Origin of the sequence: Photorhabdus heterorhabditis (assembly GCF_001280945.1) — a bacterium.
In the GTDB taxonomy this organism is placed as follows: domain Bacteria; phylum Pseudomonadota; class Gammaproteobacteria; order Enterobacterales; family Enterobacteriaceae; genus Photorhabdus; species Photorhabdus heterorhabditis.
Genome location: NZ_LJCS01000027.1, coordinates 1 through 54,906 on the forward strand (window position 1 = coordinate 1; position 54,906 = coordinate 54,906).

44 protein-coding genes, 6 tRNA genes, 1 rRNA gene and 2 pseudogenes are annotated in these 54,906 nt (G+C 42.2%); 34 read left to right on the top strand and 19 right to left on the bottom strand.

Annotated elements, in window-relative coordinates:
- Positions 1-4: 4 nt before the first annotated feature.
- The 4 genes and pseudogenes from rrf to AM629_RS10930 form a co-directional block, all read left to right on the top strand.
- A 5S ribosomal RNA gene (rrf, locus tag AM629_RS10915) occupies positions 5-120 on the top strand.
- Positions 121-170: 50 nt separating this feature from the next.
- Positions 171-247, top strand: a tRNA-Asp gene (locus tag AM629_RS10920).
- 8 nt (positions 248-255) lie between these two features.
- A tRNA-Trp gene (locus AM629_RS10925) sits at positions 256-331 on the top strand.
- A 223-nt stretch (positions 332-554) separates the two neighbouring features.
- Positions 555-915 (top strand): annotated as a pseudogene (locus tag AM629_RS10930) (IS630 family transposase); the annotation flags it as partial.
- Positions 916-1,855: 940 nt separating this feature from the next.
- Here AM629_RS10930 and hdfR read toward each other — a convergent pair.
- Positions 1,856-2,692 (bottom strand): HTH-type transcriptional regulator HdfR, encoded by an 837-nt coding sequence (hdfR, locus tag AM629_RS10935; protein WP_054478870.1) that lies wholly within the window; start codon positions 2,690-2,692, stop codon positions 1,856-1,858.
- A gap of 125 nt (positions 2,693-2,817) precedes the next feature.
- Here hdfR and AM629_RS10940 point away from each other — a divergent pair, with 125 nt between their 5' ends.
- Complete coding sequence (locus AM629_RS10940) at positions 2,818-3,156, top strand: MaoP family protein (RefSeq protein WP_054478872.1); 339 nt, start codon at positions 2,818-2,820, stop codon at positions 3,154-3,156.
- A gap of 47 nt (positions 3,157-3,203) precedes the next feature.
- On the opposite strand, the gene AM629_RS10945 is transcribed toward AM629_RS10940, so the two are convergent.
- Positions 3,204-4,727, bottom strand: a complete 1,524-nt coding sequence (locus AM629_RS10945; RefSeq protein ID WP_054478874.1) for a YifB family Mg chelatase-like AAA ATPase — start codon at positions 4,725-4,727, stop codon at positions 3,204-3,206.
- A 638-nt stretch (positions 4,728-5,365) separates the two neighbouring features.
- Here AM629_RS10945 and ilvL point away from each other — a divergent pair.
- The 6 genes from ilvL (at position 5,366) to ilvA (ending at position 11,956) form a co-directional block, all read left to right on the top strand.
- Positions 5,366-5,464, top strand: coding sequence for an ilv operon leader peptide (gene ilvL, locus AM629_RS22215; protein ID WP_072161874.1), 99 nt, complete (start codon positions 5,366-5,368; stop codon positions 5,462-5,464).
- Between the two features lie 139 nt (positions 5,465-5,603).
- Positions 5,604-7,250, top strand: a complete 1,647-nt coding sequence (ilvG, locus tag AM629_RS10950; protein ID WP_054478876.1) for an acetolactate synthase 2 catalytic subunit — start codon at positions 5,604-5,606, stop codon at positions 7,248-7,250.
- On the top strand, positions 7,247-7,504 hold the full coding sequence (gene ilvM, locus AM629_RS10955; RefSeq protein ID WP_054478877.1) for an acetolactate synthase 2 small subunit: 258 nt from the start codon (positions 7,247-7,249) through the stop codon (positions 7,502-7,504). Before ilvG ends, ilvM begins: the two co-directional genes overlap by 4 nt.
- A gap of 24 nt (positions 7,505-7,528) precedes the next feature.
- Positions 7,529-8,455 carry a branched-chain-amino-acid transaminase gene (gene ilvE, locus AM629_RS10960; RefSeq protein WP_054478879.1) on the top strand — a complete coding sequence of 309 codons (927 nt, stop codon included), beginning with the start codon at positions 7,529-7,531 and terminating at the stop codon, positions 8,453-8,455.
- A 71-nt stretch (positions 8,456-8,526) separates the two neighbouring features.
- A complete protein-coding gene (gene ilvD / locus AM629_RS10965; RefSeq protein ID WP_054478880.1) occupies positions 8,527-10,377 on the top strand; it encodes a dihydroxy-acid dehydratase in 1,851 nt (616 codons plus the stop codon).
- Between the two features lie 4 nt (positions 10,378-10,381).
- Complete coding sequence (ilvA, locus tag AM629_RS10970) at positions 10,382-11,956, top strand: threonine ammonia-lyase, biosynthetic (RefSeq protein ID WP_054478882.1); 1,575 nt, start codon at positions 10,382-10,384, stop codon at positions 11,954-11,956.
- A gap of 114 nt (positions 11,957-12,070) precedes the next feature.
- Here ilvA and AM629_RS10975 read toward each other — a convergent pair whose 3' ends face one another.
- The 9 genes from AM629_RS10975 to AM629_RS11015 all read right to left on the bottom strand — a co-directional run bounded on the left by AM629_RS10975 (position 12,071) and on the right by AM629_RS11015 (position 21,232).
- Positions 12,071-13,588 carry a DHA2 family efflux MFS transporter permease subunit gene (locus AM629_RS10975; protein WP_054478883.1) on the bottom strand — a complete coding sequence of 506 codons (1,518 nt, stop codon included), beginning with the start codon at positions 13,586-13,588 and terminating at the stop codon, positions 12,071-12,073.
- Positions 13,589-13,595: 7 nt separating this feature from the next.
- Positions 13,596-14,768 carry a multidrug efflux MFS transporter periplasmic adaptor subunit EmrA gene (gene emrA / locus AM629_RS10980; RefSeq protein WP_054478885.1) on the bottom strand — a complete coding sequence of 391 codons (1,173 nt, stop codon included), beginning with the start codon at positions 14,766-14,768 and terminating at the stop codon, positions 13,596-13,598.
- Positions 14,769-15,097: 329 nt separating this feature from the next.
- On the bottom strand, positions 15,098-15,841 hold the full coding sequence (fabG, locus tag AM629_RS10985) for a 3-oxoacyl-ACP reductase FabG (protein ID WP_054478887.1): 744 nt from the start codon (positions 15,839-15,841) through the stop codon (positions 15,098-15,100).
- A 55-nt stretch (positions 15,842-15,896) separates the two neighbouring features.
- Entirely contained in the window at positions 15,897-16,715 is an 819-nt protein-coding gene (locus tag AM629_RS10990) for a MaoC/PaaZ C-terminal domain-containing protein (protein WP_054478889.1), read from the bottom strand.
- Entirely contained in the window at positions 16,712-17,977 is a 1,266-nt protein-coding gene (locus AM629_RS10995) for a beta-ketoacyl-[acyl-carrier-protein] synthase family protein (protein WP_054478891.1), read from the bottom strand. Before AM629_RS10995 ends, AM629_RS10990 begins: the two co-directional genes overlap by 4 nt.
- Before the next feature lie 154 nt (positions 17,978-18,131).
- Positions 18,132-18,368 (bottom strand): acyl carrier protein, encoded by a 237-nt coding sequence (locus tag AM629_RS11000; protein ID WP_054478893.1) that lies wholly within the window; start codon positions 18,366-18,368, stop codon positions 18,132-18,134.
- A 122-nt stretch (positions 18,369-18,490) separates the two neighbouring features.
- Entirely contained in the window at positions 18,491-19,675 is a 1,185-nt protein-coding gene (locus tag AM629_RS11005) for a cysteine desulfurase family protein (RefSeq protein ID WP_054478894.1), read from the bottom strand.
- Positions 19,672-20,028, bottom strand: a complete 357-nt coding sequence (locus AM629_RS11010; protein ID WP_054478896.1) for an iron-sulfur cluster assembly scaffold protein — start codon at positions 20,026-20,028, stop codon at positions 19,672-19,674. Before AM629_RS11010 ends, AM629_RS11005 begins: the two co-directional genes overlap by 4 nt.
- A 25-nt stretch (positions 20,029-20,053) precedes the next feature.
- Positions 20,054-21,232 (bottom strand): LuxE/PaaK family acyltransferase, encoded by a 1,179-nt coding sequence (locus tag AM629_RS11015; RefSeq protein ID WP_054478897.1) that lies wholly within the window; start codon positions 21,230-21,232, stop codon positions 20,054-20,056.
- Between the two features lie 388 nt (positions 21,233-21,620).
- Between AM629_RS11015 and AM629_RS11020 the strand changes: the two genes are divergently transcribed.
- On the top strand, positions 21,621-22,706 hold the full coding sequence (locus AM629_RS11020) for a flavin-containing monooxygenase (RefSeq protein ID WP_054478899.1): 1,086 nt from the start codon (positions 21,621-21,623) through the stop codon (positions 22,704-22,706).
- A 230-nt stretch (positions 22,707-22,936) separates the two neighbouring features.
- On the opposite strand, the gene AM629_RS11025 is transcribed toward AM629_RS11020, so the two are convergent.
- Together AM629_RS11025 and ilvY are read right to left on the bottom strand one after the other, a co-directional pair.
- Complete coding sequence (locus tag AM629_RS11025) at positions 22,937-23,773, bottom strand: AraC family transcriptional regulator (protein ID WP_054478900.1); 837 nt, start codon at positions 23,771-23,773, stop codon at positions 22,937-22,939.
- Between the two features lie 588 nt (positions 23,774-24,361).
- Positions 24,362-25,243, bottom strand: coding sequence for an HTH-type transcriptional activator IlvY (gene ilvY / locus AM629_RS11030; RefSeq protein ID WP_054478902.1), 882 nt, complete (start codon positions 25,241-25,243; stop codon positions 24,362-24,364).
- 190 nt (positions 25,244-25,433) lie between these two features.
- On the opposite strand from ilvY, the gene ilvC reads away from it, so the two are divergent.
- A complete protein-coding gene (ilvC, locus tag AM629_RS11035) occupies positions 25,434-26,912 on the top strand; it encodes a ketol-acid reductoisomerase (protein WP_054478903.1) in 1,479 nt (492 codons plus the stop codon).
- 187 nt (positions 26,913-27,099) lie between these two features.
- Positions 27,100-29,127, top strand: coding sequence for a DNA helicase Rep (gene rep / locus AM629_RS11040; protein WP_054478905.1), 2,028 nt, complete (start codon positions 27,100-27,102; stop codon positions 29,125-29,127).
- 60 nt (positions 29,128-29,187) lie between these two features.
- Here the strand turns inward: rep and gppA are convergent, their stop codons facing one another.
- On the bottom strand, positions 29,188-30,690 hold the full coding sequence (gene gppA / locus AM629_RS11045; RefSeq protein WP_054478944.1) for a guanosine-5'-triphosphate,3'-diphosphate diphosphatase: 1,503 nt from the start codon (positions 30,688-30,690) through the stop codon (positions 29,188-29,190).
- Positions 30,691-30,698: 8 nt separating this feature from the next.
- Positions 30,699-31,985 (bottom strand): ATP-dependent RNA helicase RhlB, encoded by a 1,287-nt coding sequence (gene rhlB, locus AM629_RS11050; protein ID WP_054478907.1) that lies wholly within the window; start codon positions 31,983-31,985, stop codon positions 30,699-30,701.
- A 118-nt stretch (positions 31,986-32,103) separates the two neighbouring features.
- Here rhlB and trxA point away from each other — a divergent pair, with 118 nt between their 5' ends.
- The 20 genes and pseudogenes from trxA to AM629_RS22220 all read left to right on the top strand — a co-directional run bounded on the left by trxA (position 32,104) and on the right by AM629_RS22220 (position 50,643).
- A complete protein-coding gene (gene trxA, locus AM629_RS11055) occupies positions 32,104-32,430 on the top strand; it encodes a thioredoxin TrxA (protein ID WP_054478909.1) in 327 nt (108 codons plus the stop codon).
- Between the two features lie 474 nt (positions 32,431-32,904).
- Complete coding sequence (rho, locus tag AM629_RS11060) at positions 32,905-34,164, top strand: transcription termination factor Rho (RefSeq protein WP_015836218.1); 1,260 nt, start codon at positions 32,905-32,907, stop codon at positions 34,162-34,164.
- A 291-nt stretch (positions 34,165-34,455) separates the two neighbouring features.
- On the top strand, positions 34,456-35,541 hold the full coding sequence (wecA, locus tag AM629_RS11065; protein WP_054478911.1) for a UDP-N-acetylglucosamine--undecaprenyl-phosphate N-acetylglucosaminephosphotransferase: 1,086 nt from the start codon (positions 34,456-34,458) through the stop codon (positions 35,539-35,541).
- A gap of 26 nt (positions 35,542-35,567) precedes the next feature.
- On the top strand, positions 35,568-36,623 hold the full coding sequence (gene wzzE, locus AM629_RS11070) for an ECA polysaccharide chain length modulation protein (RefSeq protein WP_054478912.1): 1,056 nt from the start codon (positions 35,568-35,570) through the stop codon (positions 36,621-36,623).
- A 126-nt stretch (positions 36,624-36,749) separates the two neighbouring features.
- Positions 36,750-37,871 (top strand): non-hydrolyzing UDP-N-acetylglucosamine 2-epimerase, encoded by a 1,122-nt coding sequence (gene wecB / locus AM629_RS11075; protein WP_054478914.1) that lies wholly within the window; start codon positions 36,750-36,752, stop codon positions 37,869-37,871.
- Between the two features lie 4 nt (positions 37,872-37,875).
- Positions 37,876-39,138, top strand: coding sequence for a UDP-N-acetyl-D-mannosamine dehydrogenase (gene wecC, locus AM629_RS11080; RefSeq protein WP_054478916.1), 1,263 nt, complete (start codon positions 37,876-37,878; stop codon positions 39,136-39,138).
- On the top strand, positions 39,135-40,205 hold the full coding sequence (rffG, locus tag AM629_RS11085; protein WP_054478918.1) for a dTDP-glucose 4,6-dehydratase: 1,071 nt from the start codon (positions 39,135-39,137) through the stop codon (positions 40,203-40,205). The genes wecC and rffG overlap by 4 nt, the downstream gene beginning before the upstream one ends.
- 17 nt (positions 40,206-40,222) lie before the next feature.
- Positions 40,223-41,104, top strand: a complete 882-nt coding sequence (gene rfbA, locus AM629_RS11090) for a glucose-1-phosphate thymidylyltransferase RfbA (protein WP_054478920.1) — start codon at positions 40,223-40,225, stop codon at positions 41,102-41,104.
- Positions 41,082-41,822 carry a dTDP-4-amino-4,6-dideoxy-D-galactose acyltransferase gene (gene rffC / locus AM629_RS11095; RefSeq protein WP_054478922.1) on the top strand — a complete coding sequence of 247 codons (741 nt, stop codon included), beginning with the start codon at positions 41,082-41,084 and terminating at the stop codon, positions 41,820-41,822. The genes rfbA and rffC overlap by 23 nt, the downstream gene beginning before the upstream one ends.
- Positions 41,809-42,939 carry a dTDP-4-amino-4,6-dideoxygalactose transaminase gene (rffA, locus tag AM629_RS11100; RefSeq protein ID WP_054478924.1) on the top strand — a complete coding sequence of 377 codons (1,131 nt, stop codon included), beginning with the start codon at positions 41,809-41,811 and terminating at the stop codon, positions 42,937-42,939. The genes rffC and rffA overlap by 14 nt, the downstream gene beginning before the upstream one ends.
- A 1-nt stretch (position 42,940) precedes the next feature.
- Positions 42,941-44,191, top strand: a complete 1,251-nt coding sequence (wzxE, locus tag AM629_RS11105) for a lipid III flippase WzxE (RefSeq protein ID WP_054478926.1) — start codon at positions 42,941-42,943, stop codon at positions 44,189-44,191.
- The gene (locus AM629_RS11110) at positions 44,188-45,273 is read left to right on the top strand and encodes a TDP-N-acetylfucosamine:lipid II N-acetylfucosaminyltransferase (protein WP_054478928.1); all 1,086 of its coding nucleotides are present in this window, start codon (positions 44,188-44,190) and stop codon (positions 45,271-45,273) included. Before wzxE ends, AM629_RS11110 begins: the two co-directional genes overlap by 4 nt.
- Positions 45,270-46,625, top strand: coding sequence for an ECA oligosaccharide polymerase (gene wzyE / locus AM629_RS11115; RefSeq protein ID WP_054478930.1), 1,356 nt, complete (start codon positions 45,270-45,272; stop codon positions 46,623-46,625). Before AM629_RS11110 ends, wzyE begins: the two co-directional genes overlap by 4 nt.
- Before the next feature lie 15 nt (positions 46,626-46,640).
- Positions 46,641-47,378, top strand: coding sequence for a lipopolysaccharide N-acetylmannosaminouronosyltransferase (wecG, locus tag AM629_RS11120; protein ID WP_054478932.1), 738 nt, complete (start codon positions 46,641-46,643; stop codon positions 47,376-47,378).
- A gap of 242 nt (positions 47,379-47,620) precedes the next feature.
- Positions 47,621-49,000, top strand: a complete 1,380-nt coding sequence (gene thrP, locus AM629_RS11125; RefSeq protein ID WP_054478934.1) for a bifunctional threonine/serine APC transporter ThrP — start codon at positions 47,621-47,623, stop codon at positions 48,998-49,000.
- Between the two features lie 153 nt (positions 49,001-49,153).
- Positions 49,154-49,230: transfer RNA gene (locus AM629_RS11130), tRNA-Arg, on the top strand.
- Positions 49,231-49,301: 71 nt separating this feature from the next.
- Positions 49,302-49,377 (top strand) — tRNA-His (locus AM629_RS11135).
- A 15-nt stretch (positions 49,378-49,392) separates the two neighbouring features.
- Positions 49,393-49,479, top strand: a tRNA-Leu gene (locus AM629_RS11140).
- 17 nt (positions 49,480-49,496) lie between these two features.
- Positions 49,497-49,573, top strand: a tRNA-Pro gene (locus tag AM629_RS11145).
- A gap of 766 nt (positions 49,574-50,339) precedes the next feature.
- Positions 50,340-50,643, top strand: a pseudogene (locus AM629_RS22220) (NINE protein).
- A 93-nt stretch (positions 50,644-50,736) separates the two neighbouring features.
- Here the strand turns inward: AM629_RS22220 and hemY are convergent.
- Genes hemY through hemC form a run of 4 tightly spaced genes read right to left on the bottom strand, consistent with a single transcriptional unit; the run spans position 50,737 to position 54,781 of the window.
- On the bottom strand, positions 50,737-51,945 hold the full coding sequence (gene hemY / locus AM629_RS11150; protein ID WP_054478936.1) for a protoheme IX biogenesis protein HemY: 1,209 nt from the start codon (positions 51,943-51,945) through the stop codon (positions 50,737-50,739).
- 3 nt (positions 51,946-51,948) lie between these two features.
- A complete protein-coding gene (gene hemX / locus AM629_RS11155) occupies positions 51,949-53,082 on the bottom strand; it encodes a uroporphyrinogen-III C-methyltransferase (protein WP_054478938.1) in 1,134 nt (377 codons plus the stop codon).
- A gap of 20 nt (positions 53,083-53,102) precedes the next feature.
- Complete coding sequence (gene hemD / locus AM629_RS11160; protein ID WP_054478940.1) at positions 53,103-53,843, bottom strand: uroporphyrinogen-III synthase; 741 nt, start codon at positions 53,841-53,843, stop codon at positions 53,103-53,105.
- Positions 53,840-54,781, bottom strand: coding sequence for a hydroxymethylbilane synthase (hemC, locus tag AM629_RS11165; protein ID WP_054478941.1), 942 nt, complete (start codon positions 54,779-54,781; stop codon positions 53,840-53,842). The genes hemD and hemC overlap by 4 nt, the downstream gene beginning before the upstream one ends.
- Positions 54,782-54,906 lie beyond the last annotated feature (125 nt).

Here is a 54,906-nt window from a genome sequence, read left to right on the forward strand (position 1 = left end):
TATGCCTGGCGGCGATAGCGCGGTGGTCCCACCTGACCCCATGCCGAACTCAGCAGTGAAACGCCGTAGCGCCGATGGTAGTGTGGGGTCTCCCCATGCGAGAGTAGGACACTGCCAGGCTTTAAATTAAAGTTTTATGTTGTAGCGACATAGGACACAAGGAATTCGGTGGTGCGGTAGTTCAGTTGGTTAGAATACCGGCCTGTCACGCCGGGGGTCGCGGGTTCGAGCCCCGTCCGCACCGCCACCTAATTTAGGGGCGTAGTTCAATTGGTAGAGCACCGGTCTCCAAAACCGGGTGTTGGGAGTTCGAGTCTCTCCGCCCCTGCCAATTACAAACTAAGTAATAACGAAAGTAGTTCCTGATATTGATAACCCAGCTATTTAGCTGGGTTTTTTCTTATGTGTGCTAAATAAATTTTCAAAATTGTAGATCTCTAGAAGGGAATTCAGTCCGATTTTTGCGATCTGATCAATCGCAAAAAATCACAAACCCTAACACGGACTGAGTTATGCCAATCATAGCACCTATACCTTAAGATGAATGCCAGAAAATGAGAAAACTTATCCATAAAACCCGTGATAAGAACTATTCCCGTTGATTAACGGAGTTATTGATGCTCAATGAGGGATTAACGGTGACTTATGTCGCCAAAACTCTTCGTGCCGCACGCTTTTCCATCAATCGTTGGGTTGAGTGGTTTAAATTATATGGACTCGAAGGAGCCAAAAGTTTACCGGCTGTCTGGGATCTCACGCCTCTTTATAACCTATTAGCAATCCCTTCAGGAGTTAGGTTATCTTCGCTCTCGTTGGAGCCTTGAGATCATGACTCATACCCTCAATGAATGACTCAACATCTCTCTGACACAAAATGTACTCTATCGTTACTTTGCTCAAGTGGGGGCTTGGAGATAAAAGTCCTCTGTATACTTATTACTTCAAGTCTGTGAGGATTATAATGGCTATGATACGAAATACGCTATTTGTTTGCTGTACGATCTCCCACTCGCTATTAAGCTTGCGGCAATTGGGTTTACTCGAGGCACAGTATGTGGATTGACATCACATAACGCAGAAAATCTAGATTCATAACGTAATTTCTTATTATCTGAATGGATAATGACTCTTTCCTACATCTGACGCCGGTTTACCTCTATTCTGTTATCCAGGCGATATTGGGTGTTACCGTATAATGATGTTGACTGTTAGTCATCATTTTATATCGTGGCTGATTAGTGGTTTTCAACTCGGTCAGCTTCATTAGCCTACTGATACGGACTTTACCATGAAAATGCGGCTCAATTGTACAAATCACTTTGCAAACATCGGATACTGTAGGTCCCCTGAAGCTGAATTATCCGCTGGTTAATCACTTCATTCTGCTATTGAGCTGACAAGGCAAGCAACTATATCACTCGGATAACCCCTGCATGCTGTCCTTGAGTAACAGTTAGATCTGATTAACTAAATGGAGAGCTGATAATTGAGAAACTATGACATTTTTCAGAGGCTTTCCTGTGTAAAGAACGCAGTCCTTTTTTCAGGATAATGTTATTTACTTTCCAGCTTGACTATTTTGGTTTTAAGGCACGACGGTTCTCCAGTTGTAGAGTTGTATTCTCTTTGATATCGGTTTCTTGCGCCATGTGGGCACGGATTCGCTTCTTTCGAGTAACCGAGCGACAGCTTTGCGTTTGAACTCTAGAGCATATTGTTGTCTTATCATGTGCCTTCCTCGCCTTTGTTGATTGATCTGAAAATAAGGTGGGTACTAAATCAAGAACAGTAAGAATAGAGCAAATACATATTTGTTCATCGAATAAAAGTGGATTTATTTTGCATAAAATGTTCCTTAACCTCTTATTGAGGTATTTATGACAGCTATTTTTAATAGCTGCTGAATGAAGGCTTGCTGATCATTTTTTTGTAACCATATAGCGTATAATGGGCGTTCAATCAGCTCAGTATTTGGGTAAGAAACAAGTTCTGAATACTCATTTTGCCAGTGTAGTGGTAAGAAGGCGGCCCCTCTTACACTATCGAGTAGTTGACGGGCTATATGTGCTGAAGTGGTTGTGATGATAGGTAACTGCTCACTTTTTAAAATCTGTTGCTCCTGATGATGGAAATCAGCTCCCCATTCTAGTTTGATGTAATTTTTAACTTGGTATTTCAGATTTTCTTCCGTCGTTAATAATTTCAGGCGAATATTCCCTAACAATAGGCTCTGGAATTCATCCATTTTAGGTGGTTCAGTGGTTATTAAAAGATCTAATTCACGTGAATGAAGTTGTTTAATAAGGGATTGCCGTGTAGAAACCCGGGATTCCAATCTTAGTCCCTGATGTTTTTTATAGAAATCCTGTAGCCAGGGTGTTAAATAAGCTTCCCATAGTGATGCAGTAGCGCCAATTGTTAATTCAGTATGCTGAGATGCATGTGTTATCTCTTTTTTAGCCAACTGCCAGGTATTCATCAGTGATTCTGCATAGGGAACAAGTCGCTCGCCAGCAGCTGTAAGGCGGATGTTATTACGATGACGAGTAAAAAGATTAGCACCTAATTGATTTTCTAATTGGCGTATGCGAAAGCTGACTGCTGACTGTGTCAAGTACAGTGATTCGGCTGCACGGCCAAAGTGACGAGTTTTACTGACCTCCAGAAAGGTTTTCAGTAATTCAGTGTCCACGTATATCTCCAATAATTTTTATCGTTAAGATTTAAATTTTTTGTTTTACAGAATGCCGGGCCTATCTAATACTCCGCGCCATAATTGGCATGATAGTAACAGTACTAGAATTAGGAGTGTGTCAGATGGCTGAAAGCTTCATCACGACTAATCGTTTTTTTGATAACAAACATTATCCTCGCGGGTTTTCCCGTCATGGCGATTTCACCATTAAAGAGGCGCAATTGCTAGAGCGCCATGGCTATGCGTTTAATGAGTTAGATCTCGGTAAACGCGAGCCTCAAACAGAAATAGAAAAACTGTTTGTTGCTGTTTGCCGGGGTGAACGTCAGCCTGTGACAATGGAAGAAAAGGTTTGGACTAAGTATCTTACAAGGATTAGTCGTCCAAAGCGTTTTCATACTCTTTCAGGTGGTAAGCCTCAGGTTGATTCTTCTGATGACTATACCGACACTGATGATTAATATCATCACAAGTTATAAATACAGGGGGCTTTGCCCCTTTTTTATTTTTAACTTGATTGCTTTTGTAACTGTATTAATAGTCTGTCCATACTACGGTAGCTTAAGGCTTCCATGATATGCGGTTTTTCTATCTCTTTTTTTTCTTCTAAGTCAGCAAGTGTCCGGGATGTTTTGAGAATTCGGTGCCATGCTCGAATTGAAAGCCCAAGTTTTACGAGTGTTTCTTCTAGAAATACCGCATCATTGGGTTTGAGTTTACAAAATGATTCTGTTTCTTTACTGTTCAGGCGTGCATTAATTTTACCACAACGTTTCAGTTGTATTTCCCGTGCTGTCAGTACTCTTAATTTTACATCTTTGCTGCTTTCGCTTAATCTCACTGGGCTACTCAATGTGCCAATGGGTAATAAAGGAACCTCAATTGAGAGATCAAAACGATCTAAAAAAGGTCCGGATAGTTTTGCCAGGTATCGAAGGATTTGCTGAGGATTACTCCGATTGTGAATTCCTTGATGGTAGCCTGTAGGACTGGGATTCATTGCTGCTATCAATTGAACCTGTGCAGGAAAACAAACTTTTGCTCTAGCTCGGGATATGATGATTTCCCCTGATTCCAATGGTTCCCGGAGAGCATCAAGGACTCTGCGTTCAAATTCTGGTAGTTCATCTAGAAACAGCACCCCATTGTGAGCAAGCGAAATTTCACCGGGTTTAGGAAGTCCACCCCCGCCAACTAGTGCTGCCATTGAAGAGCTGTGATGAGGCGCTCTGAATGGGCGTATATGCCATTGTTCAGGTGGAAGGTAGGTGTCCATTAAGCTATTGATAGCGGCAACCTCAAGGGCTTCTTTGTTTGTTAATGGCGGCAATAAACTACACAGGCGGCTTGCTAGCATTGTTTTTCCTGTCCCCGGTGGGCCAAGTAGTAGAAGATTATGTCCACCTGCTGCTGCGACTTCTAGTGTGCGTTTTGCTTGTTCTTGACCAATAATATCCTGTAGATCTGGTTGTGATTGTTCTGTTGAGAATTCATGTCGGACCGGTGCTGTCAGTAGTTGTTTTTCTCCCTGAAGAAAGTGGCAGATGTGTAAGAGGTGTTTTGCCATTAAGGTCTCATTCTGAGATAAGATTGCCAGCTCAGCTTCATTTTCTATCGATAAAATAAGTTGCCTTCCTTCTTCTCTTGAGCTGAGTGCCGCTGGAATTGCGCCAGTGATTTTCCGCAAACTTCCTGATAGAGCGAGTTCACCAAGAAATTCGTAATGATTCAGTTTATTGGCTGGTATCTGTTCTGAAGCTGCCAGAATAGCGATAGCGATTGGCAAATCATAACGACCACCTTCTTTGGGCAGATCTGCTGGTGCAAGATTGACTGTGATTCTTTTCGCTGGATAAGTAAATCCGCTGTTGATCAACGCGCTTCTGACACGATCTCTGGCTTCTTTGACAGCTGTTTCAGGCAAGCCGACCAGAGTTAATCCAGGTAAACCATTACTAATATGTGCTTCAACAGTAACAATGGGTGCCTGAATACCAATAGTCGCTCTGGTATAAATAACAGAGAGGGCCATTCTATTCTCCTTCATAATAAAGCGTATATGATGGCCTGAAATTAGATAATAAATAGTGTCCTGTTATTTTTTTGCGAGATGGCTCTGAGAAATATTTTGCGAAGTGGTTCTAAAGTTCTTCTTCATAAAATGATTTGTGATTTTTTATTAAGATATTGATTTTAATCTATTTATTAATTTGTGGTGTTAATCATGATGTTTATTGTTTTTATATTCTTCTTATAAGTTTTAAATAGCGCTCTGAGACTGATTTTTTAGTGAAATAGCATATTTAAACTTTTAGTTAATATATTATTTCGGTAAATAAAATTGGTGTTTTATGTAATTCGATTTTATTAATAATTATAAATTTTTGTTACTCAGGTGATTAATAATCAGATATTGATCTGATAACAGTTTAATAATTTGATTCTCTGATTTATTTCTTATGGATTATTTCGTTCTTATCTAAAATTAGTTGGTTTTTATCACTTAAGGATGATTTTTTTTGGGTAAATAATTCGGGGTTTAATTATTGTGTTGAAAACAAAGGATATTTTTTAATATGAAGTAAAAAAATAAAATAAAAGTTGTTTAGTTATGAAGAACATGGTAACTCTTAAATATACGTAAAACAAACGAGTTAAACGATCAGAATTATGAACGCATTCGTCCAAGTGATTAGCCTAGTTATCGTCAGCGTGGTGGTGATTATTATCCCACCGTGCGGGGCTGCACTTGGACGAAGACAGGCTTAGACGAACAGCCAGATCTCTCGAAGACCCCCGCACCGAAAGGCGCGGGGGTTTTTTTTCGGCAGGTGGAAATCAAGCAGAGGCAAAAACATACAACAGAACAAAATTTTGTCTCACAGAGTAAACACAGGGGATATGAAAAATGAATGGGGCACAGTGGGTTGTAAAGGCATTACAAACGCAGGGAGTTGATAAGGTTTTTGGCTATCCTGGTGGCGCGATTATGCCGGTTTATGATGCTTTGTACGATGGTGGCGTGGAACATTTGCTTTGCCGACATGAACAGGGGGCCGTTATGGCCGCTATCGGCTATGCGAGAGCTAGTGGTAAACCGGGAGTTTGTATCGCTACATCGGGACCGGGAGCAACAAATTTAATCACTGGATTAGCTGATGCGCTGTTAGATTCTGTTCCTATTGTGGCTATCACTGGCCAGGTGAGTTCTGAATTTATTGGAACAGATGCCTTTCAGGAAGTCGATGTTCTAGGTCTTTCCCTTGCTTGCACCAAACATAGTTTCTTAGTGGATTCTCTGGAAAATCTGCCTCAAATTATGGCGAACGCTTTTTCTATTGCAACCAGTGGTCGACCTGGCCCGGTTTTGATTGATATTCCTAAAAATATTCAACTGAAAGAGGGGAGTTTGACACCATATTTAGTTCCTGTTGAGCAAGAGATACTCTGTCCAAAAAGTGAATTAGAACAGGCCAGGAAGATAATTGCCGCTGCGGTAAAACCAGTACTGTATGTTGGTGGTGGAGTAGGTATGTCACAGGCCGTTTCTGTTCTGCGTGATTTTGTCGCAGAAACGGGTATGCCGGTTGTTTCCACATTGAAAGGTTTGGGCGCTGCTGATGCAGAACATCCATATTATCTGGGAATGCTTGGAATGCATGGTACGAAAGCAGCAAACTTGGCGGTTCAGTCATGTGATTTACTGATTGCCGCAGGTGCTCGTTTTGATGATCGCGTGACTGGCAAACTCAACACTTTTGCACCGAATGCAAAAGTTATTCATTTGGATATTGACCCGGCAGAGTTAGATAAATTACGTCAGACTCATGTATCGTTACTCGGAGATTTGAAGGCGTTATTACCTCGTTTACAGCAGCCATTATCAATTATGTCTTGGCAACAAGACGTTCAGCGCATGAAAGTTGAATATTCTTCGTGTTATGACCATCAGAGCGAGAGCATCTACGCACCTTTGTTACTAAAGCAGGTTTCAGATCGCAAAGCGTTAAACACGGTTGTTACCACTGATGTTGGACAGCATCAGATGTGGGCCGCTCAGCATATGACTTTTGACGGACCTGAAAATTTCATTACATCCAGTGGGTTAGGAGCGATGGGGTTGGGTATCCCTGCTGCGATAGGTGCCCAGATTGCTCGACCAGAAGATATGGTGATCTGCGTATCCGGTGATGGTTCTTTCATGATGAATGTTCAGGAGTTGGGGACGATCAAACGCAAGCAGTTACCAGTAAAAATTTTACTGTTGGATAATCAGCGACTGGGAATGGTGAGACAGTGGCAAGAACTGTTTTTTGATAAACGATATAGCGAAACAACATTAACAGATAACCCTGATTTTGTCGCATTAGCGAAAGCGTTTGATATTCCGGGGCAACATATCACAGAGAAATCACAGATTGATGAAGCTCTGGATGCATTGTTCAACAGTAAAGGGCCATATTTACTGCAGGTATCCATTGAAGAATTAGAGAACGTTTGGCCGTTGGTCCCTCCCGGTGCAAGCAATGAAACTATGTTGGAGAAATCATTATGATGCAGCATCAACTTGCAATCCAGGCTCGTTTCTGCCCTGAAATATTAGAGCGTATCTTACGAGTAACGCGGCATCGTGGATTTCAGATATGTTCAATGAATATGGATCAAACAATGGATGGCGATAATGTTAATATCGAACTAATTGTTGCCAGCCAAAGACCTGTTAATTTGTTGTTTTCGCAATTGACTAAATTAGTGGATGTCGCTGGTGTCAAGATCCTGCAACAAAAATCACAACTAATACGTGCATAATTGTAGAAATAAAGGAATAAGAGAATGACTAAGCAATCCGATTATATTTGGTTCAATGGTGAGATGGTTCCTTGGGCAGATGCTAAAGTTCACGTAATGTCCCATGCCTTACATTACGGTACGTCTGTCTTTGAGGGCATTCGTTGCTATGACTCTCATAAAGGGCCTGTTGTTTTCCGCCATCGTGAGCATATGCAGCGTTTACATGATTCTGCAAAGATTTACCGCATGCCACTAAGTCAGAGTGTCGATGAATTGATGGAAGCTTGCCGGGCAACTCTACGTAAAAATAATTTAGTCAGTGCTTATATACGCCCATTGGTTTTTATCGGTGATGTTGGAATGGGGGTTAATCCACCTGCTGGCTATAAAACGGATGTCATAATTGCCGCTTTTCCATGGGGGGCTTATCTCGGAGAAGGGGCGCTGGATCAAGGAATTGATGCTATGGTTTCTTCATGGCACCGTGCAGCGCCAAATACAACGCCAACTGCGGCTAAAGCAGGTGGTAACTATTTGTCTTCTCTGCTGGTGGGGAGTGAAGCTCGTCGTCATGGATATCAAGAAGGTATTGCACTGGATGTTTATGGTTATATCTCTGAAGGTGCCGGTGAAAATCTGTTTGAAGTAAAAAATGGCGTACTGTTTACTCCACCATTCACTTCATCTGCACTGCCGGGGATTACTCGTGATGCCATCATTAAACTAGCGAAAGATTTGGGACTGGAAGTGCGTGAACAAGTACTGTCGCGTGAATCTCTGTATCTGGCTGATGAAGTGTTTATGTCTGGTACTGCGGCTGAAATCACACCAGTTCGTAGTGTTGATGGTATTCAGGTTGGTATTGGTAAATGTGGGCCTATTACTAAGAAAATTCAGAAAGCTTTCTTTGGCTTGTTTAATGGCGAGACAGACGATAAATGGGGTTGGTTAGATCCAATAAGCTCTTAATAGAACTATAAATAATTTACAGGCGGTTCGTTCCCCGCCTGTTTGCTTTGATAACACGGGAGTGAAGAATAATGCCTAAGTATCGTTCTGCTACCACGACCCATGGCCGTAATATGGCCGGGGCTCGCGCTTTATGGCGTGCGACAGGGATGACTGACGCAGATTTCGGTAAGCCGATTATTGCGGTAGTTAACTCATTTACTCAGTTTGTCCCAGGACATGTTCATTTACGGGATTTGGGTAAACTAGTTGCTGAGCAGATTGAAGCATCAGGTGGTGTTGCAAAAGAATTTAATACAATAGCGGTAGATGACGGTATCGCAATGGGGCATGGTGGTATGCTCTATTCTCTGCCATCACGTGAATTGATCGCTGACTCTGTCGAATATATGGTGAATGCTCACTGTGCTGATGCCATGGTGTGTATTTCCAATTGTGACAAAATCACGCCGGGAATGCTGATGGCAGCATTGCGCTTGAATATTCCGGTGATTTTTGTTTCCGGTGGCCCCATGGAAGCGGGTAAAACTAAATTGTCGGATCAGATTATCAAGCTTGATCTGATCGATGCCATGATCCAAGGGGCAAACCCTAATGTCAGTGATGAAGATAGCCAGCAGATTGAGCGCTCTGCTTGCCCAACCTGTGGTTCCTGTTCAGGAATGTTTACTGCTAATTCCATGAATTGTCTGACAGAGGCGCTGGGTCTGTCTCAGCCAGGGAATGGCTCGTTGCTGGCGACTCATGCAGATCGCAAGGCGCTATTTCTCAACGCGGGCAAACGTATTGTTGAGCTGACTAAGCGCTACTATGAGCAAAATGATGACAGTGCTTTGCCCCGTCATATCGCAACGAAAGCCGCATTTGAAAATGCGATGATGCTGGACATTGCAATGGGTGGCTCAACTAATACTGTGCTTCACTTACTGGCTGCGGCGCAGGAAGGGGAAGTTGATTTCACTATGGCAGATATTGACCGTTTGTCTCGTCAGATTCCGCATCTGTGTAAAGTTGCACCAAGCACACAAAAATACCATATGGAAGATGTTCATCGTGCTGGTGGTGTGATCGGTATTTTAGGTGAGTTGGATAGAGCTGGTCTGTTGAATCGTCAGGTTAAAAATGTTTTGGGGTTAGACTTACTACAAACGTTTAATCAGTATGACGTGATGCAGACGGCAGATGAATCGGTGAAGAAAATGTATTCAGCGGGTCCGGCAGGTATTCGTACTACTCAGGCGTTTTCACAGGATTGTCGCTGGCCTTCTTTGGATACAGATCGCGTAGAAGGCTGTATTCGTGACATTGAACATGCATATAGCCAAGATGGTGGCCTTGCGGTTTTATTCGGCAATTTGGCTATGGATGGTTGCATTGTAAAAACCGCAGGGGTTGATGAAGGTAGCCTGACGTTCCGTGGGCCAGCTAAAGTTTATGAAAGCCAAGAAGATGCAGTTGATGCGATTCTTGGTGGAAGAGTCGTTGCTGGTGATGTGGTAGTCATTCGCTATGAAGGACCAAAAGGTGGACCAGGTATGCAGGAGATGTTGTATCCGACGACTTATCTAAAATCTATGGGGTTGGGTAAAAGTTGTGCATTGATTACTGATGGCCGTTTCTCTGGTGGTACATCTGGCTTGTCTATCGGTCATGTTTCTCCAGAAGCGGCTAATGGTGGACTGATAGGTTTGGTTCAAGATGGCGATATTATTGATATTGATATTCCACAGCGGAAAATTCAGCTTGATGTGGATGAAAGTACGCTTGTCGCCCGTAAAGAGGTGGAACTAGTCCGCAGTGATAAAGCGTGGACTCCAAAATCCCGTGAACGTCAGGTATCTTTTGCTTTGCGAGCTTATGCTTCATTGGCGACCAGTGCGGATAAAGGAGCTGTTCGCGATAAATCTAAGTTAGGGGGATAATCGCATGGCTGCATTTCTTCCCTTAACTTCTGCACCAAGCGGTGCAGAATATCTGAAAGCTGCATTAAGTGCTCCTGTTTATGAAGTTGCTCAGGTGACTCCCTTACAGGAAATGAATAAAATTTCGACCCGCTTGGGAAATACTATTTTGGTAAAGCGGGAAGATAGGCAGCCTGTTCACAGTTTCAAGCTCCGTGGTGCTTACACCATGGTTGCGGGTTTGACTGAAGAACAAAAAAAACAGGGTGTGATTACTGCATCTGCGGGTAATCATGCTCAGGGTGTTGCTCTGTCTGCTAATCGCCTGGGAATTAAGTCCCTGATTGTTATGCCGATTGCCACTGCGGATATCAAAGTCGATGCGGTCCGTAGTCTCGGTGGTGAAGTCCTGTTATATGGTGTCAATTTTGATGAAGCTAAAGCCAAAGCAATAGAAATGGCACAGCAGGAAGGCTATACCTTTGTTCCTCCGTTTGATCATCCAGATGTCATTGCAGGTCAGGCGACCCTGGCGATGGAACTTTTGCAACAGGATGTGCATCTGGATCGAATCTTTGTGCCTGTAGGTGGAGGGGGATTGATTGCTGGAGTTTCTGTGTTGATTAAGCAACTGATGCCAGAAATCAAAATTATTGGTGTGGAAGCAGAAGATTCCGCTTGCTTGAAAGAAGCCATGGCAGTTGGGCATCCGGTAGATTTACCAAGGGTAGGTCTGTTTGCCGAAGGTGTTGCAGTTAAGCGTATCGGTGATGAAACTTTTCGTTTGTGTCAGCAATATGTGGACGATGTTATTACGGTAGATAGTGATGCCATTTGTGCTGCAGTAAAAGATCTGTTTGAAGATGTGCGTGCTATTGCGGAGCCATCTGGTGCATTGGCGCTGGCTGGATTGAAAAAGTATGTTCAGCGGCATCAGATCAAAGGTGAGCGGTTGGCGCATATTCTTTCTGGTGCTAACGTAAACTTCCACGGATTACGCTATGTCTCTGAGCGTTGTGAATTGGGTGAACAGCGGGAAGCATTGTTGGCTGTGACTATTCCTGAGCAGAAAGGTAGTTTCTTGCGTTTTTGCCAGAAACTGGGTGATCGGGCGGTAACTGAATTCAATTACCGCTACACGGATGCTGATCCTGAACAGGCTTGTTTTTTCGTTGGTGTCCGCCTGAGCCGTGGTGAAGTGGAGCGACGAGAAATCATTGAAGAATTGCGTGCCGAAGGATATCAGGTTGCAGACCTTTCAGATGATGAGATGGCGAAATTACATGTCCGCTATATGATTGGGGGACGACCATCTACGCCATTGAAAGAGCGTTTGTTTAGTTTTGAATTTCCTGAATCACCGGGTGCTTTGCTGAAATTCCTACAAACTTTGGGAACTTACTGGAATATTACGTTATTCCATTATCGCAATTATGGTACAGATTATGGTCGGGTGTTAGCAGCATTTGAATTTTCAGAAGCAGAAGTGCGTTTTAAACGTCATCTTGATGCATTAGGCTACGCGTATCACGATGAGACGGATACCCCTGCGTTTAAATTCTTTTTAATGTGCCAGATATCAGAAACAGACAGATGCTAGTAAGTGTTTTGACGTGAAAAAGATATATTCTATAGAACAACAAAATAGCACCTTCGGGGTGCTATTTTGAAAAAAGGTTTAGTGTGCACAGAGGTTTCCACCTTTGTTATTGTTTTATTTTTTCTCTCCAATTGTGGGTTTTGCCAGCCAGATAAGAAACAGTAAGATGAGAAAAATAAAGCCAAATAGCCAGTAAAGCTCGTTAGCGGCAATAATCAATCCTTGATTGGTGATTTCGCGCGCCAGAGAGCTGCTAGCTTGAGGCTGTGACATCCCTAACAGCTCCATTTTCTGATAGGCTTGCTGAGCAATGGGATTATGTGGGGTTATCGACTCAGTTAATTGAACGTGATGGACTGCTTCACGGCGGGACCACATGGTAGTGGTAATTGAGATGCCCACGGATGTTGCCAGAGTGCGTAGGAAGTTGAACAGGCTGCCCGCAGAGGCGACTTTAGCGGGTTCGACATCGGACAAAATAATGGCGGCTAGTGGCATTATTAAACAGGCAATAGCAAAGCCTTGAATAAACTGTGGCCAGGCAGCGGTAGCAAAGTCCATTGATAGCTCGAAGGTATAAGCCCGCCAAAAAAAACACAGTGCAAAAACGATAAAGCTGAACATCACCAAATAACGCATATCGATTTTTGAACTAAAACGGCCAATCAGTGGAGCAAGTATTATCGGCACTATCCCTAATGGGGCCATTACCAATCCTGCCCAAGTGGCCGTATAACCGAAGACCATCTGTAATAGTTGGGGCTGTAGAACCAGAGTACCGATGTGGAGTAAGAAGGCCAGACTGATACATAAAGTACCGATAGTAAAATTACGTGATTTAAAGAGTGATAAATCAATGATCGGATCATCATCGGTCAGTTCCCAGATGATCAGGAAAGTAATGGCAATAATCGCGATAATCGCTAAGGCAATAATTTCTGCTGAGTTAAACCAGTCAAGTTCCTTCCCTCTATCGAGTAATAACTGAAAACAGCCGACACCGGTAATCAATAAAATCAGTCCTACGCCATCAATTGGTCTGATCTTTGTTTCAGTTTCCCGATTTTTTAATAGCGCCCAGGTGATAGCGATAACGGCACAGCCGACCGGGACATTGATAAGGAAGATCCATCCCCAATGATAGTTGTCACTGATCCAACCACCGAGTATGGGACCACAAACTGGAGCGACAACGATAGTCATTGACCACATTGCCAGTGCCATATTTCGTTTTAGTGGAGGGTAGTTGTTTAGTAATAAACTTTGTGAAAGGGGCATAATCGGCCCGGCTGAGATACCTTGTAAAATGCGGGAAATAATCAACATTTCCAAGCTATTAGCAATACCGCACAACCAGGAAGTTATCACAAACAAGATCATTGAAATTAAGAAAACACGAACTTCTCCAAACTGTTTAGCTAACCAGCCAGTTAATGGGATAGAAATCGCATTAGCAACAGCAAATGAAGTGATAACCCAGGTACCCTGCGATACCGATGAACCCAAATCTCCGGCAATCGTCGATATTGCGACGTTAGCAATGGTCAGGTCTAATATTTGTAAAAAAGCGGCTAATGCTAAAGCCAGGGTTAGCCAGCCAAGTTTGGCTCCTGATAATGGCTCTTTTAGCATGTTAACCTCACTCATTTTGACTGGTATTAACTTGAATAATTTCGTTAATTAGCCGATCAATTTCTCCTGTGTTGTAAGACAAAACGCTGGTTTCATAAACAATGCCATTGCGAGGTGTGTCGGCAAGCACTAGACCATCTTGATTTCTGGTATCGACAGTGGCATGCATGGATAAACCGATCCGTAAAGGGTGATCAATAAGCTGCTGGGCTTCCAGTTCAACACGGACAGGCAAACGTTGGACCACTTTGATCCAGTTACCGGTGGCGTTTTGTGCGGGTAGTAAAGAAAATGCGCTACCAGTACCCATATCAAGACCTACGATCCGGCCCTGATAAGTAACATCACTACCATAGAAATCGCTAATCAGGGTTACTGGTTGACCAATACGTACATTGGCAAGTTGTACCTCTTTGAAGTTAGCTTCGACCCAAAGTTGATTAGCAGGCACGATAACCATCAGCGGGGCACCGCTTTTTATTTGTGATCCTACCTGAACACTACGGCGTGAAACGTAGCCTGTCACGGGGGCTGTAATTTGGGTGCGCTGTAAGGTTAACCATGTATCACGGAGTTGGGAGGCGGCAAGTTTAATGGCTGGCTGTTGTTCTAATGGGGTATCTATAATTAACGCTTTATTAGCATAGTATTGTTGCCGGGCGACATTTAGCTCAGACTTTGCCATTCGAACGCTATTACGGGCATGAATGAGATTTTCTTTGGCGATAGCGCCTGTTATTCCCAGATGTTCACGTCGTTTCAAATCATCCTGAGCTTGCTGTAGTACAGTTTTTTTTAGCTCAATATTAGCCAGCAACTTTTCATTATCAATGATGGTCTGGTGGGTTTGTCTGACATGATTAGCCAGTGTGTTTTTTGCCCGTTCAAAGGCATGTTCTGCATCAATACTATCTAAACGCAGCAGAATGTCTCCCTGCTGGACGAAGTCGGTATTATCGGCATAGATAGTGGTTACGCTTCCCGTGATTTGTGCCATGACTTGCACTTGATTACCGACAACATAAGCATCATCAGTAGCTTGGTAATGACGCAGTGCAATAAACCAATAGGCAAAGTAACCTAATCCGGCAAAAACAAATAAGAGAGTTGCGAGGATCAGCGCTAACTTACGTTTTGACTTTTTCTCACTAAGTGGAGGTGATTGTATTTCTTCGGCCATGTTCCTCTCCCATAACAGCGATCAAAAATAAATTATTCTTGTTAATGTATTTGTGTTTGATTAAACACCTTGGAGTCGACTTCAAGGTCAAGCTTTATTAGCATTGATAAATTTAAAATTTGTGATATTTAGCACTTAATGCTAAATATATTATTAACATTGAAATTATTTATCATGGTCATTAACATTTATCTGAGATGCCGGTTGTCTATCTGACGATGTGATTTATGACTAATGGCATTGGGTGTCAGTACCCAGAATATTTTTCTGGGTACAAATAACTGTTGGATTATGGATACGAGACCACTGATGCCAGTTGCTTAAACGGATCAGGCAGTCATGCCCCCATCAATAACGAATGTTTGCCCGGTGATGTAACGCCCTCCAGGGCTAAGCAGGAAATTGATTGTCAGGGCAATATCTTCCGCTGACCCTAAACGACCCAGTGGAATATTGGATAATAGTTTTTTCTTATGTGGTGCGGGGATGTGATCTAGCATTTCAGTATCAATCAAGCCTGGAGCAACTGTATTAACGCGAATGTTAAATCGGCCAACTTCAACGGCTAATGAGCGGGTAATGCCGATCATAGCGGCTTTGGTTGCAGCGTAGTTAACTTGCCCTGAATTAGCTTTAAATGCGGTGACTGAACTCATGTGAATAATGCAGCCCTCTCCAGCAGTGAGCATTTCAGGTAGAAATGCGTGATTAACTAAATAAACAGAGGAGAGATTGGTGGAAATCACATTGTGCCACTCTTCTTCTTTCATATTTATCAGTAATGCATCTTGTGTAATTCCTGCGTTATTGATAATTGCATAGGGAGGGCCATATTGTGAGATAAGTTTTGCTGATAGTGTTGCGACTTCTTTAGCATTCGATACGTCACATTGATGGCCTTCACAGCTATAACCTTGTTGCTTAATTTCCTGACAAAGTATTTGAGCTTCACTTGTGCTTGATTTGTAGGTAAAAATCACATGATAATTTTGAGTGGCTAGCATTTTTACTATGCCTTTGCCAATACCACGAGATCCCCCTGAAACAAAAACCCAAGGTATGCTGATATTCATTAATCGATTCCTCTAAATTTATGCCATCCGTCTGCCAATACAGAATTCATCAACCTTAGTTGGTAATCTGTTTTCTTTTTGTTGTTCCCATCAGACTCATTTCAACAACTAAAACGATTTCTCCATTTAGCCAGATCGGAATTTCCAACGTACCGTATAATGAGCCATCAACATCAAAGGTATCCTTGGGTAGGATCGAATATTCGATGCTTGGCATTTCATCTGGGATTTCGCGATTGAGCAGGGCTGGAGAGAAACTCACTGTATGCATAACATGTAAGACGATAAGATCTTTGAGGCATGTTTCATCATGTCTCCCTTGTTTGCCGAAATAGTTTTTAAATTCCGTTGCTAGTGCAGTTTTTGCACTTTGTTGCATAAAGAGATAAAAAATCAGGGCATCCAGAAAGATCCAGAACTCATTGACCCTAGGAAAGGTATTCTTGAATTCAATGGACTTTCTTATTGTTTCTTGTAGGGGAACCTGACATTGTGGTTTTTCCAGAAAGCGGGTTTTTTGCGAAAAATCGAAGCAACTATAATGACCCACTAAAAGTTTTAGGTTTGTTATTTCATCTTGTAGATTAAAAGTAGTTTTCCCATTCAAGTCAATATGCTTAGTTTTAATGCAATAGCAAGCATCCAGGGGCACGGGATTGCGTAAGTTAACGTGCCATTGCCTGCCAATGTTCTCGTTCGGTTGCGATGAATGGTGATATCCACTTTTAAGCGGGATCATTGCCAACATGCCGTGTACTGCAATGCCACCCAATCCAACTTCTCTTGCGATTTTTTCATCAAAATGGATGGGATTGTAGTCTCCGGAGAATTCAGCCCACTGTTTAAGATCTTCTTTGCTAAATTGAACATTCATCTGTCGGCTTTCCTGAAAATAAGCGCACAGTTTGTACCGCCAAATCCATAGTTAACATTTAAAGCAGTATCAATAACTTGGTGAGTTCGGTGGATATTAGGTACGTAATCCAGATCGCATAGCGGATCTGGATTGTTCAAGTGCATAGTTGCGGGAATAGTGGCTGTTTCTATTGCTTTGATACAGAAAATGGATTCAATTGCTCCTGCCCCGGCAATAAGATGGCCGGTGTAGGATTTGGTACTGGAAATAGGAACATGGTAGGCGTGTTCTCCCAGGCTCATTTTTAGAACATCAGTTTCGTTAATATCGTTTAATGGGGTTGATGTCCCATGGGCATTGATATAGTGAATATCTGAAGCGGAGAGTTGGGCTTGTTCCAGTGCCGTTTGAATCGCCATTACTCGTCCTTTGCAATCTGGTGCTGGTGCTGTCATATCAGATGCATCGGAGCAGTTACCATAGCCGATGACTTCTGCCAGTATTTTGGCTCCCCTGGCAACGGCACTGTCATAATCTTCAAGGCATAATACTGCCGCGCCTTCTGACATCACAAAACCACTACGGTCTTTGCTAAATGGGCAACAGGCTTTTTCGACAGATTCCTGTTCCTTACTGAGTGCGCCAAGAATGTCGATGCTCCAAACAATGAAAGGATCTCTGATACTTTCACCGCCACCTGCCAGCATCATTTTAGTGCGTCCGCTTCGAATAAGTTCAAAAGCATCTCCTATTGCCATACTGCCAGTTGCACACGCTGCAACTGGGGTATTCTGATATCCCCGTAAATTCCAATTCATTGAAATAGCTGCCGTGCCCACGCTGTGCATGGACATAATATTTGTCATGGGTGAGGCAATACCTTGGGTAGCATAGGAATGGCTGTTTTCAACGGTTGCATCTTCTCCACCCCAGCCAGTACCAAAAATGACACCTCGTTCAAAAGGTGAATAACTTTCGTCAAGGGCTGCTTTATCGTTACCAAATGCCATTTTGATTGCATCGTCCGCAGCAATCAGCCCAAGTTTGCTGAATCTGGGAAGGTTCTTTAGCAACTTTTTGGAAAATCGTGACACATCAGGGGAAAAAGGTATGTTGCCGAAGAATTTTGCAACAACAGAAGCGTCTGGGTGGGTTTCCTTTTTGTAACCTATACGATAGTTTAGGATTGCATCCCAAATTTCCTGAGTATTTTGCCCAAGAGAACAGATAGAACCATAGCCTGTGATGGCAACGCGGCGGTAGTTAGTTTGAAAATTCATGAAACATTATCTCCAAAAGTAAGTTCCTGGTGACATGCTTTATTTTTTAATACAACCAAATAATGGGATTGGTAGATAAAAGCATCACAAACATAAATGTTAGCTGTGTCGTGATATGCCATAGACAGCTAACATCCAAGTATATTGATAATAATTATTTTGTTGCTTCACTGACGTAATTGACGAAATCGCCGATTGTCGTCGTATTATCTCGCTGGAATTTATCGAAATTCAGTTGAATACCCATTTCTCTTTTTAACGCAACCTGAATGGATACAAAATCTAAGCTTACTAAATGAATGTCATCAAGTAAGGTATCAAGAGTAATGTCCTCTGGTTCGATATCAGTCAATTCAGTAATCTGAGATTGCAGTAATTCAAATAGTTTCATATTAATATCCCGTAAAATCTAAAAAATATTAACGGAGCTTAGGTGCAGGAATATAGGTATCAATAGGTAATAAGTTAATTATTCCTGCTACGCCGTCTTTAAATGTTGTTTTACTGTTATTCCTAAGCGTTTAAAGATTTGCCCGAAATTTTCAGCAAGTTATAAGTTTCCTGTTTGATAGCGTTAGCCAGCATTTCAATATCATTTTGGCTTGTTGTATATCCAAAACTGATACGTACCGCGCTATCAATACGATCATCAGGCAGCCCCATAGCAACCAGAACATGAGAACGTTGCGTTGATTTGTTATTACTACAGGCTGATCCTAAAGATAAGGAGACTCCGTGACATAAATCCAACCTACTGGCCAATGATTCAGCTCGGACCCCAGGGAAACTTAAATTGAGTGTCCAGGGGGCTTGAAACTCTGGGTTTGTACTGCCATTAATCAGATAGTTAACATGATGTTGTTCCAACAGAGATAGCAAGGTTTCTCTGCGTGTTTTGTAGGTATCGAAACGTTCTTTCAACCCGTTCAGAGATTCTTTAGCTGCGGCAGCGAGTCCCGCAAGGCCCAGCGTGTTCTCAGTGCCACTGCGTATTCCTTGTTCTTGTCCTCCGCCGTGTAGTAAAGGATTTAATGGAATGCCTGGTGCATGATAAAGACCACCAATACCTTTAGGACCATTAAATTTATGACCAGAGAAAGATACGGTTGTTATGCCATCAAACGTGTCGCAGCTAAAAGGCAGTTTACCAATAGCCTGTACCGCATCTATGTGCAGATAAACACGGGCCTCTTTTGCCAAAGAGGCGACGGCTTCATAGGGCTGTATCACTCCGGTTTCATTGTTAATTGCCATTAATGTGATCAGGCGTGTTTCTGGCCGCAAGTTTTTCTCAATGCTTTGTACACTTATTCGTCCCTGATTATCAGGATCGATTAGCGTCAACTGAAGTCCGCGTTGCTGGTACCAGAGTAATGGTGCCAGAACAGACGGATGTTCAATGGAAGAGCTAATGACATGATGTGCAGACAGATCCGAGCCGGGAAGTGTCGCTAACAGGCTGGACAACGCTTGGTTATTACTTTCGGTTCCTCCTGATGTAAACAGGATGTGTTCTGGTACCGTGCCCATTAATGACGCCATAGATCTTCTGGCGTCGGTGAGCAAGTTTTTAGCCATGTTGCTTAAGCTGTAGTGACTGGATGGATTAGCAAAAACAGACAAAGCGTCTTTAATCGCCAGCTGCGCTTTAACACTTAGCGGTGTTGTGGCGTTGTAGTCGAAGTATAGGCTTGTCATATTTTTCCCTTTAGCTGCTCGAATAGCTTATGCAGCATATCAAGGCAGTGTTGCTGGGCTGGTTCTAACTCTCCTAATAACGCATCAATGCCGTCAGGTGATAATGCGTTTAGTTCTTCAAGAGTTTTGCCTTTAGCGTGACGACAAAATTGGTTAGACATTGCCAGGGATGCCGTGCATCCCCATGCACGAAAACAGGCATTATCTATCCGCCCCTGGTTATCCAATGTCAGGTCAATATCAACCTTGTCACCACATACAGGGTTGCCTAACGCCAGCTTAATTGTGGGTTTGGATAACTCCCCCTGGCAGTCAGGATTACAAAAATTGTCAATAATGATGCTGTTAAACATAATTCCACCTTGCTATTTATACAGCTTATACAGCGGGGGTAGCCGAGGAATCTTCGTCGTTTGACATTTTTCTCTCAAGATTGACAGCACAACAACCAAATTCTTTAGCGGCAGCAGTGCGCATAACAAACTGAATTCTCTGAGAATTACGCCAGGATTTGTTAGGATCAGTGCGTAAGTAGACCAAATCTTCTGTTAGTAACATACCTGGAGTGGAAACAGAAAGTGGGTCCAGAATCACTAATTGCCCTGTTTCACCATCGGGTAGCTCGCGCGATAAATCATTAGGATCACGGACGGAGAAATGAATATAAGGCGGAATATGCTTATGGTTATATTCATCTTCTATAGCAAGAACGTTTGCCTCAACCAGACCGTACATATCACGTGTCCGGGATGCTGGAATTCCCATCCATTCTTCAATATCTGTATTCAGTTCACCGCGGGAGATCATATCTCCGGTAAAACGTTTCCAGCCGCCCATTGTGATTACCATGCTATCGCGATCTAAAGTGAGCTTGGTATTATTTTCTTTTAGGAACGTGATAAAACGATGGATCATGAATGGAGGGCCAATTAAATGCCGAGTGAATTTGCCTTTCCATTGGATTAATTGATCCAGAGCATCTTCTGGGGAAAACCGATCTTGATTGATCATATAGCGTCGAGTATCTAATAAACCTGTCAGGAAATTAAAGATCTTGACCAACGCCATTTCTGGAATATCTTCTGTTGAAGGGCATAAACATAATCCTGCACCGCCAGATACTTTGAACATGCTGCGATAATTAGAGTAAACAGCCAATACTGTGTGATCCATCGTATCGTGGCAACGACGATAAACACTGGGAACTCCGCTTGTACCCGTTGAACGCATTTCATGTTCGATTTCAGATAACGGCTTGCTTAATAAGCGATGACTTTCGGCTGATTTATAAGTTGCAACAGGTATCAGTGGAATACGAACTAAATCATTATAGTTCTGGATATCTTCTGGTTTAATATTTTGCTTTTCACAGATATCTTTATAGTAAGAATTATTATGGTAATGGAAATGAAAAGCATCTTTAAGTAAACAAGTTTTTAATTCTTGTTGCTCTTCTTTGGACAGCTTATAGAGAAAGTCGACATCTGCTATTAACCATTTCAGCGGATTTCCTCCACGAGACTTTATACCATCATATATATTTTTGATATTTTCCATTTTTGCATCTCCGGTAGAGTAGATGAATTCATCTTTGTTTATTATATGTTATAGCAATAATGCATAAGTTACGTAGGCAAAAAGGATAGTTATTAATTATGTCATTTTATTGAATAAATCGGCTGTATTATTATTGCTGATAACTATATGGACTTATCAATATTGATAAATTAATGATAAGAACAGCTGATTTATTCAAAATATCCACTTTAATACGAATGTGACCAGTTAATTCAAGTAAATTGTTTAATTATCTTTTATATTTTCGTGGAGTTCATTGTTTTTTAATCTATTGAATGGTTTTTTTATAAAAATTTTTATTGTTCTAAAATTGGGATAATGATAAAAAATAAGATACCGATAAATTACGAATTAAAAACGAGTACGCATGGTGAAAATGGACTGTTTAATTGTGGGTGCCGGTCAAGCCGGGTTAAGTTTAGCCGCTATCCTCGCGACTAAGAATATTAATGTCTGCATATTAGAGCGAAATGCGCGTATTGGTGATGTATGGCGTAGGCGCCCTGATAATATGTTATTATTCACTTCACGTGGTATGACCCAGCTTCATGGCCTCCCGTTTCCTGGAATCGAAGATGGATATCCGGATAAAAATGAAGTTGCCGATTACCTCGAACGCTATGCTATACATCATAACCTTAATATACATACTCAAACCGAAGTAGTTGAAGTGACGCATGATAAAAACGGCTACCGTGTTAAAACGAAAGATGGGAAAGTATTTAATGCGCCTTGTCTGGTTAATGCAACGGGTGCTAATCAGTTAGCTGATGTTCCTGCATTTGCTAAGCAACTTTCAGCTGATATACAGCAACTGGCGGCAGATAAATATCAGGAGCCTAGGCAAATTAAAGAAGGTAGTAGAGTCGCTGTCATTGGTGATGGTGCGAGTGGGCGCCAAATTGCGAAAGATTTAGCGGCTACTACGAATGTGACGTTATTTTGCGGTTCTTCTCGTCCTCTCTTACCGAATAGAATAATGGGTAAAGATATCTTTTGGTGGTTGAGTAAAAGTGGTCTGTTGTTTGCTAATTATTATAGTCTGGTAGGAAAAATCATGCGCCGGCGTAATCCTATTCCTTGTGGGGATCTGAAAAATCATCGGTTAGCTGCTTTGGGTGTAAAAATAGCAAATAGATTGGTTGACATAAAAGATAATAAATTATGTGATTTGTCTGGTAATCAATATGAGGCAGATACTGTTATTTGGTGCTTGGGTTATAAAGATAATACAGCATGGTTGACTCTTCCTGGCGCTGCGGATACCAATGGATTTGTTTGTGAAAGTGGTTATGCAGAAGGTGGAAAAACACCTTACCCAGGGTTATTTATCGTCGGGCGGAAATGGCTGAGTAGCCGTGGTTCTGAACTAATATTAGGCGCTTATAAAGATACAAACAGGATAGCTAAATGGGTAGAAAATTATCTGAAAGAGCATGTATCATTAAAATGAATGATTAGTACAGGATAGTGATATTTTACTCTGTATGTTTTATTTGTCATGGATTCGTGACTTATTGGCTGATATTGTTATGAAATTATTTTGAATTCTGTATCATTACTAAAAGTACATAATTTAAATATGTTATTGGTGTAGAATGATACAGAATCTTTAACATACTGGCTCTTGATAATAACAATTATAAATAGGATTTATTTATTTTAAATAACTTATCAAAAATACTATTTATGCATGACATAGGTATTTTGCTTTGGAAAATTTAATCCTGTTAATGTTGATGAAAAATTGAGTTGTTTTTGTTGTGATTTATTCATACAAGCATTTTTTAACTCAGATGGTCTTAATCCATATAGCATCATACAGGTACGACTGAAATGTGCGCTATCGGAAAACCCGCTATTATTGGCTAATAGAGTAAGAGAATCAGATAAATGTATCTCATCAATAGCATGATGTAGGCGTTTCCATAATAGATAGCTACGGAAATTTGTTCCCATTTTTTCTCGAAATAGATGTAAAAATCGACTTTCAGATAAATAAAGTTGGTTTGATATTTCTCGGGAAGAGATACATTTAACCGGCAGTTCAGTGATAAGAGTGGCTGCTTTCATGATCCTTTTATCCTGATAACAATGACAATTTTCTATTTCACCTAAGAGGTTATTTAAGATAAAAATATCTGGAGAGGTTTCTGATTGTAAACAATTAATAAAATAATTTGCTATCAAACTGGATGACTCTTGACTTAAATATATTATATCTGAGTTTCCCATCTGATGTGATAACAAATGGCATAGAGGATTGGCTGGATCTATTAGTAAATTAAAACAGAGTTGTCCTTCTGTGTGTAATTTATGTTTTATATTAGAAGAAATAATAAATCCATGTACTTGTCTGGATTCATTGTCAGTATCAATCCTCATCGGTGAATTATTTGGTGTTACACTTAATTGTATACAAGGGTGGCGATGCCATTCGGTTTTCATATTATAAGAGAAAACTAAATCTTGCAGATGAAACTTATAGAATTTAATAAAATACGGTATTTTATGTAACATGATTTTATCCTTTATTAAATTATTGTGTGTGTTTGAGTTAATTATTTTCTGTGATTACAATAAATTCATGATATTATTTTTTTAATTGAATGCTATTAAATAATTATTATTGGAAACTATATTTTATTGATATTAATAAATGATTATTATGAAATTGAAATTGTTTCCTATGGTATCTTTCAAGAAATAATTTCACTATGGGCAAATATTGTTTTGACATGGCATAGAGAATTTTTCACAGCTATATTTTTAGCTGATGAAATATTCAAAATGCTTTGCTTTTGCTAGTCAATTTTAACAATATTTGAATTTTTCAGTGATAAATAATCATTATCCACTTGATATAGTTATAGATATTTCCTTTAGTAACATAATTAGTGACCAAAAATTTAATGATGAGTCAATATTTCATATAATTATTATTGATTAGTTATAACTTATATTAAACATATTATCATGAAAACTATATGGTTATTTTTTTATATTCTTTGTGAATTATGTCACACCAATCATAAGTATATGAGAATAATGCGGGAAGTGGGTTATATCAGACTTGTAATGAATAAAAATACCTGCTAAGGCTATTCATTATAGCAATCCCCAAAATGCTTTAATCAAGGGTTCATTTAGCCGTTTTCTCTGTACACATATACCCAATTCGAACGGCTTCACCAGAGAAATATTCTCCAGTAAAGATATGCGATTGCGCACTGGTTCAGGACTGTTCTCTACAACTACATTGGGAATTAATGCAATGCCACAACCTAGCGCAACCATAGAAACAATCGCTTCGTGGCCGGATACTGTAGCGTAAATCAATGGGTTATTGATTTGATGGTGGCGGAACCAGTACTCAATGCGCTTACGTGAAGGACCATGTTCCGGCAAAATAAAGGGGATAGTATCCCAGTCAGGGTTCTCTTGCATTACGAGCGTTCGCACAGTACAGGGGAGGGACGGTACAATCAGTATTAGTGGTACTTCACCGATTTTGGTGAAGCTGACATTATCTGGTAGTTTTTCTGGCTTACCAGCGATTCCTAAATCGGCATCATTAGACTGTACTTTATTTACTGCATCTGCAGCATCACCAGTGGTAAGTTTGATTTCAACCAAGGGATGCTCTGCACGGAAACGATCAAGAATCGGTGGCAAGTGACTGTAGGCCGCAGTGACTGAACAAAACAGACGTAATTCGCCACTTAACGATGGGCTTTGTTGATTCAGTGAGTGTTGTAGTTGCTGATATTGTAACAGTATCTGTTGGGCGAATTGTTTAAGTTGCTCTCCAGCGAATGTCAGTTTTACGGTGCGATTATCCCGTAAAAATAATGGATGACCCAGAGTATCTTCAATGCGTTGGATTTGGCGAGATAATGTAGAAGGGCTGACATGCATTGATTTCGCAGTGCGGCCAAAATGACAGCTTTCAGCCAGATGCAGAAACAGTTTGAGATCACGTATGTCCATAATCCGTTTACCTTTTCTTATCCTATAATCAGTATTGCATAAAATGCAATATAGTATTGTTAATATATCAATTTAAGCAATAGCTTTCATGTCATATATTGAAAATATGCAGATACCTCACTGGGTGAGGAAATATCAAAAATAGTCGCAGCACTTAATTGCTGAACACAACATGACCACGGAGTTACTAATGGCTAATTATTTTAATACGCTGAACTTGCGTCAGCAGTTGGCGCAGTTAGGTAAATGTCGTTTTATGGCACGGGAAGAATTTGTTGATGAGGCAGGATATTTAAAAGGCAAAAAGGTCGTCATCGTCGGTTGTGGTGCGCAGGGGCTGAATCAAGGTCTGAATATGCGTGACTCCGGTTTGGATATCGCTTATGCCCTGCGTAAAGAGGCAATTGAAGAAAAACGTGCTTCATGGCGTAAAGCAACAGAAAATGGTTTTCAAGTTGGTACCTATGAAGAGCTGATCCCGCAGGCTGATTTAGTTATCAACCTGACTCCAGATAAACAACACTCTTCTGTTGTTCATGCAGTTCAACCGTTGATGAAAGAAGGTGCTGCACTAGGTTATTCGCACGGTTTTAATATTGTTGAAGTTGGTGAGCAAATCCGTAAAGACATCACTGTAGTGATGGCAGCACCTAAATGTCCTGGTACTGAAGTTCGTGAAGAGTACAAACGTGGTTTTGGTGTTCCTACCTTGATTGCTGTTCACCCGGAAAACGATCCGAAAGGTAAAGGTATGGCGATTGCTAAAGCATGGGCAGCGGCAACAGGTGGTCATCGTGCTGGCGTTCTGGAATCTTCTTTCGTTGCTGAAGTGAAATCTGACTTGATGGGTGAACAAACCATTTTGTGCGGTATGTTACAAGTAGGGTCATTGCTGTGTTATGACAAGTTGATAGAGGAAGGTGCTGAACCAGGTTATGCCGGAAAGCTGATCCAATTTGGTTGGGAAACCATCACTGAAGCATTGAAACAAGGTGGTATTACTTTGATGATGGATCGCTTGTCTAACCCGGCAAAATTGCGTGCATATGCGTTATCTGAGCAATTGAAAGACATCATGACGCCACTGTTCCAGAAACATATGGATGATATTATTTCTGGTGAATTCTCTTCTGGTATGATGGCGGATTGGGCTAATGATGATAAGAAGCTGTTAGGCTGGCGCGAGGAAACAGGTAACACTCAGTTTGAAAATTCACCGCAATATGATGGTAAAATCGGTGAACAGGAATACTTTGATCACGGTGTTTTGATGGTTGCTATGGTGAAAGCTGGGGTTGAACTGGCATTCGAAGTTATGGTTGATACCGGTATTATTGCAGAATCTGCATATTATGAATCTCTGCATGAATTGCCGCTGATTGCTAATACTATCTCGCGTAAACGTCTGTATGAAATGAACGTGGTTATTTCTGATACAGCAGAATATGGTAACTATTTGTTCTCTCATGTTGCGGTCCCATTGCTGAAAGAAAAGTTCATGAAATCACTACAAGTAGGTGATTTAGGTCAGTCTGTTGCAGAGAGTGGTATTGATAACGCCCAGTTACGTGATGTTAATGAAGCTATTCGTAACCATCCAATTGAGGCTGTTGGTCGTGTGTTACGTGGCTATATGACAGATATGAAACGTATTTCTGTTGGTGATTGATATCAGATTTGAGTTAAAGATAGAGGGAGATAAATCTTCCCTCTTTAAATTTAAAATGTGTTGAGTAACAAGCCATCGTGATTGAGAAAGGTGGCTTGTTGCTTTAAAGAAAACGGCGTTTCCTTCCCCCCTTTCTGCTACAATTCCACCCCCTGAAGTTCTGTCCTGATATAACTCATTAGATACTATGCGATTAAATCCTAGCCAACAACAAGCAGTTGAATTTGTTACCGGCCCCTGTCTGGTCTTGGCGGGGGCTGGTTCCGGCAAAACCAGAGTGATTACGAATAAGATCGCTCATCTTATCCGTATTTGTGGCTATCAGCCTCGTCATATCGCAGCTGTGACTTTTACTAATAAAGCAGCAAGGGAAATGAAAGAGCGTGTAGCACAGACTTTGGGGCGTAAAGAGGCTAAGGGGCTGATGATTTCTACTTTCCATACCTTGGGATTGGAAATCATTAAACGCGAATACAAGGTGCTGGGAATGAAAAGCAATTTCTCACTGTTTGATGAGCAGGATCAAATGGTTTTGCTGAAAGATCTGACAGCTGATTTGTTAGAAGAAGATAAGGAACTGCTACAAAAACTGATTTCTTCCATTTCAAACTGGAAAAATGATCTGCTTTCTCCACAACAAGCAGCGGCATTGGTCCGTTCTGCTCAGGAGCATCAATTTGCTGAATGCTATCACCGTTATGATTTACATCTGGCGAGTTGTAATGTGTTGGATTTTGACGATTTGATTGTCAAACCTACTTTGTTGATGCAGCGTGATGAAGAAGTCAGGGAACGTTGGCAAAACCGTATCCGTTATCTGTTGGTAGACGAATATCAGGACACTAATACTAGTCAATATCAATTGGTTAAATTGCTGGTGGGACAAAGGGCTCGTTTTACTGTGGTGGGTGATGATGACCAGTCGATTTATTCATGGCGCGGAGCAAGGCCACAAAATCTGGTGTTATTGAAACAAGATTTTCCGAAACTTAATGTGATCAAGCTGGAACAAAACTATCGTTCTTCGGGCTGTATTCTGAAAGCAGCTAATATTCTGATCGCCAATAACCCCCATGTATTTGAAAAACGTCTTTTTTCTGAACTGGGGTATGGCGATCCATTGAAAGTGATTACAGCTAATAATGAAGATCATGAGGCGGAAAGAGTTGTCGGAGAGCTGATTGCACATCACTTTATTAATAAAACCCAATATAAAGACTACGCTATTCTCTATCGGGGAAATCACCAATCCCGAGTGTTTGAAAAAATGCTGATGCAAAACCGTATTCCTTACCGGATTTCTGGTGGTACTTCTTTTTTTGCTCGTCCTGAAATTAAGGATCTGCTGGCTTATCTGCGGGTGCTGACTAATCCTGAAGATGACAGTGCATTTCTGCGGATTGTCAATACGCCAAGACGTGAAATTGGTGCGGCTACAGTTCAAAAACTGGGCGAGTGGGCGAATCAACGTAGTAAAAGTCTCTATCAAGCCAGTTTTGATCTTGGTTTGGAACAAAGTCTGACCGGTCGCGGTCTGGTTGCATTGCAGCGTTTTACTCACTGGATGGATGAGATAGCCCGTCAGGTTGAACAGGAACCTTTGCTGGCTGTGCGTGATTTACTGCATGGTATGGATTATGAAAGTTGGTTGTACGAAACATCACCGAGTCCGAAAGCAGCTGAAATGCGGATGAAAAATATTAATCAACTATTTACTTGGATGAGTGAAATGTTGGAAGGTGATGAACTGAATGAACCAATGAATTTACTTCAGGTGGTAGCACGTTTCACATTGCGGGATATGATGGAGCGTGGTGAAGATGGTGAGGAGTTTGATCAGGTTCAATTGATGACTCTGCATGCCTCTAAAGGGCTGGAGTTTCCATATGTATTTCTGGTCGGTATGGAAGAAGGGTTATTACCTCATCAGAGCAGTATTGATGAAGACAATATTGATGAAGAGAGACGGCTGGCTTATGTGGGAATCACCCGTGCACAACGGGAGTTATTCTTCACCTTATGTAAAGAACGTCGTCAATATGGTGAATTGATCCGTCCAGAACCAAGCCGTTTTTTACATGAGTTGCCACAGGATGATTTGCATTGGCCAAAAGATAAAAAAGTGGTGACTGCTGAAGAGAGAATGCAGAAAGGACAATCACGTATTGCAGATATCAAGTCACGTTTAGGGCTTGGGCAGAAAAATAAGCAGTAAAAAATACATATAAGTTCCCTATGTTACAGAGAGACGGCGAAATGTGATTTAGTTCAGATTTTAGCCGCCTAATTCTTGTTCTTGCAAAACAAGCGGCCATTGAACATGGTTTTGCCACTGAATTTCTTGCTGTAAAGACTCCGCTCGTAGAGGATGTTGCATTAGCCAACCATGAGGTAAGGTGATCATCAATTCTTCCCCCCTCACTTTTAAACGCAGAGCAGAAAAGGTGTCCTCTCGGTGATGACTGGCTAATATAATAGCTAATCGCAATAGACGGCATAAACGTTGGGCCTGTATCAGAGGCAAAGCATTTTGTTGACTGAAGGAAACCGGATCAATTGTGGCACTCTGGTTCTTTAGCAATGTGGCTAATAGCTGTTTTTGTGCGGGAGTATAGCCGGGAAGATCGAGGTAACTGATAAGATAGGCTGCGTGCGATGGAGCCTGATGGAAGTCAACACTCAGGCCAATTTCGTGTATCAGACAAGCACTGAATAATAATTCATGACATCGGCTATCAAGTTCCCAAGGTTTAGCAATCTGTTGTAAGAAGTGTCCAGCCAACTGTTTGACTCGTTGAGATTGCTCAACTTCTAACTGAAAGCGGCGCTGTATATTACGTAAGGTTCTGATGCGAATATCTTGTTCTATCGGTAAATCCAGCATGCCGTAAACAAGACCTTCCCGTAAAGCGCCGCCAGCCAGAGTCATACTTTCAATATTTAATGCCTGGAAAATAGCTATCAGGATAGCAAGACCGCTTGGGAAAACCAGTGCCCGTTCCAGCGTCAATCCTTCGATTTCCAATTCTTCCAGCTTACCGCATTCAATTGCTTTATGTCTGAGTTCCTGGAGTTTTGGCAAAGTAATCAGCTCATCCATACCTTGGGCAATCATGATTTCTTGCAGTGCCTGAACTGTGCCGGAAGCTCCGACGCAAATCTGCCAGCCTTGTTCTATAAGCTTTGAAGCAACAGGTTTCAGCGTTTCATGTGCGGCAGCTTCGGCTTTGGCAAAGTTTTCTTCCGTCAGGCTACGATCATTAAAGTAACATTCAAGCCAAGTAACACAGCCCATGCTCAGGCTGGATAACTGATTAGCCTTTGCTCCATTTCCTGTGATCAGTTCTGTACTTGCACCGCCAATATCGACAACCAAGCGTTTTTCAGGGCCGCCGGTCGTATGAGCAACCCCTTGATAAATAAGCCTAGCTTCGTCTTCGCCACTGATTACTGTAACTGGGCAACCAAGTATTTCTGATGCTTTTTTCACAAACTCACCAGCATTTCCGGCGATACGCAAAGTTGCTGTAGCAACGACGCGGATTTGTGATGGCGGTATATCCTGTAAGCGTTCAGAGAAAACTCTGAGGCATTGCCAACCTCTCTCCATTGCTTGCTGGGATAAATAGTTATTTTTATCCAGTCCGGCGGCTAACCTGACTTTACGTTTGATTCGAGCTAGTATCTGCATACTGCCGGATATTTCACGCACGACCAGCATATGAAAACTGTTTGAACCCAGGTCAATAGCCGCATAGAGAGAAGAGGAACTCAACATCATTTAATTTAACCTGAACGTTTACGGTTATTACGCGGTGTATTGTTACGATGCGACAAATTATTTCGACGCTGATGGTTCCCTGAACGCGAACGATGGCGGCGTTTAGGAACCGGTAAATCTTTCAGCAATGCATTACTGTTATATTTACTGACAGGGATTTGGTGCTGAATATAATTTTCGATTGCTGGCAGGTTCAGAGCATATTCTTCACAGGCCAGGCTGATAGAGTGGCCACTTTCACCTGCACGTCCGGTACGGCCAATGCGGTGAACATAATCTTCGCAGTCATCTGGTAAGTCATAGTTAAAAACATGAGTTACGGATGGAATGTGCAATCCACGAGCTGCCACGTCAGTTGCAACCAGAATATCAATATTGCCCTTGCTGAATTCTTCCAGAATACGTAACCGTTTTTTCTGTGCAACATCACCAGTTAGCAAACCAACGCGATGCCCGTCAGTAGCAAGATGGGCCCAGATATCTTCACAACGATATTTAGTATTGGCGAAAATAATGCAGCGATCGGGCCATTCTTCTTCCAATAACGTTTGAAGCAGACGCATCTTCTCTTCATTAGAAGGATAAAACAGCTCTTCGCGGATACGGTGCCCCGTTTTCTGTAGCGGTTCCACTTCTACATATTCTGCATGATTCATTTGCTCAAATGCCAGTTCTCGGACTCGGTAAGACAGAGTGGCAGAAAACAGCAGGTTCATGCGTTCATTTGCAGGTGGCATCCGACGGAATAGCCAGCGGATATCTTTGATAAAACCCAGATCGTACATACGATCAGCTTCATCAAGCACCATAACCTGAATGGCATTCAGATTAATATGCCCTTGTTTGGTATAGTCGATCAGACGTCCGGTTGTGCCGATGAGAATGTCAACACCGGATTCCAGCACTTTCAGCTGTTTGTCATAACCATCGCCACCATAGGCAAGACCCATCTTTAATCCCGTTGTTTGTGCCAGATCTTCTGCATCAGAGTAAATCTGTACGGCTAGTTCGCGGGTAGGGGCCATAATCAGCGCTCTTGGCTGATTGGTTTGACGCCCCTTTGTTGTGGGATGAGTCAGTAAATAATGAAAAGCAGACGCTAAAAATGCTAGTGTCTTCCCGGTACCAGTTTGCGCTTGCCCCGCGACATCACGACCTTCGACAGTGAAAGGTAATGTCAGTGCCTGTATAGGCGTACAATTAGAAAACCCCTTGTTATCAAGAGCTTCTATGACTCTGGGGTGCAAGGCGAAGTCGGAAAACTTCTTTTCTGTCAAGTGTGTTTTACTCATAGTGTGGTAGAATATCAGTTAACCGTTGTTTTACGGAAGTGTATCCTCTGAAATAAAAGCAACCTTATATCAGTAATGTTACACTAGCATGGTAAAAAATTATTCTTTGGAGTAAAAAATGAGCGATAAAATTATTCATTTGAGTGATGATAGCTTTGATGCTGATGTTCTGAAAGCAGCGGGTCCAGTTCTTGTCGATTTTTGGGCGGCATGGTGTGGTCCATGTAAAATGATTGCACCTATTTTAGATGAAATTGCACCGGAATATTTAGGTAAACTGACGATTGCAAAACTGAACATTGATGATAACCCGGCAACTGCTCCTAAGTATGGTATCCGCGGTATTCCTACGCTACTACTGTTTAAAGACGGTCAGGTAGCAGCCACCAAAGTGGGGGCATTGTCAAAAACTCAGTTGAAAGAATTTTTGGATGCTAATCTCTGATTGAAGTGAGATCACACTAATACCGGACGTTTGGCGTATATCACTATTTATTTCATTGACCGCTAGACGTCCGTAAAGAAGCGTGATAAGTTAGCGCCACTGCTTGTATCACATACCTCATGTTAGAAGTATGTTGCATACTGAACAATCTGTAGTGTCTGATAAGTCTGTTATCTCTGGATAGTCTAAAATATCCAATGGGTTATGCAGGAATAATCTGGTGTATAACTCATTACGTTGAGATAGTTTTTTTATAGAAATCAGTAATGTTTCGGCATTATCTCAACAGCGTTTTTGACAGCCTGTCAGTCTTATTTGAGCTCAATCTTGGTACTTCAAATTATTACCTTTTTATATAAATGATGTATTAAAGGTCTTATTTGTTTTTGTACAAAATAAACAGGCATCGATGACGCTGCCATACTATTCACGTTCATAGTTCGAGATATACCCCGAGTTAAAGAACCCACCATTATGAATCTTACCGAATTAAAGAATACGCCGGTATCTGAACTGATTACACTCGGCGAAAATATGGGGCTGGAAAATCTGGCCCGTATGCGTAAACAAGATATTATCTTCTCTATCCTTAAGCAGCATGCGAAAAGCGGAGAAGATATCTTCGGTGACGGTGTGCTGGAGATATTGCAGGATGGATTTGGATTCCTCCGTTCAGCAGACAGCTCCTACCTTGCCGGTCCCGATGATATCTACGTCTCTCCCAGCCAAATCCGCCGTTTTAACCTCCGTACCGGTGACACAATTTCAGGTAAAATCCGCCCACCTAAAGAAGGTGAGCGCTATTTTGCACTGTTGAAGGTTAACGAAGTTAACTTTGATAAACCAGAAAATGCCCGCAGCAAAATTCTTTTTGAAAACTTAACTCCTTTGCATGCGAATAACCGCTTGCGGATGGAGCGTGGTAATGGTTCCACTGAGGATCTGACGGCTCGTGTTCTGGATCTGGCGGCACCAATTGGTCGCGGACAACGTGGTCTTATTGTTGCTCCACCAAAAGCGGGTAAAACTATGTTGCTGCAAAATATCGCAGCTAACATTGCTCATAATCATCCGGATTGTGTATTGATGGTACTTCTGATTGATGAACGTCCGGAAGAAGTCACTGAAATGCAACGTTTGGTGAAGGGTGAGGTTATTGCTTCTACTTTTGATGAGCCGGCTTCCCGTCACGTTCAGGTGGCAGAGATGGTCATTGAGAAAGCTAAGCGTCTGGTTGAACATAAAAAAGACGTTATTATCCTGCTTGATTCTATTACTCGTCTGGCACGTGCCTATAACACTGTTGTTCCGGCATCCGGTAAGGTACTGACTGGTGGTGTAGATGCTAACGCGTTACATCGTCCAAAACGTTTCTTCGGGGCTGCACGTAATGTAGAAGAGGGTGGAAGCTTGACCATTATTGCTACTGCATTGGTGGATACAGGCTCGAAGATGGATGAAGTGATTTACGAAGAGTTTAAAGGCACTGGTAATATGGAGTTGCACCTCTCACGTAAAATTGCTGAAAAGCGCGTCTTCCCTGCTATCGATTACAACCGTTCCGGTACACGTAAAGAAGAGTTACTTACCACATCTGAAGAGCTACAAAAGATGTGGATTCTTCGCAAAATTATTCACCCAATGGGAGAAATTGATGCGATGGAGTTCCTTATCAATAAATTGGCTATGAGTAAAACAAACGACGATTTCTTTGACATGATGAAACGCTCGTAGTTTTTAACTTGGTTCATGATGATTTTTCAACGCCACAGTTCTGTGGCGTTTTTTGCATCTGGTGCTATAGCACCATATAGATATGGTATGTATTTTGCATGAAACTTATATACTGCCATTTTCCAATAAGCGTCGTAGATTATGATGTAAAGGTTATTAATTTTTCTACAGTAAAGAAAAGTATCCTCACAAAATGGAGAATTTATGGGGTTGGTTCCTGGCCAGAAAAACCATGTGGCTGTGGATGATAAATAACCAGGTTATATTTGTTTTTCACGGAGAGTTTTTATCGTGAATATTCCCAGTATGAGTATTGAAATTTTTTGCATTTTTCTGTTTTCGTTTGCGTTTCTGTTTATGGCGCGTATCGCAGGAAGGAAAATTGGCCTCGTTGATAAACCCAATTATCGCAAGCATCATCAGGGACTAGTGCCTCTGGTTGGTGGGATAACTGTATTTGCTGGTATCTGTTTTGCTTTTGTTATAACAAACGAGTTTATACCTCATAAATGGCCGTACTTAATTTGTGCCACTGTACTGGTATTTGTTGGTGCATTGGATGATCGTTTTGATATCAGCGTTAAGGTCCGGGCAACTATTCAGGCTCTGGTTGGTATTGCAATGATGTATTTTGCTGGCCTGAAATTAAATAGCCTTGGCTATGCTTTTGGTCCTTGGGATATGAATCTTGGGCCATTCAGTTATGTTGTGACGCTATTTGCTGTTTGGGCTGCTATTAATGCATTCAATATGGTTGATGGGATAGATGGACTATTAGGTGGATTATCTTGTGTCTCTTTCGGTGCTTTGGGGATCTTACTGTATCGAAGTGGTAACACGGCACTGGCATTATGGTGTTTTGCATTTATTGCGGCCATTCTTCCTTATATTCTGCTCAATCTTGGTTTCTTAAGCCAACGTTTCAAAGTATTTATGGGTGATGCGGGCAGTACACTGATTGGTTTTACCATTATCTGGCTACTTATTGAATCTACTCAGGGGAATGAACCTTCTGTGAAGCCAGTTACTGCATTGTGGATTATTGCCATTCCCTTAATGGATATGGTTGCCATCATGTACCGTCGCTTGCGTAAAGGAATGAGCCCATTTTCTCCAGATAGACAACATATTCACCACCTGATTATGCGGTCTGGATTTTCATCACGTCAGGCATTTGTTTTGATCACTGTTGCTGCGGCTTTGTTCGCGGCTGCCGGAATGATTGGAGAATGGTTGGAGTTTGTTCCTGAATGGGTAATGTTGGCATTGTTCTTGCTTGCATTTATGTTGTATGGCTATTGCATCAAACGTGCATGGCGGGTGGCTCGTTTCATTAAACGGCAAAAACGTCGTATACGCTATTCTGCTAACCATTAAACATCTATCAACAGAGGTTTTGTGCAGTGATAAAATCAGAAACGAAATCTATTCAAGATCAACAGATTCTGGAGCATGAGCTGGATATCGGAGCCTTGTGTAGTGCTCTATGGCGTGGAAAAATATGGATTGTCGTACTGGCAATAATCTTCGCTGCTATAGCTCTGGGAGCATCTTATCTGATGCAACAAAAATGGAGTGCAACGGCAACCATTGACTTGCCTACGACTAATCATTTGGGTAGTTATTATTCTCGGCAGCAGTTTTTACGCAACTTGGATACTCACATTAACGTTTCACAGGAAACTCAGTTACCGTCTATTCCAGAAGAAGCTTATAAAGAACTTGTCACTCAGCTCGCGGCATATGATACCCGCCGTGAATTTTGGTTAAAGTCTGATTACTACAAGCAACATAAGGAGGGTGATGCCAGAGCAGATGCAGCTTTACTGGATGAGTTAATCAATAATATTCAGTTCATTCCTCATGATGATAAAAAAGTGCTGAATGACAGTATCAAACTGACAGCAGAATCTTCTGTACAAGCAAATCAACTCTTACGCCAATACATTGCTTTTGCTAACAGTCGCGCGAGTACTCATTTGAATAATGAAGTAAAAGGTGCATGGGCTATCCGTACTCAATCTATGAACGCATTGGTTAAGCGGCAAGAAATAGTTGCTAAAGCGGTTTATAACCGTGAAATGAATGTGTTGCAACAATCCTTGAAGATTGCAGAAAAGCAAGGGATTCGGCGCAATCAAACTGACACACCGATAGATCAGTTGCCTGATTCAAAAATGTTTATGCTAGGTGCGCCGTTGTTACAGGCTCAGCTTGAAACTTTGGAAGCAACGGGTCCTGATTATGATGTGGACTATGACCAGAATATTGCGATGTTAGCGACATTGAATGTTCACCCGATATTGCAGGATCAATTCCAGACTTATCGTTATCTGAGAACCCCTGAAGAGCCTGTTACCAGAGACAGCCCACGTAGAATGTTTATTGTCATCATGTGGGGCGCGGTTGGCACTTTAGTTGGTGCCGGAATAGCACTGGTACGGCGTTCGCGTAAGTAACCAAATAGTTATAGAAGTGACTGCTTTTGAAAAATATTTTTCGCAACTCCAGAAGCAGAAATAAATAGTATTAAAGAGTGTTTTTGCAGGAAGATCTGCAAGTTACTGACCAATAAGAGAGTCACTGTGAAAGTGTTGACTGTGTTTGGTACCCGGCCAGAAGCCATCAAGATGGCTCCGCTGGTACATGCGCTGGCAAAGGATGAAGCCTTCGAAGCGAAAGTATGTGTCACTGCCCAACACCGGGAAATGTTGGATCAGGTATTACATCTTTTTGAGATTACTCCCGATTTTGATCTCAATATTATGAAATCAGGGCAAGATTTAACGGATATTACGTGTCGTATTCTGGAGGGATTAAAGCCTGTTTTGGCCGAATTTAAGCCTGATGTTGTGTTGGTTCACGGTGATACAACAACAACTATGGCAACCAGTTTAGCTGCGTTCTACCAGCGTGTCCCTGTCGGTCATATTGAAGCTGGACTGAGAACCGGCGATCTCTATTCCCCTTGGCCAGAAGAGGCAAACCGTAAGATTGCTGGGCACTTGGCAATGTACCATTTCGCTCCGACGGAAAACTCTCGTAAGAATTTGCAGAAAGAATCGATTGCAGATAATCAGGTTTTTGTCACGGGTAATACCGTGATTGATGCGTTGTTGTGGGTACGCGATCGAATAATGAATGACGAGATTATGCGGAGTAAGTTGGCGGAACACTACCCGTTTATTGATACCAATAAAAAAATGATTCTGGTAACAGGCCATCGTCGTGAAAGTTTTGGTGGTGGATTTGAACGAATTTGCGAAGCTTTGGCACAGATAGCCCGTACTCATCCAGAAGTTCAGGTAGTTTATCCGGTTCATTTGAACCCAAATGTTTGTGAGCCGGTAAAGCGCATTTTGCATAATATAGATAATATCATGCTTATAAAACCACAGGATTATTTGCCATTCGTCTATCTGATGAACCATTCCTATATGATCCTGACGGATTCTGGTGGCATTCAGGAAGAGGCTCCTTCTTTGGGAAAGCCGGTTTTAGTGATGCGTAATACTACTGAGCGGCCAGAAGCGGTGGATGCCGGAACGGTACGGCTGGTAGGAACAGACACAAGAACTATCGTAGAAGAGGTGACACGATTGTTGACAGACGATGTTGCCTATCAGCAAATGAGTCGTGCTCATAATCCTTACGGGGATGGTGATGCCTGTCAACGTATTCTCGATGCTTTGAAAAAAATCAGGTGACATTATGAGTTTTGAAACTATTTCTGTTATCGGTCTTGGGTATATCGGCTTACCCACTGCGGCAGCGTTTGCATCCCGTAATAAGAAAGTCATAGGCGTCGATGTTAATCAGCACGCGGTGGAAACGATTAATCGTGGCGCAATTCATATTGTAGAACCGGATCTGGACAAGGTGGTGAAAACGGCTGTGGAAGAGGGTTACCTAAAAGCAGTGACTTCTCCGTTACCAGCAGATGCTTTTTTGATAGCTGTTCCAACTCCTTTTAAAGGGGATCATGAACCGGATATGAAGTATGTGTGTTCTGCAGCTGAATCAGTGGCGCCCATTCTGAAAAAAGGCGATCTGGTGATTTTAGAATCTACTTCACCAGTAGGTGCGACGGAACAGATGGCAGAATGGTTGGCAGCGACGCGTCCCGATTTGACTTTTCCTCAGCAGGTAGGTGAGGAATCTGATATTGATATTGCTTACTGCCCTGAACGCGTGTTACCAGGCCAGGTTATGGTTGAATTGATTAAGAATGACCGTGTTGTTGGCGGCATGACACAAAAATCTTCAGCCAGAGCCAGCGAGCTGTATAAAATTTTCCTTGAAGGTGAATGTGTTATCACTAACTCAAGGACAGCAGAAATGTGTAAGCTGACAGAAAATAGCTTTCGAGATGTAAACATTGCATTTGCTAACGAACTTTCCCTGATTTGTGCTGATCAAGGTATCGATGTGTGGGAACTTATCAGTTTGGCAAACCGCCATCCCCGAGTAAATATTCTTCAGCCAGGGCCTGGTGTGGGTGGTCACTGTATTGCTGTTGATCCGTGGTTCATTGTTTCCCAAAACCCGGAACAATCACGTCTTATACATACAGCACGTTTGGTTAATGATGGAAAGCCCTTGTGGGTTGTGGATCAAGTAAAAGCCGCTGTTGCGGACTGTTTGGCTGAAAGTGGAAAACGCGCTGGAGAAGTGAAAATTGCTTGTTTGGGTTTGGCGTTTAAACCAAATATTGATGATTTACGTGAAAGCCCAGCTGTGCATATCACCCGTATGATTGCGCAATGGCATGCAGGTGAGACATTGGTTGTAGAGCCTAATGTTCATGAATTACCCGCTTATTTAAAGGAAATAGTTCAACTGGTTAACTTGGAGAAAGCTTTGGAAGAAGCCGATATCCTGTTGATGCTGGTGGACCATAATCAGTTTAAAGCGGTAAATGGTTATGACATTAAACAGAAATGGATTGTGGATACAAAAGGAGTCTGGCGTTGAGACGTATTCTAATCACAGGTGGAGCGGGTTTTATTGGTTCTGCTGTTGTGCGACATGTTATTGATAATACAGAAGACAGTGTAGTTGTGGTTGATAGCTTAACTTATGCTGGCAATCTAGAATCTCTTGCCTCGGTTGCGGATAGCTCACGCTATGCTTTTGAACAGGTTAATATTTGCCAGCGTGAAGCGCTGGACCGGGTGTTTGAGCAGTATCAACCGGATTGTGTGATGCATCTGGCGGCAGAAAGTCATGTGGATCGCTCTATTGATGGCCCTGCGGCCTTTGTCGAAACGAACATTGTTGGTACTTATGTTTTGCTAGAAGTTGCTCGAGCTTTCTGGCAAAAATTGAGTAAAGAGAAACAGGCCGCTTTCCGTTTTCATCATATTTCAACAGATGAAGTGTATGGTGATTTACATGGTGAGGATGGTTTCTTTACCGAAGAAACACCTTATGCACCAAGCAGCCCATATTCAGCGTCCAAGGCATCTAGTGACCATCTGGTAAGAGCATGGCACCGAACTTATGGTTTGCCGACAATTATCACTAATTGTTCAAATAATTATGGTCCTTACCACTTCCCGGAAAAATTGATACCGTTGGTGATTTTGAACGCATTAGCGGGCAAGTCCCTGCCAGTATATGGCGAAGGGAAGCAAATTCGTGATTGGCTGTATGTGGAAGATCATGCTAGGGCGCTTTATCTTGTTGTAACAACAGCAGGACCGGGTAAAACCTACAATATCGGCGGTCATAATGAACGAAAAAATATTGATGTGGTTTGCGCAATTTGTGAATTGCTGGAAGAGTTTTGCCCAGAGAAGCCAGCAAATATTGCTTATTATCGTGATTTGATTACTTATGTTACAGATCGTCCTGGTCATGATATGCGCTATGCCATTGATGCGGCGAAAATTGAGCATGAGTTGGGCTGGAAGCCCCAGGAAACTTTTGAATCAGGTATTCGTAAAACAGTTCAATGGTATCTGGAAAATGAAAACTGGTGGCGCAGAGTTCAGGATGGTTCTTATGCTGGTGAGCGTCTTGGATTAGGTAAAGACTGAGCTACTTTGGAGGTAACATGAAAGGCATTATTCTGGCAGGAGGATCGGGTACTCGGTTGCATCCGATAACACGAGGTGTTTCCAAGCAATTACTGCCGATTTATGACAAACCGATGATTTATTATCCTTTGTCAGTACTGATGCTGGCAGGGATACGCGATGTTTTGATTATCTCCACACCAGAAGATTTACCTTCTTTCCACCGACTACTTGGCAATGGTGATAAATTTGGTATTCGTTTGAGCTATGCAGAACAGCCATCACCGGATGGTTTAGCTCAGGCATTTCTGATTGGTGAAGAGTTCATCAACGGCGAATCCTGTTGCTTGGTATTGGGAGACAATGTTTACTTTGGGCAAGCATTCAGTCCGAAACTGAAGAGTGTCGTTTCCCGTGGAAATGGCGCGACTATTTTTGGTTATCAGGTAATGGACCCTGAGCGATTTGGTGTGGTGGAGTTTGATGACGAGTTTCATGTTCTTTCCATTGAAGAAAAACCAGAAAAACCAAAATCTAACTGGGCAGTAACAGGTCTCTATTTCTATGATAATCAGGTTGTGGACTTTGCCAAACAGGTGAAGCCTTCTGCCCGAGGTGAATTAGAAATTACCAGTATTAACCAGATGTATCTGGATCGTGGTGAACTGAATATTGAACTGTTAGGGCGCGGTTTTGCTTGGTTGGATACCGGCACGCACGATAGTCTGATTGAGGCCAGCACTTTTGTGCAGACTGTTGAGAAGCGTCAGGGTTTTAAAGTCGCCTGTCTTGAAGAAATTGCCTGGCGTAATGGTTGGTTAGATGATGATCACTTAAGAGAAACAGCAAAATCTTTGTCAAAAACTGGTTACGGCCAATATCTGTTGGATCTGCTCCATGTCCGTTCGCGCCAATATTGAACCATTAGAGTGGGATAGCCATTATTTTGGATTCTCCACTGCTCGTCTTGATTTTACACCTGATTCCAAGTTGTTAACTTTATCTCAGTTAGAACAATATTCTTTAGTGCAGGCTAAAGTGCCAGTACAACGGCCAGACATTATTGATGGATTATCGGCATTGGGTTTTTCGCTGGTGGAAGGGGAAGTAGATTTCTCATTAATGATTGGCACAAAAAATGCTTATACTACGAATTGTAGTGATAATCCTGAGACGGAGATGATATCGGCGACACAGCAAGATATTCCCATGTTGAAAGAAGTGGCTTCTAAAGTATTTTCTTCAAGCCGTTTCCGTACCCCTTGGTATCAGCCGCAGGATAGTGGTCGTTTCTATGCTACCTGGGTTGAAAAAGCGGTGTTGGGTACATTTGATCATCAATGTTTACTGGTAAATGGAGATAATGGGCAACCCGCAGGGTTTGTTACTTTGCGGGAGTTAGAGAAAGGCCAGGCCCGCATGGGATTGCTGGCGGTGTTTCCAGGAAATACCGGTTGTGGAATTGGTTCAAAATTAATGTCGACGGCGCAACAGTGGTGCCAGTACCATCAAATACAACGATTAAGAATCGCGACACAAACCAGCAATATCGCTGCTTTGCGTCTTTATAAACGCAGTGGTGCATTTGTTGAAAGCACTGCTTATTGGTTATACCGGGGGCGAAATGATTCCATTTAACAGACCGCCAGTAGTCGGCACTGAATTAGATTATATGAAGCAGGCAATAGCGAGCGGTAAGCTTTGCGGGGATGGTGGTTTTACCAAACGTTGTGAAGAGTGGATGGAACAACATTTCAATTGCTTGAAAGCTCTATTGACACCATCCTGCACAGCTTCGCTAGAAATGGCGGCTATTTTGCTAAATATTCAGCCCGGTGATGAGGTTATCATGCCGAGTTTCACTTTCGTTTCTACTTCGAACGCATTTGTACTGCGGGGAGCAACGATTGTTTTTGTGGATATCCGTCCGGATACCATGAATATTGATGAAACTAAAATCGAAGCAGCGATTACAGACAGAACACGTGCGATTGTTCCTGTTCATTATGCGGGTGTGGCTTGTGAAATGGATGCAATCATGGCCCTGGCAGAGAAATATAATCTGTTTGTAGTGGAAGATGCAGCGCAGGGCGTAATGTCCACTTATAAAGGCCGCGCATTGGGAACTCTTGGACACATCGGTTGTTACAGTTTCCATGAAACCAAGAACTATTCTTCTGGTGGTGAAGGTGGTGCAATACTTATTAATGACAAATCACTGATCTCCCGTGCGGAAATTGTCCGTGAAAAAGGTACTAACCGCAGCCAGTTTTTCCGTGGTCAGGTCGATAAATATACCTGGCGTGATATTGGTTCCAGTTATCTGATGTCAGAACTTCAGGCTGCTTATTTGTGGGCACAACTTGACGCTGCTGAGAAAATCAATGAACGTCGTCTTGCCTTGTGGGATACCTATTATCAAGCGTTAAAACTTTTGGCTGATGTTGGTCGTCTGACATTGCCTGTAATACCTGAAGGATTGGAGCATAATGCCCATATGTTCTATATCAAGCTGAAAGATATTGGGGAACGCTCTGCATTCAATAGCTATATGAACGATGCAGGTGTACTAACGGTATTCCATTATGTTTCTCTGCACAGTAGCCCAGGTGGTGAGAAATTTGGTCACTTCCATGGAGAAGATCGCTTCACTACTAGTGAAAGTGAGCGCTTGGTACGTTTGCCAATGTTTTACAACATAACAGAGACTGAGCAACAAGCTGTTATCAAACATATCAAGGAATTCTTTGCCTGATATGTCACTGGCTAAAGCATCGGTATGGACTGCTGGCTCTACACTGATAAAGATCGGTGTGGGGCTTTTGATTGTTAAATTACTGGCAGTTGCTTTCGGTCCCAGTGGTGTTGGGCAGGCGGGTAATTTCCGTCAACTTATTACCGTGCTGGGGGTATTGGCAGGAGCAGGTATTTTTAATGGTGTGACTAAATATGTTGCTGAATATCAGCAGCAACCGGAAAGGCTGCGTGCGGTATTAGGAACGTCTTCTGCCATTATCTTGGGATTTTCCACGCTGTTGGCAGTAATTTTTTTGTTGTTCAGTGGATCAATCAGTATTGGATTATTTGGTCATCAAGATTATGAACCCGTTGTGCAGGCGCTTGCATTTATTCAAATGGGTATTGCCAGTGCCAACTATTTTCTGGCTATTTTGAAAGGATACAGGGATGCTCTGGGGAATGCCCTGGCTATTATTCTTGGTAGTTTAATTGGCGTGATGGCTTATTATCTTTGCTTTACTCTTGGAGGGTATGAAGGTGCTTTGGCTGGTTTGGCTTTAGTGCCAGCACTGATAATATTTCCTGCAGGGCTGATGCTTTGGTATCGCAACGTGGTTCCGTTATCAGATCTTAAGCCTATGTGGGATAAGGTACTCGCTAGTCAACTCGGCAAATTTACCCTTATGGCTTTGTTGACTTCTATTACTTTACCAGTTGCTTACATTATGATGCGAAACTTGCTGGCCGCGCATTATAGTTGGGATGATGTGGGTATCTGGCAAGGTGTAAGTAGTATTTCCGATGCTTACCTGCAATTTATTACAGCTTCTTTTAGTGTTTATCTGTTGCCAACACTTTCACGATTACAGGGTAAGGTCGAAATATCAGATGAGATAGTCAAGGCGTTGAAATTTGTTTTGCCAGCGGTGGCTGTTGCGAGTTTTACTGTATGGTTGTTGCGTGATTTTGCCATTTGGTTGCTGTTTTCCGACAAATTTACAGCTATGCGTGATTTGTTTGCTTGGCAGCTGGTTGGTGATGTCTTGAAAGTGGGCGCCTATGTTTTTGGTTACTTAGTGATTGCCAAAGCTGCGTTGCGTTTTTATGTGCTAACTGAGGTTAGTCAGTTTTTGTTGCTTACTGGTTTTTCCCACTGGCTTATTCCTGCTAATGGAGCGTTAGGCGCAGCACAAGCCTATATGACAACTTATATTGTTTATTTCACCCTTTGTTGTGGTGTATTTCTTATTTACCGCAGGCGAGCATGACTACCCTAATTCACGTTCTGGGATCTGATATCCCGCATCACAATCGAACGGTATTACGCTTTTTTAATGATGTCTTAGCGCAAGAAATGGGTTTTTCGGCTAAACCAAAGTTTATGGTGGTGACCAGGAATCGAGCTTCTCTGGATGATTGTCCGGAGTTGGATATGACATTTTTTGACAGTAAAAAAGCTCTGGCGCAGGCGGTTACTGCTAAAGCGCAGTCAGACAGAGCTTGCCGGTTTTTTTTTCATGGTCAATTTAATACAGGTTTATGGTTGGCACTGTTGTCAGGAAAAATTAAACGCAATCAATTTTGGTGGCATGCTTGGGGAGCAGATTTGTATGAAGATTCTCGCCAGTTGAAATTCCGCCTGTTTTATTTTCTACGTCGTTTGGCGCAGAATCGAGTGGAACATGTATTTGCGACTCGTGGGGATTCACATTTTTATTCTCAGCATCATCTGAAGGTACCAACATCGTTGCTTTATTTCCCAACCAGAATGGAGCCAGCTTTGACGATGGTAGAAAAAACACCTTCTGACGATAACAGAATGACAATTTTGCTGGGGAACTCCGGTGATCGATCAAACCGACATATCGCCGCACTCAAAGCTATTCATAAGCAATTTGGTGATAAGGTACGAATAGTCATTCCGATGGGTTATCCGGAGAATAATCAGGCTTATATTGATCAGGTTGAGCAAACGGCTTTATCACTGTTTTGCTCAGAAAGTTTGAAAATTATTAAGCAAAAGATGGAATTTGATGACTATCTGGCATTACTGCGTTGTTGCGATTTAGGGTATTTCATATTTGACCGCCAGCAAGGGGTTGGAACAATTTGCCTGTTGATACAATTTGGGGTGCCATTTGTACTTAGTCGTCGAAATCTTTTCTGGCAGGATCTGACAGAACAGCAGGTACCGGTATTTTTCTGCGGCGATCCTTTGGATAGACAATTGATTGCCGAAGCACAACGGCAGATGCTTTCTTTAGACAGGAATACAATAGCTTTCTTCAGCCCGAACGTTGTTGATGGTTGGCGGCAAGCGCTGGCAAAAGTGGCAGGAGAGCAGCAATGAGTTTAACGCAATTTGGCGGATTATTTACTGTTTACCTGATATCACTGGTTTTTATCCTGACGCTAGCTTATCAGGAATTCCGACGTGTACGTTTTAATTTCAATGTGTTCTTCTCATTACTTTATTTGCTGACGTTCTATTTCGGTTTCCCACTGACGTGCTTGCTGGTTTTTCAGTTTGATGTTGAGGTGGTACCAGTAGACTCTTTGTTACATGCTCTGTTGGCTTCAACGTGCTTCTATGCAATTTATTATGTCAGTTATAAAACTCGGCTGAAAAGACCTTCTGGGCAACCCAAAGCACCGGTATTCACCATGAACCGGGTAGAAACTAATTTGACATGGTTACTACTGACATTAGTTGCGGTTGTGACCGTTGGGCTATTCTTCATGCAGAATGGGTTTCTATTGTTTAAATTACAGTCGTATAGTCAGATTTTCTCCAGTCAGGTGTCTGGTGTTGCCTTAAAACGGTTCTTTTACTTCTTTATTCCGGCCATGCTAGTCGTTTATTTCCTGAAGCCGACACAATTACGCTGGCTGTTTTTTCTGATAAGCACGGTTGCTTTCGGGATTTTGACTTATGTGATTGTTGGGGGAACACGGGCTAATATTATTATTGCGTTTGCGCTGTTTCTATTTATCGGCATTGTTCGTGGTTGGATAACATTGTGGATGCTGATAACTGCGGGAGCAGTGGGAATTGTTGGTATGTTCTGGTTGGCTCTTAAACGCTATAGTTTGGATGTTAGTGGTGCAGAAGCGTTTTATACTTTCCTTTATCTCACAAGAGATACTTTCTCTCCGTGGGAAAATTTTGCGTTATTGTTGAATAACTACGACAAAATCGATTTTCAGGGGTTGGCACCGATTATCCGTGATTTCTATGTTTTCATTCCAAGTTGGCTTTGGCCAGGACGCCCTGATGCTGTGTTGAATTCTGCAAATTACTTTACTTGGGAAGTGTTAGATAACCACTCCGGCTTGGCAATTTCCCCAACTTTAATAGGATCTTTGATTGTTATGGGGGGAGTGCTGTTTATTCCGGTTGGTGCGATTGTTGTTGGGTTGATAATTAAGTGGTTTGACTGGATTTATGAGTTGGGGAAACAGGAGACTAATCGTTATAAGGCTGCTATTTTGCAGGCATTTTGCTTCGGAGCGATCTTCAACATGATAGTTCTGGCTCGTGAAGGGTTGGATTCATTTGTTTCCCGAGTGGTGTTTTTCTGTATTATTTTTGGTTTATGTTTGGTGGTTGCTAAGTTGTTGTATTGGCTGTTTGACAGTGCTGGGCTTATCAGAAAATATTTGACTAGCAACCGGGCCTTATCGCAAAAACGTCCGTTGTAATATTAAGGAAAGAAAATGGAGCGAAACAATATTCCTAAGTATAACATTCGTGGCTTGAATATTTGGGGCTTTCGCGATATGGCGCACTTTCTTGACCATATTTTTCAGCGAGGGCAGGTAAAGACGGGTACTTTGGTTGCAATTAATGCAGAAAAAGTTCTGACAGCGGAAGAAGACAATACTCTGAGTACTTTGTTAGGTGAAGTAGAATATCTGTATGCCGATGGTATCAGCATTGTACGTGCTATCCGCCGTAAATACCTTGATGCTAAAGTTTCTCGCGTAGCGGGGGCAGATTTGTGGGAAGCGATGATGGAACGTGCTGGCAAGGAAGGTACTCCTGTTTTTCTGGTCGGGGGGAAACCAGAGATATTGGAACAAACGGAAAACAAATTACGGACTCAATGGAACGTCAATATTGTTGGCAGCCAGAATGGTTATTTCACACCAGAAGAACGTAATATTGTTTTTGAACGGATTCATGCTAGCGGAGCAGCAATTGTAACAGTTGCAATGGGGTCGCCTAAGCAGGAAATTTTCATGCGCGACTGCCGTAAAATTCATTTCGATGCTCTCTATATGGGGGTTGGTGGTACTTATGATGTATTTACCGGTCATGTAAAACGTGCGCCGAAAGTATGGCAGAACCTCGGGCTTGAATGGTTTTATCGTTTGTTATCACAACCAAGCCGTATCCGTCGCCAGTTTAAGCTATTGAAGTTTTTGGGATATTACTACTTCAATCGTCTGTAAATGTGTTGTCTGCCTGTCGTATAACAATTTGCGACAGGTTGTCAAAAAATTCATTTCACAGCGTTTATATAACCGTTTGATCCTGCCGGGCTTTTACTATCAATACTAATTATTGGGTAATTTTTTATTCCACTGAGTGGAAAAACATGTTTTGATCCCTGCCATTTTTATGGCTGGTCAAAACCAGTTTTGTATATTTTGACTATTACACATTACAACACATAACAATGGACAGGGAATTTATGGCAGATCAACAACAGGGCCTGCAACGAGGTTTAGAAGCCCGTCATATCGAGCTAATCGCATTAGGCGGAACTATTGGTGTCGGTCTGTTTATGGGCTCAGCCAGCACGCTGAAATGGGCGGGTCCTTCTGTTTTGCTGGCTTACATTATTGCCGGAATTTTTGTTTTCTTCATTATGCGTTCCATGGGGGAAATGCTGTTTCTTGAGCCTGTTACGGGTTCTTTCGCTTCTTTTGGGCATAAATATCTCAGCCCATATTGGGGATGCCTGACCGCTTGGGGTTATTGGTTTATGTGGGTGGCAGTAGGGATATCAGAAATAACAGCTATTGGCGTTTATGCCGAGTTCTGGTTCCCTGAACTTCCTCAATGGGTGTCAGCATTAATTGCAGTGGCATTGGTCGCTTTGGCAAACTTGGCGGCGGTACGTCTTTATGGTGAGTTAGAATTTTGGTTTGCCATGATTAAGGTGACCACAATTATCGTGATGATCCTGGTTGGTCTGGCGCTGATATTTTTTGGCATCGGTAATCAATGGCAACCTATTGGATTGGGTAATTTGACTGCTCATGGTGGTTTTTTTGCTGGTAGTTGGCAAGGGTTCTTGTTTGCGCTCTGTATTGTGGTTGCATCTTATCAGGGGGTGGAACTGGTAGGTATCACTGCGGGGGAGGCTAAAAATCCACAGGTTACCTTAAAGAAAGCGATTAACAATATTCTCTGGCGCATCTTGATTTTCTACGTAGGCGCGATTTTCATTGTGGTTACATTATTTCCGTGGACAGAAGTTGGTTCACAGGGTAGCCCGTTTGTGATGACATTTACCAAAGTAGGAATCACTTCAGCAGCAGCCGTGATTAACTTTGTCGTATTGACCGCTGCGCTTTCTGGTTGTAACAGTGGTATGTACAGTGGTGGACGTATGCTCTATGCATTGGCGCAAAATCGACAGTTACCCTCATCACTGACTAAATTGTCAAAGAATGGTGTACCAGTAACGTGTATTGCCATTACGATCTTGTGTTTGATGGTAGGTTCCAGTTTGAATTACCTGATCCCAAACCCACAGGCGGTTTTTGTTTATGTCTACAGTGCTAGTGTCCTGCCGGGGATGGTTCCGTGGTTTGTTATTCTGGTGAGCCAGCTGCGTTTTCGTCAGCACCATCAAGCGGCATTGAAACAACATAATTTCAAATCTATTTTGTTCCCATATGTAAATTATCTGACACTGGCATTTTTATGTTGTGTGTTGGTGGGCATGGCGATTAACCCTGATACCCGTTTTTCACTGTTGGTAGGCGGAGGATTTTTGCTAATAGTGTCGCTTATTTATTGGTTGGTAAGGCTTTTTAGTGTCAGAAAGCTAATAGTCCGATAGATTAATTTGCTGTCATAGCTGGGGTGGTAGAGAAATTAAGAGCTGGCTTTATCAACGAAATGAGCAAGGTGTAATCAAATGCATCATTTCTGAAAAAAAGCACTGGACAGTAGATCATTAAATCCGTACTATCCCCATCCGCAACGGCGTTAAGCGCCCGTAGCTCAGCTGGATAGAGCGCTGCCCTCCGGAGGCAGAGGTCTCAGGTTCGAATCCTGTCGGGCGCGCCATTAATAGCGTGCAAGAGCTGCGGTGGTGTATTTTGCTGTTGTAAGTAGTGAATTATTAAATAGCTGTTATGGTGGCTATAGCTCAGTTGGTAGAGCCCTGGATTGTGATTCCAGTTGTCGTGGGTTCGAGTCCCATTAGCCACCCCATCTTTTTTGTGACACGCGAGGGTGGCGGAATTGGTAGACGCGCTAGCTTCAGGTGTTAGTGTCCTTACGGACGTGGGGGTTCAAGTCCCCCCTTTCGCACCATAAAAAAGAAAAAATTTCGGCGAGTAGCGCAGCTTGGTAGCGCAACTGGTTTGGGACCAGTGGGTCGGAGGTTCGAATCCTCTCTCGCCGACCAGATTCCAGGAAGAACCCTGCATTGCGGGGTTTTTTTGCATTTAACCTTTTTGCCCTTCCACTCTTCCTGTTTCCTTTTTTGCCTCTTATTCGCAACATGCGGTTTGTTGATCTAAGTTGATTGAATCACTCTTTTCTCTGGTATTAACTATTTGTTTTATATTGTAATTTATTATCTTGTTGTATTTTGACGACAATAGATATATTGACTGTCTCAAATAAGAGACTTTTAACATATTGAATTTAAATTAAAAATTTAAAACGCGTGAGGGATTGTCTCAAATAAGAGACAGTTAATGAAGCGAGCTTTATCGTGGTTTGCTTTCTCGTTGTAATAAATGGAGAAATAGCTGATAAAGCGAGGCAGTTATTCACTTGAATAAAAGCTGGCACGTTAAATGCATGCCATAAAAATGTAGATGCTCATCCTATTTCTTATGACAGCATAAGCTTCATAAACCCAGGGATGATGCAGAGCCGATTATCGGTGCCTATTGTCCATGTCACGATGAATAAGATACAGCTGTCTTTTCATCACCGACCGGACTCAACGTTGAGTGAGGCACTATCCGTCTGTAGACCTGATTGTATTTATACACCTATCTTTCTAAGGTAGGTGTTTTTTTGGCCCATCTTTAGGAATATCTTTAATCTATGAACGGTTCAGATATGAATATCTAATATAGGCAAAGCTGAAAATATGATTGCTGGTTTCGCTATAAAATAGGCTTGGTTACTTTTTTAACCTACTTAAAGGGAATATATAAATATCAAGAATGATTGGATGCTTTGGCTGCGGAAAGATGTTGCATGAATCTGCATAGTCGTGCCCACATTGTGGGGCGATGATAAGGGTACATTCTTCTGGTAGTAATAACAGAATTGTGGCGGCATTATTGGCATTTTTTTCTTGGTAGCTTTGGCGCCCATAAATTTTATTTGGGTAAGATAGGCATGGGAATTTTATACCTACTATTTTGCTGGATGTTCATTCCTTCACTTATCTCGTTTATTGAATTTATTATTTATCTCTGCACTTCCGATGAAGATTTCGCCAGAAAATATGGCTAGAAAAATGCCCTCGAATGGGGCATTTTTAGTGAAGTGTGAAAAATGCGAAAAGAATAACGGTAACTGGATAGCGAAGATACCGTGTTATCTGAGCTATTTGCTATGAACTACGTTACTCTTACGCTTCAAAGTTAGCACCAATCCCTCACGGCGAACCTGTGCCGCTTCTTCCGGTTTGCGTAACTTATCCAATGCATCTGCTAGCCAGGCATAATCATGAGCATCGGGGCGTTGAGCTAATGCTGCTTTAAAATCTTTTGTTGCTTTTTCCCATTCTCCGTGGTGTAAAGCAACCTGTCCAAGAGTACTATTCAATAAAGGAGTAGCACCATATTGCTTTAATTGATGGTCCAGTGCTTTTTGTACCGGTTTTGGATCTTCATTTTTCAACCGTGGGATCAGCCGTAGTAAACGTTCATCGTATTGACGTTTTAAACTTTCCAGGATGATCTTTTGTGCAGTTTCATGATCGTCACATTCGATCAAATGTTCAGATATTGCAATTTGCAAAGCCACATTATGACGAATCTTACGGCCTTGATCATGCCACCAACGTTTTAAACCTTCACTGCCTTGTTCTGACATATATTGATTCATCAGACCGATATAGGCTTGTTGACGCAGCTTATGAATTTGTGACTCATCATGCAGATGGATTTTTTCCATTGTCGGTAGTATGTCAATCAGTGACTGGTAAGCCCCTGATCTTGTATAAGCTTGTTCAGCTAGGCGCAACACTTCTGGATGGCGTGAAGCTTGATTCAGTAGTTTGTCCACACCATGGCGGGCCGCATGAATTTCACCTTGCGCTAGTTGAATACGTACACGGGTAATATCCACAGGCAACTGATTGTTGTCTGCGACTTCTGCTGCACGTTCCAGATATTGATTAGTACGGAATTCATCTCCGCGTTGCTGGGCCGCTTCAGCGGCCAGTAAATAGTTGACTACAGGTTGTTCTGCATGATCAGCATTACGGGTCAGCAATTGCTCCACTTGTTTGAAATCACCTTCTGCCAGTTTAATCAGTGCTTCTTTTGTTTGGGCATGGGCACGGCTACGTTTGCGCCCAAGGAACCAACCTCGAGTGCGTGAGCTTGTGCGCATAACTCTGCGGTAGCACCAACCAAGAAAGCAAAGTACTAACTGTAAAAGAACAAATATAATAAACAGACCGGTAACGCTAGTTTCAATATTGTAGTTGTCAGTTTGAATTAGCACATACCCCTGATGACCCGCAGCTATTGGACCAAGCACAATACCAACAATCAGCACAACAAACAGTAACAGGACTTTCAGCATAGCTTAACCCTCCTGATTGATTGCAGAAGATTGGGACAGCAAGCTGCGGACCCGGGTTTGCATCAGTTTTTCCAGTAAAGGCTGGCTTGAAAGATGATCTGGCACAGTAATGGAAATAGGTTGCTGACTCAGTGAATCAATTTCTTCCAGGAATGCTTTAGTATTTGGATCGTTAATATTAAAGTAAGCTCTGACCCAGGTTGAAACCGTTTCCAGTGATTGTTTAAATACTTCTCCTTGATGACGCGGTATTGCCTGAGCTGCAATCAATAAACGGGCGCGGATATTTTCCCGTAGATAGATATCCTGATTTGGTGCCAATAATGGCTCAGCAGCAGTATCACGGCGACGGATAGTAATGAAGTTATCCATAAAGCTGTTCCAGCTTTTGCTCAGATTCTGGCGCCATTCGGATAAGGTGCCGGTCAATTCATGATTGTCTTCATCCATTGGTAAACCATCGGGGGTATTGTCAGCCAGACGCAGGTTGTCTACTTGGTTAGAGAGCTGATTAACCCGCAGGATAATGCCATCAAAATCAACTTGGCTAATGGCGGATAATTCGCTGATGTCCTGTGTAATTGCACGACGAATTTCAATTAGGCTTGGATCATTCATTTCAGCAAGACTGGCATCTGCATTTTTTAGCAGAGCAGCGGCAGTGACGACATCTTGGTCATTCCATAATTTTCGTCCAGCCATTTTGACTAGAAAATCAGCCTGTGCCAGTAGCCAGCTTTTTACATCAGAACTGGATAACGCAGATATTTTGGCCTGTAATTCTTGCAGATGACGATCCAATTGCTCATTTTGTGCGGCTTGTGTGGCAACCTTGCTCGAAGCTTTCGCCTGTTCTTTGAACAGAGCTTCAATACGTTGCTGATCTTGTGATTGTTGATGTTTCAGCGATTCCAGTTGTTGGCGCAGCTCATGGTTCTCTGCACTCAGTAAGTGGCTTTGCTGTTGTCCGTAGTAATAAAGGCCACCACCGATTGCCAGAATAATTGCAATAGTAATAATGTTTCTCAGAACGCCAGAACGTTTTTGCTTCTGAGGCTCTATTCCGGGCTGTTGCGGGGGTTCAACCTTTTCTATTACTTTTTCAATTGTCTCGGCGGACTGTTTTTGTTCCGTCATAGTGGGTATCCCATGTCAGTTTATTCTAGGGCCTGAATTAAGGCATCATTATCTGCACTTTTAGCAACTTTGACATCTTGCCAGCCCAAATTCCGGGCGGTATGTGCAAGACGTTCGCTTACCACAATAAGATGGCAATTCAATAACCACCTGTTTCGATCACTGTCGGGTATTAAGTTGTATAACAATTGCAGTATTTCGCCGCTGGTTACAACTAAAGTTTTTACCCCATATCTTTGCCAGCGGGCGCTGAATTCTGCTGCCGAGTAATCTACTCGCTGGCGAAAATAACATTCACAATAATTAACTGTGGCACCTCTTTCTGTCAAAGTTTGGGCAATAAGTTCACGCCCGCCATTTCCTCTGAGCAGCAAAGCTTGTTTATTTTCAACCTGATATAATGAGGGTAGTTCTAGCAGGATTTCGCTGGTTTCGCCCTCTGATGGCCAGGCAATATTTATACCAGTCAGTTGATGAAAAGCCAGAGCGGTTGATCTGCCAATAGCATAATAAATCAGCTTGTCTGGCCATGATAGATTAATTTGATTTAACTTTGAGTTTGCATAATGCACTGCATTTTTTGACAGCAGAAATACCATATCACCGGTATTCAGATGGCAAAGTTTTTCAGCCAGTTGTGACAGTTCTGAACCTGGGCGAATATCGATTAAAGGTGCGCTGAAAGCAGTTTTGCCCGCAGCCTGTAATCTTCTAACTAATTCTTCTCCGGCAGGAGAAGGGCGTGTTACCAGAATGCTCATGTAGGGGGATTGCCTTGATAAACTTCCGCCAGAATTTCTCTTGCTCCCCGCTCCAACAATTCTTTGGCCAGTTCAACGCCTGCTTGACATGCATCTTTGGGTAAAACTGTCCGCTCGCCACGAATAATAACGCTGCCATCTGGCGCTCCAACCAATGCTCGCAGCCAGATTTTTCCATCCTGCCAGATGGCATAGCTACCTATTGGTACCTGACAGCCTCCTTCCAGACGGGTGTTCATTGCTCGTTCGGCAAGAACACAGATTTCTGTATCATAGTGGTTTAATGGTGCTAGTAGAGTTCGTGTTTGCTGGTCGTCAAGGCGGCATTCAATCCCCACGGCTCCCTGACCAACGGCAGGTAATGACTGTTTTGCGGATAATGGTGTACGGATACGGTCATGCAATTCTAACCTTTTCAATCCTGCAACAGCGAGAATGATAGCATCGTAATGACCATTATCCAGCTTACTCAGACGGGTTCCAACATTACCTCGAAGGTCACGGATAATCAGGTCAGGGCGTAATTCACGGAGTTGACACTGACGGCGTAAGCTTGATGTACCAACAATGCTGCCTGTTGGCAGTTTATCGAGAGAGTGATATTTGACAGAAACAAAAGCATCACGTGGATCATCACGTTTGCAAATAGTGACTAATCCTAACCCTTCGGGAAAAGAGATGGGTACATCTTTCATCGAATGAACGGCGATGTCCGCCCGACCTTCAAGCAGAGCTAGTTCAAGTTCTTTGACAAATAGCCCCTTACCACCCACTTTTGCCAGAGGTGTGTCCAGAATGATGTCTCCTTGGGTTACCATGGGAACCAGTTGAACTGCCAGATCTGGATGAAATTGTTGCAATTTTTTCTGAACATATAATGCTTGCCACATAGCCAGAGGGCTTTGGCGGGTTGCGATACGGATAGTTTTAGTTGACATAGATGCTTGTATTTTTCAGGCTTTGCAGTTGTCATATAGATGAAAAACATAATACTTGTTTTAACACTTCAACAGTTTTTTTTCCAGCTAAGACCTGGGAAGATAATATACAGATTATATTAAAA

Bases quoted from the DNA above. Each gene is read 5' to 3' on its own strand.
- AM629_RS10940 (WP_054478872.1), top strand. From the start codon at position 2,818: ATGGCTGAAAGCTTCATCACGACTAATCGTTTTTTTGATAACAAACAT.
- AM629_RS10945 (WP_054478874.1), bottom strand. From the start codon at position 4,727: ATGGCCCTCTCTGTTATTTATACCAGAGCGACTATTGGTATTCAGGCA.
- ilvL (WP_072161874.1), top strand. From the start codon at position 5,366: ATGAACGCATTCGTCCAAGTGATTAGCCTAGTTATCGTCAGCGTGGTG.
- ilvG (WP_054478876.1), top strand. From the start codon at position 5,604: ATGAATGGGGCACAGTGGGTTGTAAAGGCATTACAAACGCAGGGAGTT.
- ilvM (WP_054478877.1), top strand. From the start codon at position 7,247: ATGATGCAGCATCAACTTGCAATCCAGGCTCGTTTCTGCCCTGAAATA.
- ilvE (WP_054478879.1), top strand. From the start codon at position 7,529: ATGACTAAGCAATCCGATTATATTTGGTTCAATGGTGAGATGGTTCCT.
- ilvD (WP_054478880.1), top strand. From the start codon at position 8,527: ATGCCTAAGTATCGTTCTGCTACCACGACCCATGGCCGTAATATGGCC.
- ilvA (WP_054478882.1), top strand. From the start codon at position 10,382: ATGGCTGCATTTCTTCCCTTAACTTCTGCACCAAGCGGTGCAGAATAT.
- AM629_RS10975 (WP_054478883.1), bottom strand. From the start codon at position 13,588: ATGCTAAAAGAGCCATTATCAGGAGCCAAACTTGGCTGGCTAACCCTG.
- emrA (WP_054478885.1), bottom strand. From the start codon at position 14,768: ATGGCCGAAGAAATACAATCACCTCCACTTAGTGAGAAAAAGTCAAAA.
- fabG (WP_054478887.1), bottom strand. From the start codon at position 15,841: ATGAATATCAGCATACCTTGGGTTTTTGTTTCAGGGGGATCTCGTGGT.
- AM629_RS10990 (WP_054478889.1), bottom strand. From the start codon at position 16,715: ATGAATGTTCAATTTAGCAAAGAAGATCTTAAACAGTGGGCTGAATTC.
- AM629_RS10995 (WP_054478891.1), bottom strand. From the start codon at position 17,977: ATGAATTTTCAAACTAACTACCGCCGCGTTGCCATCACAGGCTATGGT.
- AM629_RS11000 (WP_054478893.1), bottom strand. From the start codon at position 18,368: ATGAAACTATTTGAATTACTGCAATCTCAGATTACTGAATTGACTGAT.
- AM629_RS11005 (WP_054478894.1), bottom strand. From the start codon at position 19,675: ATGACAAGCCTATACTTCGACTACAACGCCACAACACCGCTAAGTGTT.
- AM629_RS11010 (WP_054478896.1), bottom strand. From the start codon at position 20,028: ATGTTTAACAGCATCATTATTGACAATTTTTGTAATCCTGACTGCCAG.
- AM629_RS11015 (WP_054478897.1), bottom strand. From the start codon at position 21,232: ATGGAAAATATCAAAAATATATATGATGGTATAAAGTCTCGTGGAGGA.
- AM629_RS11020 (WP_054478899.1), top strand. From the start codon at position 21,621: ATGGTGAAAATGGACTGTTTAATTGTGGGTGCCGGTCAAGCCGGGTTA.
- AM629_RS11025 (WP_054478900.1), bottom strand. From the start codon at position 23,773: ATGTTACATAAAATACCGTATTTTATTAAATTCTATAAGTTTCATCTG.
- ilvY (WP_054478902.1), bottom strand. From the start codon at position 25,243: ATGGACATACGTGATCTCAAACTGTTTCTGCATCTGGCTGAAAGCTGT.
- ilvC (WP_054478903.1), top strand. From the start codon at position 25,434: ATGGCTAATTATTTTAATACGCTGAACTTGCGTCAGCAGTTGGCGCAG.
- rep (WP_054478905.1), top strand. From the start codon at position 27,100: ATGCGATTAAATCCTAGCCAACAACAAGCAGTTGAATTTGTTACCGGC.
- gppA (WP_054478944.1), bottom strand. From the start codon at position 30,690: ATGTTGAGTTCCTCTTCTCTCTATGCGGCTATTGACCTGGGTTCAAAC.
- rhlB (WP_054478907.1), bottom strand. From the start codon at position 31,985: ATGAGTAAAACACACTTGACAGAAAAGAAGTTTTCCGACTTCGCCTTG.
- trxA (WP_054478909.1), top strand. From the start codon at position 32,104: ATGAGCGATAAAATTATTCATTTGAGTGATGATAGCTTTGATGCTGAT.
- rho (WP_015836218.1), top strand. From the start codon at position 32,905: ATGAATCTTACCGAATTAAAGAATACGCCGGTATCTGAACTGATTACA.
- wecC (WP_054478916.1), top strand. From the start codon at position 37,876: ATGAGTTTTGAAACTATTTCTGTTATCGGTCTTGGGTATATCGGCTTA.
- rfbA (WP_054478920.1), top strand. From the start codon at position 40,223: ATGAAAGGCATTATTCTGGCAGGAGGATCGGGTACTCGGTTGCATCCG.
- rffC (WP_054478922.1), top strand. From the start codon at position 41,082: ATGTCCGTTCGCGCCAATATTGAACCATTAGAGTGGGATAGCCATTAT.
- rffA (WP_054478924.1), top strand. From the start codon at position 41,809: ATGATTCCATTTAACAGACCGCCAGTAGTCGGCACTGAATTAGATTAT.
- wzxE (WP_054478926.1), top strand. From the start codon at position 42,941: ATGTCACTGGCTAAAGCATCGGTATGGACTGCTGGCTCTACACTGATA.
- AM629_RS11110 (WP_054478928.1), top strand. From the start codon at position 44,188: ATGACTACCCTAATTCACGTTCTGGGATCTGATATCCCGCATCACAAT.
- wzyE (WP_054478930.1), top strand. From the start codon at position 45,270: ATGAGTTTAACGCAATTTGGCGGATTATTTACTGTTTACCTGATATCA.
- wecG (WP_054478932.1), top strand. From the start codon at position 46,641: ATGGAGCGAAACAATATTCCTAAGTATAACATTCGTGGCTTGAATATT.
- thrP (WP_054478934.1), top strand. From the start codon at position 47,621: ATGGCAGATCAACAACAGGGCCTGCAACGAGGTTTAGAAGCCCGTCAT.
- hemY (WP_054478936.1), bottom strand. From the start codon at position 51,945: ATGCTGAAAGTCCTGTTACTGTTTGTTGTGCTGATTGTTGGTATTGTG.
- hemX (WP_054478938.1), bottom strand. From the start codon at position 53,082: ATGACGGAACAAAAACAGTCCGCCGAGACAATTGAAAAAGTAATAGAA.
- hemD (WP_054478940.1), bottom strand. From the start codon at position 53,843: ATGAGCATTCTGGTAACACGCCCTTCTCCTGCCGGAGAAGAATTAGTT.
- hemC (WP_054478941.1), bottom strand. From the start codon at position 54,781: ATGTCAACTAAAACTATCCGTATCGCAACCCGCCAAAGCCCTCTGGCT.